49 protein-coding genes and 1 tRNA gene (2 of these 50 cut by a window edge) are annotated in these 57671 nt (G+C 37.7%); 25 read left to right on the top strand and 25 right to left on the bottom strand.

From position 1 onward, the window contains the following. From M9892_07420 to M9892_07410, 3 genes are all read left to right on the top strand, one after another. A protein-coding gene (locus tag M9892_07420; protein MCO5254173.1) for a hypothetical protein crosses the window boundary here: on the top strand, positions 1–447 show its 3' end. It extends 546 nt beyond the left edge of the window; 447 of the gene's 993 nt are visible here — the last part of the coding sequence; the start codon falls outside the window, past its left edge; it ends in the stop codon at positions 445–447. 66 nt (positions 448–513) lie between these two features. After that, positions 514–2895, top strand: coding sequence for a TonB-dependent receptor (locus tag M9892_07415; protein MCO5254172.1), 2382 nt, complete (start codon positions 514–516; stop codon positions 2893–2895). Continuing rightward, positions 2895–4214: a DUF4374 domain-containing protein gene (locus M9892_07410; GenBank protein MCO5254171.1), complete on the top strand. Its 1320-nt coding sequence runs from the start codon at positions 2895–2897 to the stop codon at positions 4212–4214. The genes M9892_07415 and M9892_07410 overlap by 1 nt, the downstream gene beginning before the upstream one ends. A 102-nt stretch (positions 4215–4316) precedes the next feature. Here the strand turns inward: M9892_07410 and M9892_07405 are convergent, their stop codons facing one another. After that, the gene (locus M9892_07405) at positions 4317–5534 is read right to left on the bottom strand and encodes an MFS transporter (protein ID MCO5254170.1); all 1218 of its coding nucleotides are present in this window, start codon (positions 5532–5534) and stop codon (positions 4317–4319) included. A gap of 108 nt (positions 5535–5642) precedes the next feature. On the opposite strand from M9892_07405, the gene M9892_07400 reads away from it, so the two are divergent. The 3 genes from M9892_07400 (at position 5643) to M9892_07390 (ending at position 10636) form a co-directional block, all read left to right on the top strand. Beyond that, positions 5643–6416 (top strand): TM2 domain-containing protein, encoded by a 774-nt coding sequence (locus M9892_07400; protein MCO5254169.1) that lies wholly within the window; start codon positions 5643–5645, stop codon positions 6414–6416. A gap of 103 nt (positions 6417–6519) precedes the next feature. Further along, the gene (locus M9892_07395; protein MCO5254168.1) at positions 6520–8559 is read left to right on the top strand and encodes a hypothetical protein; all 2040 of its coding nucleotides are present in this window, start codon (positions 6520–6522) and stop codon (positions 8557–8559) included. A 190-nt stretch (positions 8560–8749) separates the two neighbouring features. Beyond that, positions 8750–10636 (top strand): TonB-dependent receptor, encoded by a 1887-nt coding sequence (locus M9892_07390; GenBank protein ID MCO5254167.1) that lies wholly within the window; start codon positions 8750–8752, stop codon positions 10634–10636. A gap of 10 nt (positions 10637–10646) precedes the next feature. Here M9892_07390 and pdxH read toward each other — a convergent pair whose 3' ends face one another. After that, entirely contained in the window at positions 10647–11288 is a 642-nt protein-coding gene (gene pdxH, locus M9892_07385; GenBank protein MCO5254166.1) for a pyridoxamine 5'-phosphate oxidase, read from the bottom strand. 50 nt (positions 11289–11338) lie between these two features. Here pdxH and mnmA point away from each other — a divergent pair, with 50 nt between their 5' ends. The 3 genes from mnmA to M9892_07370 all read left to right on the top strand — a co-directional run bounded on the left by mnmA (position 11339) and on the right by M9892_07370 (position 14044). After that, positions 11339–12553 (top strand): tRNA 2-thiouridine(34) synthase MnmA, encoded by a 1215-nt coding sequence (gene mnmA / locus M9892_07380; protein ID MCO5254165.1) that lies wholly within the window; start codon positions 11339–11341, stop codon positions 12551–12553. Positions 12554–12585: 32 nt separating this feature from the next. Further along, positions 12586–13152: a hypothetical protein gene (locus M9892_07375; GenBank protein ID MCO5254164.1), complete on the top strand. Its 567-nt coding sequence runs from the start codon at positions 12586–12588 to the stop codon at positions 13150–13152. A gap of 217 nt (positions 13153–13369) precedes the next feature. Next, positions 13370–14044, top strand: a complete 675-nt coding sequence (locus tag M9892_07370; GenBank protein MCO5254163.1) for a CBS domain-containing protein — start codon at positions 13370–13372, stop codon at positions 14042–14044. Here the strand turns inward: M9892_07370 and floA are convergent. After that, positions 14041–15018, bottom strand: a complete 978-nt coding sequence (gene floA / locus M9892_07365) for a flotillin-like protein FloA (GenBank protein MCO5254162.1) — start codon at positions 15016–15018, stop codon at positions 14041–14043. The genes M9892_07370 and floA overlap by 4 nt on opposite strands. An 18-nt stretch (positions 15019–15036) precedes the next feature. Continuing rightward, positions 15037–15486, bottom strand: coding sequence for a hypothetical protein (locus tag M9892_07360; protein ID MCO5254161.1), 450 nt, complete (start codon positions 15484–15486; stop codon positions 15037–15039). Positions 15487–15608: 122 nt separating this feature from the next. On the opposite strand from M9892_07360, the gene leuS reads away from it, so the two are divergent. Beyond that, entirely contained in the window at positions 15609–18440 is a 2832-nt protein-coding gene (gene leuS, locus M9892_07355; GenBank protein ID MCO5254160.1) for a leucine--tRNA ligase, read from the top strand. A gap of 225 nt (positions 18441–18665) precedes the next feature. Here leuS and M9892_07350 read toward each other — a convergent pair whose 3' ends face one another. From M9892_07350 to M9892_07320, 7 genes are all read right to left on the bottom strand, one after another. After that, on the bottom strand, positions 18666–19877 hold the full coding sequence (locus M9892_07350) for a restriction endonuclease subunit S (GenBank protein MCO5254159.1): 1212 nt from the start codon (positions 19875–19877) through the stop codon (positions 18666–18668). After that, on the bottom strand, positions 19877–20026 hold the full coding sequence (locus tag M9892_07345; GenBank protein ID MCO5254158.1) for a hypothetical protein: 150 nt from the start codon (positions 20024–20026) through the stop codon (positions 19877–19879). Before M9892_07345 ends, M9892_07350 begins: the two co-directional genes overlap by 1 nt. Continuing rightward, entirely contained in the window at positions 20013–20471 is a 459-nt protein-coding gene (gene tnpA / locus M9892_07340) for an IS200/IS605 family transposase (GenBank protein ID MCO5254157.1), read from the bottom strand. Before tnpA ends, M9892_07345 begins: the two co-directional genes overlap by 14 nt. A 105-nt stretch (positions 20472–20576) precedes the next feature. Then, the gene (locus M9892_07335) at positions 20577–22241 is read right to left on the bottom strand and encodes a type I restriction-modification system subunit M (GenBank protein ID MCO5254156.1); all 1665 of its coding nucleotides are present in this window, start codon (positions 22239–22241) and stop codon (positions 20577–20579) included. Next, positions 22242–23099, bottom strand: a complete 858-nt coding sequence (locus M9892_07330) for a Bro-N domain-containing protein (protein ID MCO5254155.1) — start codon at positions 23097–23099, stop codon at positions 22242–22244. Positions 23100–23114: 15 nt separating this feature from the next. Further along, entirely contained in the window at positions 23115–23522 is a 408-nt protein-coding gene (locus M9892_07325; protein ID MCO5254154.1) for a GxxExxY protein, read from the bottom strand. Between the two features lie 54 nt (positions 23523–23576). After that, a complete protein-coding gene (locus tag M9892_07320; protein MCO5254153.1) occupies positions 23577–26366 on the bottom strand; it encodes a DEAD/DEAH box helicase family protein in 2790 nt (929 codons plus the stop codon). A 49-nt stretch (positions 26367–26415) separates the two neighbouring features. Between M9892_07320 and M9892_07315 the strand changes: the two genes are divergently transcribed. Continuing rightward, complete coding sequence (locus M9892_07315; GenBank protein ID MCO5254152.1) at positions 26416–26736, top strand: hypothetical protein; 321 nt, start codon at positions 26416–26418, stop codon at positions 26734–26736. Positions 26737–26927: 191 nt separating this feature from the next. Here the strand turns inward: M9892_07315 and M9892_07310 are convergent, their stop codons facing one another. From M9892_07310 to M9892_07275, 8 genes are all read right to left on the bottom strand, one after another. After that, a complete protein-coding gene (locus tag M9892_07310; GenBank protein ID MCO5254151.1) occupies positions 26928–27938 on the bottom strand; it encodes a serpin family protein in 1011 nt (336 codons plus the stop codon). 387 nt (positions 27939–28325) lie between these two features. Next, complete coding sequence (locus M9892_07305; GenBank protein ID MCO5254150.1) at positions 28326–33230, bottom strand: T9SS type A sorting domain-containing protein; 4905 nt, start codon at positions 33228–33230, stop codon at positions 28326–28328. 12 nt (positions 33231–33242) lie between these two features. After that, positions 33243–33941 (bottom strand): hypothetical protein, encoded by a 699-nt coding sequence (locus M9892_07300; GenBank protein ID MCO5254149.1) that lies wholly within the window; start codon positions 33939–33941, stop codon positions 33243–33245. A 13-nt stretch (positions 33942–33954) separates the two neighbouring features. Continuing rightward, the gene (locus M9892_07295) at positions 33955–34662 is read right to left on the bottom strand and encodes a hypothetical protein (protein ID MCO5254148.1); all 708 of its coding nucleotides are present in this window, start codon (positions 34660–34662) and stop codon (positions 33955–33957) included. Between the two features lie 248 nt (positions 34663–34910). Further along, entirely contained in the window at positions 34911–35363 is a 453-nt protein-coding gene (locus M9892_07290; protein ID MCO5254147.1) for a hypothetical protein, read from the bottom strand. Positions 35364–35376: 13 nt separating this feature from the next. Then, positions 35377–35628: a hypothetical protein gene (locus tag M9892_07285; GenBank protein MCO5254146.1), complete on the bottom strand. Its 252-nt coding sequence runs from the start codon at positions 35626–35628 to the stop codon at positions 35377–35379. A gap of 202 nt (positions 35629–35830) precedes the next feature. Further along, complete coding sequence (locus M9892_07280) at positions 35831–36247, bottom strand: VOC family protein (GenBank protein MCO5254145.1); 417 nt, start codon at positions 36245–36247, stop codon at positions 35831–35833. Between the two features lie 467 nt (positions 36248–36714). Then, positions 36715–37203 (bottom strand): hypothetical protein, encoded by a 489-nt coding sequence (locus M9892_07275; GenBank protein MCO5254144.1) that lies wholly within the window; start codon positions 37201–37203, stop codon positions 36715–36717. 385 nt (positions 37204–37588) lie between these two features. Between M9892_07275 and M9892_07270 the strand changes: the two genes are divergently transcribed. The 5 genes from M9892_07270 to M9892_07250 all read left to right on the top strand — a co-directional run bounded on the left by M9892_07270 (position 37589) and on the right by M9892_07250 (position 42255). Further along, on the top strand, positions 37589–39058 hold the full coding sequence (locus M9892_07270; protein ID MCO5254143.1) for a hypothetical protein: 1470 nt from the start codon (positions 37589–37591) through the stop codon (positions 39056–39058). Next, on the top strand, positions 39045–39554 hold the full coding sequence (locus tag M9892_07265) for a hypothetical protein (protein MCO5254142.1): 510 nt from the start codon (positions 39045–39047) through the stop codon (positions 39552–39554). Before M9892_07270 ends, M9892_07265 begins: the two co-directional genes overlap by 14 nt. A 191-nt stretch (positions 39555–39745) precedes the next feature. Next, on the top strand, positions 39746–39907 hold the full coding sequence (locus M9892_07260) for a hypothetical protein (protein ID MCO5254141.1): 162 nt from the start codon (positions 39746–39748) through the stop codon (positions 39905–39907). Positions 39908–40402: 495 nt separating this feature from the next. Next, on the top strand, positions 40403–40891 hold the full coding sequence (locus M9892_07255; protein ID MCO5254140.1) for a hypothetical protein: 489 nt from the start codon (positions 40403–40405) through the stop codon (positions 40889–40891). A 17-nt stretch (positions 40892–40908) separates the two neighbouring features. Continuing rightward, entirely contained in the window at positions 40909–42255 is a 1347-nt protein-coding gene (locus M9892_07250) for a T9SS type A sorting domain-containing protein (GenBank protein ID MCO5254139.1), read from the top strand. A gap of 169 nt (positions 42256–42424) precedes the next feature. Here the strand turns inward: M9892_07250 and M9892_07245 are convergent, their stop codons facing one another. After that, entirely contained in the window at positions 42425–42994 is a 570-nt protein-coding gene (locus M9892_07245) for a transposase (protein ID MCO5254138.1), read from the bottom strand. Between the two features lie 517 nt (positions 42995–43511). Then, on the bottom strand, positions 43512–46115 hold the full coding sequence (alaS, locus tag M9892_07240) for an alanine--tRNA ligase (protein ID MCO5254137.1): 2604 nt from the start codon (positions 46113–46115) through the stop codon (positions 43512–43514). 92 nt (positions 46116–46207) lie between these two features. On the opposite strand from alaS, the gene M9892_07235 reads away from it, so the two are divergent. From M9892_07235 to M9892_07225, 3 genes are read left to right on the top strand one after another with little or no spacing between them, the layout of a single operon-like run. After that, positions 46208–47179 (top strand): M23 family metallopeptidase, encoded by a 972-nt coding sequence (locus M9892_07235; GenBank protein ID MCO5254136.1) that lies wholly within the window; start codon positions 46208–46210, stop codon positions 47177–47179. Positions 47180–47191: 12 nt separating this feature from the next. After that, positions 47192–47524, top strand: a complete 333-nt coding sequence (locus M9892_07230) for a MerR family transcriptional regulator (protein ID MCO5254135.1) — start codon at positions 47192–47194, stop codon at positions 47522–47524. A gap of 38 nt (positions 47525–47562) precedes the next feature. Continuing rightward, positions 47563–49521, top strand: coding sequence for a T9SS type A sorting domain-containing protein (locus M9892_07225; GenBank protein ID MCO5254134.1), 1959 nt, complete (start codon positions 47563–47565; stop codon positions 49519–49521). Between the two features lie 22 nt (positions 49522–49543). Here the strand turns inward: M9892_07225 and M9892_07220 are convergent, their stop codons facing one another. After that, positions 49544–49825, bottom strand: coding sequence for a hypothetical protein (locus M9892_07220; GenBank protein MCO5254133.1), 282 nt, complete (start codon positions 49823–49825; stop codon positions 49544–49546). 14 nt (positions 49826–49839) lie between these two features. Between M9892_07220 and M9892_07215 the strand changes: the two genes are divergently transcribed. After that, a complete protein-coding gene (locus M9892_07215) occupies positions 49840–50508 on the top strand; it encodes a hypothetical protein (protein ID MCO5254132.1) in 669 nt (222 codons plus the stop codon). 155 nt (positions 50509–50663) lie between these two features. Continuing rightward, on the top strand, positions 50664–51065 hold the full coding sequence (locus tag M9892_07210) for a lactoylglutathione lyase (GenBank protein MCO5254131.1): 402 nt from the start codon (positions 50664–50666) through the stop codon (positions 51063–51065). A gap of 228 nt (positions 51066–51293) precedes the next feature. Here M9892_07210 and M9892_07205 read toward each other — a convergent pair whose 3' ends face one another. Further along, positions 51294–52574 carry a serine hydroxymethyltransferase gene (locus M9892_07205; GenBank protein ID MCO5254130.1) on the bottom strand — a complete coding sequence of 427 codons (1281 nt, stop codon included), beginning with the start codon at positions 52572–52574 and terminating at the stop codon, positions 51294–51296. A 42-nt stretch (positions 52575–52616) separates the two neighbouring features. Further along, positions 52617–52690: transfer RNA gene (locus M9892_07200), tRNA-Pro, on the bottom strand. Positions 52691–52858: 168 nt separating this feature from the next. Between M9892_07200 and era the strand changes: the two genes are divergently transcribed. Beyond that, positions 52859–53734, top strand: a complete 876-nt coding sequence (gene era / locus M9892_07195) for a GTPase Era (GenBank protein MCO5254129.1) — start codon at positions 52859–52861, stop codon at positions 53732–53734. Positions 53735–53739: 5 nt separating this feature from the next. Further along, positions 53740–55050: a ribosome biogenesis GTPase Der gene (gene der, locus M9892_07190; GenBank protein ID MCO5254128.1), complete on the top strand. Its 1311-nt coding sequence runs from the start codon at positions 53740–53742 to the stop codon at positions 55048–55050. Here der and M9892_07185 read toward each other — a convergent pair. Next, positions 55037–55885, bottom strand: coding sequence for a glycosyltransferase (locus M9892_07185; protein ID MCO5254127.1), 849 nt, complete (start codon positions 55883–55885; stop codon positions 55037–55039). The two genes, der and M9892_07185, sit on opposite strands and share 14 nt — an antisense overlap. 82 nt (positions 55886–55967) lie before the next feature. On the opposite strand from M9892_07185, the gene M9892_07180 reads away from it, so the two are divergent. After that, complete coding sequence (locus M9892_07180; protein ID MCO5254126.1) at positions 55968–56933, top strand: NAD-dependent epimerase/dehydratase family protein; 966 nt, start codon at positions 55968–55970, stop codon at positions 56931–56933. A gap of 295 nt (positions 56934–57228) precedes the next feature. Continuing rightward, on the top strand, positions 57229–57671 hold the 5' portion of the coding sequence (locus tag M9892_07175; protein MCO5254125.1) for a superoxide dismutase. Its footprint extends 163 nt past the window's final position; 443 of the gene's 606 nt are visible here — the first part of the coding sequence; the start codon lies at positions 57229–57231; its stop codon lies off the right edge, out of view.

The raw sequence follows: 57671 nt of genomic DNA, 5'->3' as shown, positions 1-57671 counted from the left end.
AGGGTGTTAATTGACAACACGCCTTTTACATTGCTCCAAACATTAGAAGAACAAATTTTAGGGTTGTCATGGAAATTAGAACCGGGTAGCAATGTTTATGACCCCGGAGCAAATCCCAATCCCGATGAGTCATTGGAGTATTCAAAGCTTATCGCCTTTCAATTAAATAGCGACAACAAACTTTTATATAGAACCTTGGTATCCTCAGAAATCTCTGTTCCAATGGAGTTTAATCAAGACCAATTGAACAAAAAAATTATTAAGACCAAGCATGGAGGTTCTAATGGAGTTCCTGAAAAAATAATTTCATGGCAAGTTACCAATATTGATTTGGAACAAGGTAAGCTAACTCTCAAAGAAAGCAAGTCCGGTGCGATAAGAAATTTTATCAAATGCGAAAGTATTGATGAAGGAATCAACAAAAGTGATTATGTGATAATGCAATAACCCCTCATACAGCTTGTTTTATTGACTTATAGAATTCTTTTACATCTTTTTACAAAGTGTTTAATTTTGAGGTATTTTGTACTTCTATTCTGTTTTGGGATTATCCTTACGCCTGCATATAGTCAATATTCGCTTTGCGGGACTGTATTGCTTGAAGGGAAGATTCAGGATAGTGTAAAGGTGGTAATTGTTAATACGAACGACTCTATTTTTACAAATAAAAGAGGTGAATTTTGTTTTGAAAAGTTAGCAAAAGGAGACTACTTTCTATTATCGTCTTATTTCGGAATTACTTCGCCAATCGTAAAGGTGTCAATCAACAACAAGAATGTAAATACTCGCATTGAAATGCTTCCTATTTCATTAAATGACATCAATATTAAAGGTCAAAAAGACAATAAGTCATTAGAAAATCACTCCATCAAAATTGATGTTATCGATTTAAATGAAAAGTCAAAGTCCTCCGAATCAATAGAGAATATAATGAACCGTTCATCGGGCATAAGGGTCAGAAACAGTGGGGGTTTAGGTGACAAGACCGAGATTGTGGTGGGTGGTTTTACCGGAAAATCTGTAAAATTCTTAATAGATGGGATTCCTGTAGATTATTTGGGCTCCAGTGTTGGATTGAGTAAGATTAGCTCTAATATGGCAGAAAGAATTGAAGTGTACAAAGGTGTTATGCCTACAGAAATTGGGATTGACGCACTCGGTGCCGTTATAAACATTGTTACCCTTAAGCCTTCCACTACCAAACATATTGCAACCTATGAAGCAGGCTCATTTAATACACACAGATTGTCTTTCAGTTCTTACATGAAATTGTCAGACAAATTTGCGTTTGGAGGAAATCTTTTCTCAACGTATGCAACCAATAATTTCAGAGTGGACAAACTGCCTATAGTGGACTACGCTACAGGGCAAACACGATACATCACGGCAAAACTCTTTAACAATTCCTACCAACAATATTCAGGAGATATCTTTATCAATTTAATGGGACGAAAGTGGGCAGACTTGTTTACTTTCAAGGTAAACAGCTATTACTTGACAAGAGATATTCAAAATGATTTTGCTTCAAGGGCATTAGCCTATGGGAATACGTTTAGAAGAGAGTTTGCAAGATTAGTTCCATCCATAAAATTTGAAAAAAGACTCCTAAACGACAAAATTCAACTGTCTCAATTTTTAGTTTACAGTAAGATAAATTTTCAATTGATAGATTCTCTCAAAAATACTTATTACGACTGGCTTGGCAACAAACATACAACTGTATCAGGCTCTGAAACAGGAATAGATTTTTCTAAGCTCAAGAAACAAATTATTGACTCAGATGTTAAGAATTTGACCTACAGAGGAGTGAGTTCCTTTAAAATAAATGAAAATCATAAAATCATCTTAAATGTAGTAAACATGTACTTGATTAGAACATCGGACGATCTTACTGCTTATCAAATTAAGACTCGTATCGACTACAATAGATTCATTGCAGGATTAGGATATCAATACAATATAATTCGCAAGAAAAATCAAATCATAGAAGGTCTAACACAGATAAAAGCCTTGCACTCTCTTACTCATGGAAATATTAAAGACAATCAAAATAAGCAATCAATTGTCAACTCCGGAATCAGCTATGCACAATCTTTCAAATATCAAATAAATACTCAATGGCTCATACGCGCCTCTGCTGAAAACACATATAGACTGCCCGATCAAATGGAAATATTTGGTGACAATGTTTTTATTTTATCAAACCCCTTTCTACGTCCCGAAAAGAGTTTGAATCTTAATTTTGGAACTAAATTCTCTTATGATAAAACAGTAAATGTAGAGATAAGCACATACTACCGAAGTGTTACAGACCTTATTCGCCTGCAAGAAATCACACAATTTCAATCTAAATTTCTAAATTTGGACAAGGTGAAAGGCTATGGAATTGAGATAGAAAGTTCTGTCAAGATATGGGAAAATTTAAACATTACTGGAAATTTAACCTATAATGACTTTAGACTCAAAGGGTTTACCGACAATTTCAATTCCAATAATACGCACTTTATGAATGCACGAGTAAACAATATGCCTTTCTATTTCGGGAATGTTCAACTATCCTATCGCATAGACTCACTTTTTACCACAAAAGATAAGTTGGGATTCTATTGGAGTTATACGTATGTACATCAATTTTACCTTGATTTTATTGAGAAACAATACGAGCCTGAAGGATTTCTTGGATTATTTGGCAAAAGTAAAATTTATACCGAAAGGGTTATTCCTATCCAGCAAGTTCACTCCGTAGGGTTTGTTTGGACTTTTGACTTGACTAATAATAAAAAACTTAGCGTATCCTCCGAACTTAACAATCTGTTTAACACCCCTATATACAATGATTTTAAAATGCAGAGCGCAGGCAGAAGCATCATGGGAAAAATTAGTTTTGAATTTTAATGAAAAGACAACATAAGCTAATAGTAGCACTCATACTTATCTCAGCAACTTTGCTTATCTCATGCAAAGTAGAAAACATGGACAAAGCTGTATCCATACCAAAATCTGATTTCAGCTATAACAATTATGTCTTGGCAACAGAGGATGCATCAAATGTAGATATCACTACTTTTTTCTCTTTTCATCCTGCCAACATTAATACCGGTCATACTTATGACCTGATAAACGAGAACACTATTTTTACTAATGCCAACCCTTCTACTTCCTCGGGTTTCCATACTTTCAACCAATATATATTTTCACTTGCTAAGGATAAAAACGGATATTCATCTACTCCCGGATTGTTCCGACTTACGCAAGACACTAAAGACAGGCTTTATATTGACAAAGAATTACATATCTCCAAAAACAACCTTTTCCCATCAAGGTTACTTTGCATTGTAAATGAGCATCTCGGATATTTTTATGATGAAGGAAATGGGGCGCAAGAACTCAGAATTTTTGATCCGACTACAATGGTTATAAAAGGGAAAATTGATTTAAAACCTCATATAGCTGCTCTCAGACCCAATGCAAAATGGGTGGACGATGCAAACAACAATCTTATTAGGATTGGGACTCAAGTTTTAGAATCAAAGCAAGGTAAACTGTATGCAAGTATTGTTTTTTTGGAAGCAGCCAGCTTCAATTTGATTGCAGAAAGTGAGAACAATCTATACATTGCAGTGATTGACATTCAAACCCAAGAAGTAGAAAAAATCATTCAAACAGATAAAGCAATTACAGTCGGATTTTTTGTGTCTGAAAACAAAGCAACATCGGTAGCTGAAGACGGTTCAATGTATTTGTGTTCATGGGGTTGGAACCAATTTAACAAACACAGACCTTCCAAGGTATTTAGAATAAAGACAGGAGAAACAGAAATAGATTCTGCGTGGGAGATAGACATTGAGCAGCTTTTTGGTGTGGAGCATATAGCCCAATCCATGATTGTATTTAATAATAAAATTTACCTGCATGTGTCTGACGGTACTTACACTTTCACAGAAGACGCACCGGATATTACCAGCTTAAGCTACTATGAGTTTGATCCAAAATATCCAAACTCTCCCAAAAAACTTGCTATTCCTTCATCCAACACATCATCGCGAATGAACGTGTTTAGTATTATTGATGACAAGCTATTTATTGCAGTCCCTAATTTTATAAAAGGAAACTTCAATGGTTTTTATTCAATTGACAAGCAAGGAAATGTGCAAAAAGAGATTAGTATAGAAAACAAATTCAGACCTACGCGTCTTTATAAACTGCATAAATAGAAGCGGTAAGGCTATATCATTTAGAGCTTTTTAAAAAATTTGACAGACTTATTAATTAAGTAATGTCTTGAAGAATGATAAAGTTTCTATCAAAATAAGCACTTAATTTTTCCTCAAATTGGGTAACCACCATGTTACCAATCCCATCAATAGCATAAAAGAGCACAAGTGATACACAAAATAAATGTCTTTATAATCAGCCAGCAACCCGAGAAAAGCAGATGCAACTCCGCCTATTCCGAAAGCAAACCCATAAAACAAACCTGACACCATGCCAATTTTCCCCGGCAATAATTCTTGAGCATAAACAATAATAGCAGGAAAGGCAGACGAGAGTACAAGCCCTATGACAATGCTGAGTGCACATGTCCAAAACAAATTTACATAAGGCAGCATCAAGGCAAACGGTGCAGCTCCCAATATAGAAAACCAGATTACGTATTTTCTTCCGTATCTGTCACCTAATGGACCTCCAAGATAGGTTCCCACTGCAGAAGCAAGTAAATATGCAAATAGAAACAACTGCGAATGTTGAATGCTTACATGGAATTTTTCAATCAAGAAAAATGTATAGTAACTGCTGATACTGGCTGTATAAATGTATTTTGAGAATATCAGAATAAGCAGGATTGTAATACTTTGATATACCTTCTTCTTGGTCAAATGGGGATGGTGTTCAGCAAAGTCAACCTTTTTATGAGCTCGAATTCGGTTTTCGTATTGAATTTTAGCCCATTTACCCACATGAAGCAAAACAAATATTGCGATGAGAGCAAGAATGCCAAAATAAACCGCATGACTTCTGCCATACTCTACCACTATGACAGCAGCAAGCAAAGGACCTATGGCAGAACCGGTATTTCCGCCTACTTGAAAAATTGATTGTGCCCAACCGCGTCTACCACCCGAAGCCATATAAGCTATCTTGGAAGATTCAGGATGAAAGATTGAAGAACCTGTTCCGATGAGTGCAACCGCCATCAATATTAAAGCAAAACTATTGGCAAAAGATATCAAAATAAGCCCCAAAAGTGTGATACTCATGCCGGCAGCGAGTGAAAAGGGTTTGGGATGTTTGTCTGTATATGCCCCAACCAAAGGTTGTAGTAAACTGGCAGTTACCTGAAAAGTAAAAGTGATTAATCCGATTTGGGTAAAACTCAGATTAAATGAACCTTTGAGAAGTGGGTAAATAGAGGGAATCAGTGACTGGATGGAGTCATTGAGAAGATGAGCAAAACTCACACTCATGATGATTCCGAAAGCTGTTGTCTGTGCTACTTTTTGTGAATGTTCCTTGTTTGCCGGTTGCGAATTCATTTTGCCCCTGCAAAAGTAGGGTGGAACCCCGAACAATATTTTAATAGATTTTGACTTTGATATAAAGCAAATCGGTACATTTGTCTTGTTTTTAATAAATAGTAAAATATGAAATATTATTCCTACAAAACTAAGTCTATCAGCAGTCTTGCCATTGGGGTTCTCTTTATTACTCTTCTCTTCAATTCATGCAGTATTGACAAAAGAGTATATAACAGAGGCTATCACATTGATAATGTTTTTAGCGGAAATCGCACGTCATACGCTCAACATGAACTAAAACCCAATATTCAAAAAAGAATAATTTTGAATATTACACCAAAATTGCCGACAGCATTACCCAGCAATCAAATGAGCCAACAGCCTATACTATATGCCGGCAATGCTTCTTTAAATCCAAATCAATTAATACAAGCTTCCACTCCATTGGCACAGCCCGTTTCTAATCCGGATAGTTGTGATGTGATTATTTTCAAAAATGGAGAACAAATAAATGCAATTGTACTTGAGGTTACTGACAAAGAGGTTAAATTTAGAGAGTGCGACAAACCCAATGGTCCTATTTTTTCAAAACAGAAATCTACCATTGTCAGAATTAATTATCCTAATGGGACAAGTACAATCATAGGAGGAGACCGTTATGTTTCTTTCGGAAAAAAAGATGGAAGCGATAATCAAAATGATAGGAGTTTTATCATAACAGTCCTTCTATGGCTTTTAGCAGGAACGCTTGGTGCGCATAGATTTTACTTAGGTCATTACGGTATAGGAATTTTATATTTGTTAACCGGTGCTTTGTGTGGGATTGGATGGTTGATTGATGGAATTCTTTTGCTGACGGGAGAGTTACAGCCCAAAAATGGGAAATATACAGATAATTAAACCGATAGTCTAAGGCTGATACGACTATCTTTTTATTCTTCCATTCACTTACTTTTGCCGTATCGAACTTTATCTTCAATACAGTAAGTGGTGGATAGTGGCAATGCTTGTTATTGCGGGTGTTGCAGCTTGGTGGCTTTATCCCAATCCCAAAGGAAATACACTTACTGACAAATCCCTATTCTGGGTCAAACGTGTGTGCAGATTTGCCGGACTTTTTTTTATTTTACTTTTATTGTTATCGCCTATTTTGAAGTTTTTGAGTCATGAAACAGAAAAACCCATACTTGTATTTTATCTCGATGATTCACAAAGTATGAAAGCGAGTGATTCTGTGGGTGCTATGCAGTTTTATAAAAACTGGACTCAATTGGCAGACAAACTTTCCGGAGATTTTGATGTGCGCAAATTCTATTTTGCAAGCGATGTCAATGACAGTTTTTCAGGATTTGAGGGTAAGAAAACAAGGCTGGATGCGCCTTCAAACTATACTAAATCTGTAATGAAAAGGCAAAATATTGGTGCCATCATTATTGCTTCAGACGGTATTATGAATACCGGCAATAACCCTCTATATGAGCCTTTAGGAGCCGATATTGCAGTTTTTACAATGGGCTTGGGTGATACAACCCAAAAGAGAGATGTGCTCGTTAAGGAAATTAATCATAACAACTTGGTATTTCTCAATAATTCATTCAACATTTTGGCACATATTCAGTCCTTTGGATTTGAAGGTAAATCGGTGGTAGTGCGCCTGAAGCAGGGGGGCAAGGACTTAGGTTCTCAAAATCTGACCTTTAGTTCTGCTAACGATTACAAGACGGTTGAATTTGTTACCGATGCAAGCAAAGTTGGTTATCAGCGGTATTCAATTAGTGTCAGCGCATTGGATGGGGAACAAACTTTAACCAATAACCAAAAAGATTTTTATGTAGAAGTAATAGATGGCAGAGAGAAAATTCTTCTCATGTATCAATCGCCTCATCCTGATGTGAACGCCATTGCAAGCGCTTTGTCAGAAAACAAGAACTTTGAAGTTGTTATCAAATCCGCACAGAATACAGAAGAGTCTGATTTCAAAGATGTAAGCCTCATTATTGGACATCAATTTCCGGGTATCAGCAGCAAAGATGCTCGGTTAATGAATGAAATCCGCAAAAAGAAAATTGCGTTTTGGACTATTCTGGGTGGTCAAAGCCCGATTGACCAACTGTCAGGAGTGTTGCCTGAAATTAAAATCCAACGTAGGGGCGACTCATGGTCAGATGCACAATTCAGCCTCAACCCACAATTTAAAGCATTTTCTTTTTCTGCCAAACTTATAGAGCAAAGTTCAGAATGGGCACCCTTGACTTCGCCCTTCGGACAATATATTACCCGTAGTCAATTTGAAATTTTGGGTTATCAAACACTTAATAAAATCAGGACCGAATTTCCACTGATAGCTTTCTCAGAAAGTGACGGAGTCAAAATAGGATGGACTTTTGGTGAAGGTATGTGGAGATGGCGAATAGGAGACTTTGCACGCAATAATAGTCCTGAATTGTTTGATGAATTGGTAAACAAAATTGCACGCAATCTGGTGGTTAAAGAAGACAAACGCAGGTTTAGAGTATATCCGGTCAAAAACGAGTTTGAGGAAGACGAATCTGTGCGTTTGCAAGGGGAGCTTTTTGACCAAAATTATGAACCCATATCAGATGCAGAAATCTCTGTTACGCTGACCAATGAACAAGGGAAAGAGTTTAATTTCAGGATGAGTAATGTTGGAACCGGTTATGAATTGGATGCGGGAAATTTTCTGTCCGGCTATTACACTTTTAAAGCAGAAGTAAATAACAGACCTGAATTTGAAAAAATCAAAGGAGGGTTCTTAATCAAGCCTGTACAAGTAGAACTTACGCGACTCAAAGCGGATTTCAGTTTATTACAGGAGTGGGCAGCAGCCACAGAAAGCAAGTTTTTTTACAAAAATCAATTTGATGAATTGGAAAAAGCCATACGCCATGATGCCCGTATCAAACCTCTTATTAAAACCAAAACTAAGATTGAAGAATTAATCAAGGTCGAGTATATACTTATGTTGATAGCGTTCTTCTTCAGCTTGGAATGGTTTGTCAGAAAGTGGGAGGGAGGCTATTAAATGAATTATAATCATGGTTCTGAGACAAGTTATAATCTTTTTACTCTGTTCAGTAGTTAAAAGACTTTCTCGCTAAACTCAAAAATAGTCAGCGTATATCAATCACTCGGATTGATAAAAATTTTGAAAATATATTCCAGCAGTTGTTCATTATAAAGTAAATCACTCATATTCGCCCCCGAATATTTTTATGAAGATTACAGTATTAAGGCAATTTGGTTTAGTGTGGTTTTGTTTGAGTTTAGGCACATCAGTTTTTGGACAGTCAGATAGTGGTTCGCATGTTTTTGATGATGTAATTATTCAAAGTGAAAGAATACAAATCCCATTCTCTAAACAAAACAGAGATATCACGGTGCTGGATGCGCAAACCATCAAGAATCTGCCTGTCCAATCGCTTAATGAGTTGTTGGGTTATATCTCGGGAGTGGACATAAGACAACGCGGTCCTTGGGGTGGACAAACAGACATCAGCATTAACGGTGGAACCTTTGACCAAACATTGATTCTGCTCAACGGTGTCAGAATTATTGACCCTCAGACCGGACACAATATGATGAATCTGCCCATCAATCCCGATATGATTGAAAGAATCGAAATCATGAAAGGCGCTGCTGCAAGCGCCTACGGAATCAATGCGCTCAGTGGGGTAATCAATATTGTTACCAAAAAACCTACTGAAACCAATATTTGGGCTAATCTAAGTACAGGAACATCATTTGAGTCAGACTCGAGCAATAACAAACTCTATAATGGCAATAATATCAACTTAACAGTTACCCATGCCGGCAAACGAATGAATCAAATGCTTTCTTTGAATTCTCAAAATAGTTCAGGATATCGCTACAATACCGCCATGTCCAACCAGAAAGCCTATTATCAAAACCAAATTACTCTTAAAAACGATAATGAACTCTTGTTGATGGGTGGATTTGTGTACAATGATTTTGGAGCCAATGCTTTCTATGCAGCACCCGGAGACATTGAATCTAAAGAAACTGTTCAAACCGGAATTGCGGCTTTAAAAGGAGTTTTTAATGCGAACAAAAACTGGCAAATTCGTCCTACTTTGAACTATCGCTATGGGTTTGATGATTATATTTATATCCGACAAAAACCTTCTGTGTATCGCAACAAACATTTTACACATGTCGCGGAAGGGTCTTTGAACAATACACTCAAGACCGGTATCGGAGTGTTTGGATTTGGCGCAGAGTATCGCTTTGAGCACCTCAGCAGCAACAGTTTGGGTAAACGCAATCGAGATAATCTGGGTTTTTATGCCAATTACAATTTTGCTGCCATCAAAAATCTGACTGCCAACGCAGGGGTCTATCTTAACTACAGCACTCATTTTGGCTGGAAACTATTACCATCATTAGATGCAGGGTATAAAATCAATGACCAATGGCGTATTTTCTCTAATATTGGAACAGGAACCAGAATTCCAACCTATACCGATTGGTATTACAAAGGACCGCAGAATATAGGTAATAGCAACTTGATGCCCGAAAATGCAGTTCATTCCGAACTCGGCATTAGATTTAATAGCAAGCGCAATTTTCAAGCCTCCGCTATTGCATTTTATCAAGTAACAACGGATTTCATAGACTGGGTAAAAGACAGTATAGCGGCTCCTTGGCAACCCGAGAATTTCCAAACCATCTCTATGCCAGGTGCTGCCATTTCTGCTGATTATATTTCAGATAAAGCTTGTTTGCACCCGGATAATCAAATGAAAATAGGGTTATCCTATACCCGACTTAACCCCAAAATCACAACGCATAATTCTGCTTTGATTTCTCGTTATGCATTGGAAAATTTGACAGACCAGCTTGTGTTGCGCGTACAAAGCACTTTCAGAAAAAAATATTCTGCTATGATTGCAGGTAGATATGAACAGCGCGTAGGAAAAGCAGATTATGTACTAATGGATGCAAGATTGGATGCTGCTTTTGGCAACTTCAATGTATATATAAGTTTCAATAATCTATTAAATGTTACCTATATTGAAGCCGGTGCGGTGCCTTTACCCGGTAGGTGGGCAAGTATAGGATTGCAATGGAAAATGAAATAAAAATTTGATGTTAAGGAAATAACCTACCCTTGACCCAAATGCCTTCTTTCAAATCATAACAAATTCGGTCGTGCAATCGGTTACTTCTTCCTTGCCAGAATTCAAAGTGATTGGGTATTAACCTAAACCCGCCCCAATTTGACGGACGTTCTACCTCTTTGGGGTGGTTTTGGTGGAGTTTTTCAAAAATAGATTCTAATTGCTGCCTATTTTGTAAAGGCTGACTTTGCTTTGATGCAACAGCACCCAACTGACTTTCAAATGGACGCGAATGAAAGTATTCATCACTTTCTGCTGCATTCACTTTTTCTACCTTTCCGCGAATCCTGATTTGCCTTGCTATGTCTAACCATAATAGACTCATGGCAGCATAAGGCGTATGGATGAGTTCTCTTCCTTTGGCAGACTCATAATTAGTATAAAAAACAAAACCTGTGTCAACCCCTTTGAGTAGCACTGTGCGCAGGTTAGGATGCCCTGATTCATCAACTGTTGCGATATTCAAAGCATTAGGTTCCAAAATATGACACTCCAATGCATGGTTAAACCATTGGTCGAATTGAACAAAAGGATTGTTGTCTGCATCAGATTCGTTGAATGCAGCCTGCATGTAGTTTTGCCTGAGGTTTTGCAGTGTTTCTTTGTCTAACATTACTGCAAAGTTAGGCAAGAACGACTTACTTTTGCACCTTGTTTCATGTGATGGAGAATCCGACAAAAAAAACAGTAGTGGTGGGACTTTCGGGAGGGGTGGACTCTTCTGTATCTGCGCTTTTGCTCAAAGAACAAGGCTATAATGTGATTGGAATTTTTATGCGTAATTGGAATGACAGTTCCGTTTTGATTGATGATGAATGTCCGTGGATAGAAGATAGCAATGATGCTATGTTGGTAGCTGACAAGATAGGCATTCCCTTTCAGACACTGGATTTGAGCGAGCAATACAAGGCGCGTATTGTAGATTATATGTTTGCGGAATATGAAGCCGGTAGAACACCAAACCCTGACGTACTGTGCAACCGTGAAATCAAATTTGATGTTTTTCTAAATGCTGCTTTACAACTGGGTGCCGATTATGTGGCTACGGGTCACTACTGCCAAAAACGGGAGCAAATTATCAATGGAAAAACCATGTATTCGCTCATTGCAGGTGCAGACCTCAATAAAGACCAAAGCTATTTTTTATGTCAAATCACACAAGAACAGTTATCTAAAATCCTGTTTCCGATAGGTCATTTACAAAAAGCGGAGGTTAGAGAATTAGCTCATAAAGCGGATTTAATAACAGCCGACAAAAAAGACTCGCAAGGTTTATGTTTTATTGGCAAAGTCAGTTTGCCCGATTTTTTGCAAAGAAGATTGGCAACTCGCAAGGGAGCGGTTATTGAAATTAATGAAGATTCACCTGTATTTGAACGGTATAAGCTATCTAAGCCGGCTGATGAAAACTCTGAAGCGTACCTGCAATGGCAATGTGCTCGATGGCATTTTACCAAAGAAGACGGGAAAGTCATTGGCGAACACAATGGAGCACATTTCTATACCGTAGGACAGCGCAGAGGCTTAAGAATAGGAGGAAAAGAGTTGCCTTTATTTGTGCTTGCCATTGATGTCAACGAAAATATTATTTATGTAGGTCAGGGTGAAAACAATCCCGGACTTGCGGGCAAAGGACTTTTTATGGCGAATTCAAGCATTTCATTTGTGCGCGAAGATCTAAAGCCTGCTATCAACCAATCAATGCACCTTCACACTCGGATTCGCTACAGACAACCTCTTTTTGCGGCAAAACTGATTCGTAAAGAAAGCGGTTATTATCTTGTATTTGATACTGAACACAATGCGGTTGCACCCGGACAGTTTGCTGCTTTTTATCGAGACGGTGAGGTGTTGGGAAGTGGGGCAATTTCATCGTAATTTTATAACTCTTTTAGTTTATGTTTGTCCAAATGAAAAGAGCAAGCTTATTTCTTTTATTTTCTTTTGGGTTTTGGCTGACAAGTCAATCACAAACAATACCGGACAATGAGCGTTATTTTGGAAGAAATAACACATCCGATAGTACGACTAACACCGAAATTAATGTAAAATTAAACCTCTTGAATATGCCTTTTGGTAATGGCTGGCCCTCTTTGCATTGCGAAGTTCAAGCAGCAAAGCGTATGGCAGTACATTTTTCTTTTAATTATCTTGAATTTTTTCAAATTTTTACGGAAGACTATTTAAAATCTTATGGAGGAGCCGCCACAGCAAGATTTTACTCAAATCAGAAAAAAAGCATAAGAGGGCTTTATGCAGGAATTGGGGGGGCAGCAATGCAGGTAAGATTTTTTGTTCGTAATAACCACACACTTCCTTTTCGAGCAAAACAATATTATGGTTTAAGAACAGAATTGGGTTATAAGCTCAGTGCCAAAGCATGGGTATTTGATTTTGGAGCGGGATTAAACTTTTTTACTAATAATGAAATTCTACCTACTTTGATGTTTGGTGTAGGATATAAGATTCGAAAATAGTTAAGAGATCGAATCTTCCCATTTTTAATTTTCATCTCTTTTGTTTTCTTTATAATCATTACTGCCTCCGGAAATATTAGCATAAAAGATTATTCAATTATGATTAACCCAGATTAAGACAAGAATCATCGTATTGAGTTTCACTTACAGGTTCAACAAAGGCTCAAAATCGGGCTATAATCATTAACTTTGCACCCGTTAAGACAATATCATTCCCATGATCGCTTCTCAATTACTGAATCTCAATCTTAAACCCCTTACAATATCCGTGTCTGTGGAAGAGGCAGAATGTTTGTTTGAACAAGCACAGGTGTATTATCTGCCGGTTTTGTCGGATGAGTCTAAGGTGCTTGGATTAATTTGTCATGATCATATTTTGTCTTTGGTCAATACCCATCAGCATGATTTACATGCTGTCATGGATGAGATTATTATTACTCCGGTGCTCCCATCCAGTTGCCATTATTTTGAAATTATCCATGTATTGCACCGTTCCGAAGCGGATATTGTACCTGTGGTAGATGAACATGACAAGTATGTGGGATGTGTGTCTTTGCATGAAATCATTGACCAGTCGGGTTCTTTATTGTCAGTTTCATACCCCGGTGCAATTGTGGTTCTTGAAACCGATATTAAAGATTATAACTTGTCAGAAATTATCCGATTGATAGAGAGTAATGATATCAAGGTGTTGGGTCTTGAGACTGTAGAAGTGCCTCAGACGAGTAAATTACACATTCATATTAAACTCAATACCGGTGTCCTAAGGGCACTATTGGCAAGTTTTGAAAGATTCGGATACGATGTCTATGCGCACTTTATGCGTCAAGATACAGCTGACGATACCGAAGATCGCTATCGTCAACTGATGAATTATTTGGATTTGGATTAAGCCTTTTTATTAGGCTTTGCAATAGAGTCTCTCATTTCGGTATCCGCCATGATATTTTTCATCTTGTAATAATCCATGATACCTAAGTTACCGTTTCTGAATGCCTCTGCCATTGCCTTTGGCACTTCTGCTTCCGCCTGAATCACATTAGCGCGTGCTTCTTGTGCTTTGGCTTTCATTTCTTGTTCACTTGCTACAGCCATTGCCCTTCTTTCTTCGGCTTTTGCTTGTGCAATATTCTTATCGGCTTCTGCTTGGTCCATTTGTAGTTTTGCTCCAATGTTTTCACCAATATTGATATCGGCAATATCAATTGAAAGGATTTCAAAAGCAGTACCTGCATCTAATCCTTTGGCAAGAACTGTCTTGGAAATTCGGTCGGGTTGTGCCAATACTTCTTTATGAGATTGAGATGAACCGATTGTGGTAACAATACCTTCTCCTACACGTGCTAACACAGTTTCCTCGCCCGCACCACCAACTAATTGGCGGATGTTGGCTCTAACAGTTACTCTTGCTGTTGCAATCAATTGAATACCGTCTTTTGCTACTGCTACAACTGGAGGAGTTGTGATTACTTTTGGATTAACGGACATTTGAACTGCTTCAAACACGTCACGGCCTGCCAAGTCTATGGCGGTTGCAGAGTTAAAATCAAGCGGAATATTAGCTTTGTCAGCTGAAATTAAAGCGTTTACAACGTTTATTACATTTCCACCTGCCAAATAGTGAGCTTCAAGTTGGTCGCGTGTTAATTTAATTCCGGCTTTGGTAGAATTAATCATGGCTTTAACAATAGTAGAAGGTGGAACTTTTCTCCATCTCATAAAGATGAGTTGAACCAATGAAATTCTCACTCCGGATAAGAGGGCGGAGAACCAAAGTCCGATTGGTACAAAATAGAAGAAAATGAAAAGGGCTATTATAGTTCCTATAAAACCGCCCATGTAGATAATTGGATTAAATGCTCCCATATTTATTTTTATTATATTTTATTTTACATAAATTTTACCGTGTGAGATTTCAATAATCTCAATGTCTGCATTTTGCTCGATCATGTCTCCTCTTGTGGTTACTTCAACAACAACATCGCCAAATCTGGCAGAACCCATAGGTCTGAGCGTGCTGAGCGTGCGCCCGTGCATCCCTATCTGAGGATCAAAACCTTCTGTTTCGTTTGTCCTTCCTGTAATATTGGTGTGAACCGTAACCTTATTCCATAAATTTGTTTTGAGTCCCCAGAAAATCATCAATGCAAGTAATGCAACCATGCCAACGGTGCTCCAATTGCCGGCTGTGACACCATATAATTCATACACTTGCCAAATGGCAGCGCCCCAACACATGATACCAATCACCCCCACAATCAGCCCAGGAGTAATAAACAATTCCATTAACACCAATAATAACCCTAAACCCAAAAGGAAGACTATCCAGCCCATTTGCTTTTTAAATTTTGAAGGGGTAAAATTAGTGATTTTTCCCGCTACTTTTCCATTATTCGATTCTTATTTTTTAAACTATTTTCGCGGCACTAAGAATCATGAGCAACAATTTGCAAGACATTAATTATAAGCACGAAGAGGTTGAAAGTAAGTGGCAGAAATTTTGGGTGGAAAACCAAAGTTTCAAAGCTGAAAACTTGTATTCAGGTGGCAAACAATCCTACTATGTTTTGGACATGTTTCCCTATCCCAGCGGGGCAGGACTGCATGTGGGGCATCCTTTGGGGTATATAGCTTCTGACATTGTTGCAAGATACAAAAGGCATTGCGGATTCAACGTGTTGCATCCCATGGGTTATGACTCATTCGGACTTCCTGCGGAACAATATGCCATTCAAACAGGTCAACATCCTTCCAAAACTACCGAAGAAAATATTGCACGCTATAGAGAACAGCTTGACAAGATTGGTTTTTCTTTTGATTGGAGCCGTGAAGTTAGAACTTCTGACCCCGAATATTATCAATGGACTCAGTGGATTTTTTTGCAGTTGTTCAACGCTTGGTATAACCCCGCCAAAAACAAAGCTGAACACATTCAAACTTTGGTTTCTTTATTTGAAGCAAACGGCAGTGCAAATTTGAATTTGGAAGTGATTGAGCCCTTCTCTGCCGAGCAATGGAAAAATTTTACAGAAAAACAACAGCAGGATATACTAATGAGTTTCCGACTTGCATACTTGAGTGAGGCTTATGTGAATTGGTGTCCTGCGTTAGGAACTGTTTTGGCTAATGATGAAGTGGTAGGCGGACTGTCAGAAAGAGGAGGACATCCTGTTGAACGCAAAAAAATGAAACAGTGGAGTATGCGTATTACAGCTTATGCAGAAAGATTGTTGCATGATTTGGAGGGATTGGACTGGAGTCAAAACATAAAAGAAATTCAAAGAAATTGGATAGGAAAAAGTGAAGGTACGAGCATCAGGTTTTCTCTTATAAACTCAGAAGCGGAAAAAACGATTGTGGACGAAGTAGAAGTGTTCACAACCCGCCCAGACACACTCTTTGGCGTTTCCTATATCACGCTTGCTCCCGAACATGATTTAGCTTTACAATTAACCACCCCCGAACAGAAATCTCAAGTAGAAGCCTATATCGAATACGCCAAGAACAGAAGCGAACGTGACCGCCAATCAGAAGTTAAGAAAATTACGGGTGTGTTTACGGGTGCTTATGCTATCCACCCTTTTAGCGGTGAAAAGATACCGGTTTGGGTGGGCGAATACGTGCTGGCAGGATATGGTACAGGCGCTGTAATGGCTGTCCCTGCACATGATGAAAGAGATTTTGCTTTTGCTAAATATTTTGGCTTGTCAATAAAACAGGTTGTTGAAGCTCCGGATGGATGGGATATTGGCAATCTTCCTTGGTGTGAAAAAAATGGCAAAGTTTTTAATTCCGATTTCTTGAACGGGCTTGAAGTTAAAGATGCAATCAGCAGAATGATTGAAACTGTGGAAGTCCGGAGTTTAGGAAAGGGCAAAACCAATTACAGACTTAGAGATGCTGTTTTTGGCAGACAAAGATATTGGGGAGAGCCAATACCGATTTATTACAAAGACGAAATCGCTTATGCCATTGAAGAAAAACACCTCCCATTGATACTGCCGGAAGTTGATAAATTTCTTCCGACAGAAAGTGGCGAACCACCTTTAGGGCGTGCCGACAAATGGAATTATACCCCGGAAAAAGGGGTAGTTGCAAACGGAGAAGGCTATCCTGTCGAACTGACCACAATGCCCGGATGGTCCGGGAGTTCTTGGTATTTCTTCAGGTATATGGATGCCCAAAACACTGCTGCATTTGCCGGCAAACAAGCATTGGATTATTGGAAACATGTGGACTTCTACGTAGGGGGTGCAGAACACGCAACAGGTCATTTGCTCTATGCCAGATTCTGGACAAAATTTTTGTATGATATGGATTTTGTCAAAACGAACGAACCTTTTCGGAAAATGCTTAATCAAGGAATGATTTTAGGAGAAAGTGCCTTTGTCTTAAATATGGATGGAGCAAATAAGTTAGTCTCAAAATATCAGGCAACTAACATGAAGGTTCATAGGATGCGCGTAGATTTGGCTGTGATTGATGATGCACATAATGAACTTGCTATAGAGAAATTTAGAAATCACCCTCTTTATCAAGATTATAAAGATTATGAATTTATAAGTGAACCCAATGGTAAATTCATTGTAGAACGTGAAGTAGAAAAGATGTCCAAGTCCAAATACAATGTAGTGAATCCGGATGATATTGCTCACGAATATGGTGCAGATACGCTCCGCATGTACGAAATGTTTCTGGGTCCGATTGAAGACGCAAAACCATGGAGTACCAAAGGAATTGAGGGCGTTTATAAATTTCTAAAAAAACTCTGGCGCCTTTTCTATAACGAACAAGGTATGTTTCATATCAGCGATGATGCACCCAATGAAAAAGAACTAAAAACACTGCATAAAACAATCAAAAAAGTGACAAGCGACATAGAGTCCTTGTCTTTTAATACTTCGGTGAGTGCGTTTATGATTTGTGTAAATGAATTACAGGAGCAGAAATGTAACAAAAGACAAATATTAGAACCCTTGTTGATTCTTTTGTCCCCTTTTGCACCACACATTGCAGAAGAGCTTTGGGAGCAAATGGGACACAAGGGTGGTCTTTCTAAAATTAATTGGCCCGAATTCAAAGAAGCCTATTTGACAGAAAGCAGTATAAGCTATCCGGTTTCTGTTAATGGAAAAACAAGAGCGCAAATTACCGTGTCTGCAACGGCTGCCAAAGATGAAGTAGAAAAATTAGTTCTTGCTGATGAAACTGTCCAAAAATGGATGGAAGGTAAGCCGGTAAAGAAGTTCATTTTTGTACCGGGCAAAATTGTGAATGTGGTAGTATAACGGTTTTGCGCTTGGCGTTCGTGCGGGATTTCGGAGCACAAAACTGTCAACCCAGCACTAAAGTTGATTTGAACAACCGAACTTGAATTTAAGCACTTCACCCGCCATTGAGCCAAACGCCTGTTACCAGTAGGCCTTCTGTCTGTCCACCGTCACAAACCATTGTCTTTATTGAGTTTCTGAGTCATTGATTCTGTCGTGTTGGTCTGTGCGGTTGCGTATTTTTTATTTTACTGACTCTTTTACACCCAACTCCCCCCTAAACGCCTTCTGGCTCAAACTCCCATACAAATTCTCTAACTCCTGCAAGCTTTGCTGGTATTGGGTTTTAAGGGCTTCCGTTTTTTCTACGATTTGGGCAAATTGGGTTTGGAGGACGAGTGGGGGAACAGGAAATTTTAGATTTCTTAAATCACTTAAACTTAAGTTTGCTCTTGCGGCTTCTACAACATTTCCCAATAACAATCTCTGAAAAGATTGATTAATAAAAAGATGCATTACATAAACTGCATTAATTAATTCGGGATTCAATGTAATGGCAGCAACAGCTTGATTGATATTTGCGGGCAATGCTTCTTTAGGACAAAGAGATGAACGTCCCACTGATGCACCAACAAGATTGACAAGTAAATCATTTTCTTTCAACTGTGATCTTTTCAATTTATTATGAAAATCTTCATGAATAAATTTAGCTTTTTGCAAGTCAACTGAGCCCCACAAAACATTTTCGCTTGTAATGAATCGAACACCAGAATCTAAGTAATCAAACCCTTGCCATTTTGGAGATTCACCTTTTGTTATTCTTTCAACAAATTCTCCAAATATTTTTACATCCCATCCCTTGTCATTCCTCACCGGATCCCCAAACATCTCCAAAAACGTGCTTTTCAAAAATTCATCCAACAGGCGGATGCTTTCTTTGCGTTGGGCTATCAGGTTTTCGGCTTTGCTTAAGAGATTGGCGATGTGGAGTTGGTCGGGAAGTGGGGGGAGTGGAATTTCAATATCCTTTAAATTTGAGATATTGAAACTTGCTTGATTAACTGACTTCTTTGTTATTCGCTTTATCTTACTTCTGAATATCGGGCTTTTAAAATAGTAGAATGAATACATCGGATTTATTATACTCACATCAGCTTTCAAGCATAATAAATTCATTCCGTGTATAACTTTCTCATAAATTTGATTTACCAAAGCAACTTTTCCAAGATGAGAAACACTATTAATGTGTGACATCAATATATCATTCTCCTGCAAATAAAATTCAGAGAAGCTTTCATCGTGTATTGAAGCATATCCAACTCTATTTAAATCAACTGTTCCGTCAGCTATCGTTTCGATACGAGTAATAGGATAGCCATCGGTTACTTTATCCTGTTTTATATTTGCTCCATTTCTAATTACTAGAAAAACGTTTCCTATTTTTTCAAACTTCATCACACAAACTCTTTTAACTCAGCCAATTCTTTTTGAATATCGGCTTTAACATCCATATTTAATAAACCCGAAGGGTTGGCATGATTGTAACGAACCAATCTAACCCAACTACCTAACCCCGAAGGGGTGATATATTTACATAAATTCAAACACATATTCTTCTTTAAATTCTATGTCAAACTTTTTCAATAATTCCAGGTATTCATCTTTAAAGGTTTTTTTACGGTGGTGTTCTTCCTGATTCAGTATGTAGTTATATACCCTATCAATATGCGAATGGGAATAGGAAAACACACCATAGCCTTCCTGCCAGGAAAACTTGCCCCTTACAAAGCCTTTTTCGTTAATGAATTTAGAAGAATTGTTTTTTATGTCACGAACCAAATCCGAAATTCTCATAGATGGTTTTAAACCAATGAATGCATGAATGTGGTCGGGCATTCCGTTTATGATGATTGGCTTTTGTTCCTTTTCTTTGATAATGCCGGCCATGTATTTGTGCAACTCATCTTTCCATGATTGGGCAATGAGGTTTTCTCTGCCCTTTACCGCAAAAACAACTTGTAAATATATTTGTGAATAGGTTCCTGCCATTTTATATCACCCCTTCGGGGTTTTTGCTTATTGATTGATTCATTTTCTATAATAATTTCATCCCTTCGGGATTTCATTTCATAATATTTTCATCTCTTCGGGATTTCATTTTATCAACTCTTTTAATTCTGCCAATCCATTTTGAATATCGGCTTCAATGCTTTCCAACTTTCCGAAAATCACATTTGGTTTTTCATACACCACTTCTTCATACACTTCTTCTTTGTAGGTGCTCAGGTTCAGGTCGTAGTTGTTATCTACAATTTCCTTTTTCGGCACCATAAAATATTTCAACCTCCTGTCTGAACTGTGATTTTTTTGATTTTCTGATGGGCTATGATTTGTGTTGGCTTCGTAGCTTGTTTCACTTTCTGCCGCCATCATGGTAATCCCTAAATCATGTGAATCATGGTTCAGACGGTTTTTGTAGCGTTGCACAATATCGGGCAAATCACTTTCGGCAATTTTGTTTCGCTTATCGTCTAAGGTGTAGCCGTCTGCCTGCATGTCGTAAAACCAAACGTTGTTGGTTTCACCTCCTTTGGTAAAAATCAAAATAGCAGTGCTTACCCCTGCATAGGGTTTAAATGCACCGCTTGGCACAGCGATCACGGCTTTCAGTTCGGCTTTTTCAATTATCAGTTTTCGCACTGCTTCAAAGGCTTTACCGCTGTTTTGTATCACACCACTGGGCACAATTACAGCAGCGGTTCCGCCCATTTTAAGCATGTTAAAAATGCGTTCTACAAACAGCAGTTCAGTTTTGGTGGTGGGGAGTTTCAGCCCTTCGTTAATATCGCCTTTGTCAATGTTTCCAGTAAAGGGCGGATTGGCTAATACAATATCAAACTGGCTGTCTTCATTGTAGCTTTTGCTGAGGGTGTCTTTGTAGTCAATTTTAGGTTCGTCAATGCCGTGCATCATCATGTTCATCAAACCCAAACGCACCATCGTGGTGTCAATGTCATACCCCACAAAGCTTTTATCCAAAATGCTTTTTACCTCTTGGGTAAGCACGGCACTAATGGCAGCACGTTCAAAACCGTCTTCGTCTTTCTGCAACTTGCCAGGGTCTTTCTTTCTTACTAAATCAGTAAGGATGTATTGATAAGCACCCAACAAGAAACCGCCTGTGCCGCAAGCAGGGTCGGCAATGCGTTGTCCCAATTGCGGAGCAACCAATTCAGCCATCAGTTTAATAATGTGTCTTGGAGTGCGGAACTGTCCGTTTTTACCTGCCGTGGCAATTTCACTCAACAGCATTTCATATACATCACCTTGTATGTCCTGAAACGCATGTCCGCCTTCGGTGGCATCTTTTTCAATTTCTTTGAAAATTTCCTCTACAATGTTGATGGCCGAAACCAGCAAACTGGCTTTGGGCATAATGAACACAGCGTTTGCCATGTGTTTCGTAAAAGGCGAAGTTTCTCCGTTCAGGTCTTTCAAAAACGGAAACACTTTCATTTGCACATGCATCAGCATTTCGTCTGCGGGCTTGTGTTTAAAAACACTCCAACGCAATTCGTTTTTGTCAATGCTTTCATTACTGCCCGGAATATTGAATTTGCCCGAAAAACGGGAAACATATTTTTCGCCTGTCCATTCGGCATCCCGTTCACGTTTGGCTTCCAAATCGTCCAAACGTTTCATGAAGATGAGGTAGGTAATTTGCTCAATGGCTGTTAAAGGGTTGGCAATGCCGCCTTCCCAAAAGTTTTGCCAGAGCTTGTCTATAAGCGATTTTAATTGTGCGTTGTTTTGTAACATCTACTTCTTTTTGTTTTTCGGTTTTTTCTTGTCTCCCTCATTCAATTGCAATGCTGTTTTGGCATTAAGAGAAGTAACTACATTTTTACCTGTTTTAGCTTCCAGTTCCTTGCGAGCAACCTTTGCTACATTACCACCTTGCTTTGCCACTTTTTTGCTTTCTTCAAAATCTTTCGGGTTGGTGGCGGCTGAAATATCTTTTGTAGATGCTTCGGCAAGCATGTTCAGAATGAGTTCCGTATTGGTCATGTTATCCCGCAGATTTTCTTTTTTCAAACCTTTCAGTATTTTGTATTCTTTGGTAGTTTTATCACTCCATGCTTTGGTAATAATATCAGTAAGCGTGGCAAACTGAACGCCTTCTTTCAAGCCTCTCTTTTTCCATTCATCCGTTAGTTCTTTTCGTATCTCAATACTTTTGAGGCGTTGGTTAATCCAGTTTTCTGAATAACCCAACTTCATGTATTGCTCCAGTGCCCTGTCAATGCTTAGTTCAGGGTCTTGCATTTCATCCAATCGTTCCGATGCTACCTGTGCCAGCCAGAGTTTAAAAGGTTCTGCTTTGGGTGATGGAATGGATTGAATTAGACGAAAAAGCTGCTCGGTATCCGCTACATCGGTTATGTATTTTTTCCCGTCTGAAGCTTCCATTTTCAGTTGTCCGATTTTTTCGGACAACTGACTTCCTTCTTTTTTCAGTTTGGTTTTCAGGTCGCTCCAATATTTTCTTGGCCTGTCAGTTCCGGTTAGAATTTTAATGACATCAACAATTGACAAATACCATTTTTCCTGTTCAGCATCCCAAATTGTTCTAACTTTCTTATCTTCAAATATTTTTATTTCATTTTTCTTTTCCATTGTCTGAATCAGAATTTACTGAATTTTTGAATTTGCTGAATTGTGTTTTGGATAATACTTAGGATTAAATAAAAGTTTATGCTGCAAACTTTGGCTTCCAAAATTTATCAATAGTCCAAGGGGGAAATCATAAGCCACCGTATAGTTTTTTGCTTGTGCGATATGAACATCTTCAAGATTCACCAACGCTTTAAGTTCAACTACTACTTTGCCTTCTACAATGAAATCCGCCCTTCTTGTTCCTACTTCAATGTTTTCATAAAACAAAGTTTGCTCTTGCTCTCTTTTGAAACCTAATCCTACCCTCTCTAATTCTATCGCAAGGCATCTTTGGTAAATCACTTCCTGAAAGCCGGGACCCATCGTATTGTGAACCTTCATTGCACAACCAATTATCTTATACGTCAACTCGTCCTTTTCCATATCCTATTTTTATTCTGTTAATTTTTTCATTTTGTAAATTCTGATTCAGACCATCTAGGCTGCTAATACTTGTTCGGTTAAACTTAAAATTTCGTCAATCTCTTTTTGATTAAAAATTCCTCTAATGCCTTCGGGGTGAAGCATGGTAAAGGGAGATTCAATCAGGTTGCGTTTGCTTACATCACCTTTTTCCAACACAAAATTCTTGAGCAAATCAAGAAATTGAAGTTGTCTGCTTGTGAGGTAACTGTGTTTGGAAACAAAATCATCAAATGCTTTGGTAACAGTTTCGGCAAAGGTTTCTAATTGCTCAATGCCTAAAATATGTTTGATGAATTGCACCAATGCTGCTTTGCGGTGGTTATAAACCTTGCGAAGCAAATCAATGGTAATATGTGGATGCTCATTATGTAGTTCTTCTGCCAATTGCTCGGCTTCATCTGTGGTGATTTCCTGTCCTTGTTTTAGTTTTTGTAAAATCGGACTGCTTGATACCAGTTCATTGATTTTCTTTTCCACCAGTTCACGGTATTTGGCTACACTCAACGCTTCGTGTTGCGGACCAAACTCAATAAATTCCTTTTCGGCAACAATGTCTTTTAGGTTGAATTTGGCAGGAGCTAACGGAATAACTGCTTCACGGAATTTCATCAAAGGCGAAAGTTTTTGAATCAGTTCTTCAAACTTGTCTTCATTGATGGTTGCCCAATAATGATTGCTTTGTGCCTGACGAATCAATTCCTGCTCTCTTGCCACAATGTTGATGCTCAAAGGCAGTTCGCCAATTTCTTCAATAATGCTTTCTTTCAGGGTTTCAAACTTTTCGGTTTCACCTGCCAGATGAGCCAAAGAAACTTCCACAATATCTTTTTCAAATCGCATGGCTTTGAAATCAACATTTGAAACCGTGCGAAGCAATGGTTTTACAACCGCTTCTAAAAATTCCATTTTATCAGAAGTCAGGTTGCTCCAGAAGTTTTCATCTTCTAAGCGTTGAAGTTCATGTTTGGCCTCCATAATCACTACCGAGTTTTTCGGAAGTACTTCAACTTGCTTTCTGATTTTTTGAACTTCTTTGTCCACAATTTCAGCTTTGCTTTGTGTTTGGGCTTCTTCAATCTTTTCTAATCGAACACCAAACAAGCGAACTGGCAAAGGAATTTGTCCTTTTAGTTCTTTGCCTCTCGGATTGAGTTTGAAATATTCAAAGTTGTCCCAACAATCGAGAATCAGGAAATTATCTTTTTCAGTGCACCAAGGTTTTATTTTTTCAGGTTCGAGTAAACGAGTTCCTCTACCTATCATCTGCCAAAACTTGGTATAGCTGTAAACTGGTTTTGCAAAAACCAAATTCACCAATTCACGAACATCAATTCCCGTGTCGAGCATGTCAACACTAATGGCAATGCGTGGCATATCGTTGCTCACAAACTGGTCGAGCAAACCGCCTTTTCCGTAAACCCGTGGGTCTTCGCTTACCAATACTTTGGCTAATTCGCCTTTGTATTCGGGATAAAGTGAATCGAATATTTCTTCAACTCGTCTTGCATGTGCTTTGCTGATGCAAAAGAAAATCGTTTTCCCTGGCAAAACTCCGTTGGCATCTTTAATGCTTTCTTCCATGAACTCACGGACAATCAAAGCATTCGTTCCCCGATTGATTACTTTCTTTTCAATCTCTGTTCCTTCGAAATTGATTTCTTCAATTTCTTTTCCTTCCAACATCAGTTTTTGTTGGTCTTCCAATGAAATTGTCCGCTTGTTTATTCCTTCATCCTGAAATTTGGTTTTGATTTTCATTACCTGAAAATTGCTCAGGAATGGCGGAATGTGATTTACTGCTTCTTCGTAGGAATAAGCAAAAGTTGGAACGCCATCTTCGCACTCAAATAATTGAAAAGTATTGTGGTCAATTACATCCGTTGGTGTGGCTGTCAAGCCAAGTGTAATGGTATTGAAGTAATCAAGAATTTCCTGATAGGTATTGTAAATACTACGGTGGCTTTCGTCCACCACAATCAAATCAAAGAAATGCGGACTTAAACTTTTCTCTTCGTTGCGAATGACGTTCAACATGGTCGGATAAGTCGAAACATAAATTCGTCTGTCGGTGGCAATTTCTTTTTCGCCTTGCTTTGGCCAGCGTGGTTCGTTGGGCAAATGTTCTTTGAATGCTTCCAGAGTTTGGTCACGCAATGCAATTCTGTCAACAAGGAATAAAACTCTCTCTGCCCAACCTGCTCTCATTAATGCGTCAACCAAGGCAATGCAAGTTCTTGTCTTGCCTGTGCCTGTCGCCATTACCAACAAGAATTTACGTTTTCGTTTTTCAACGGCTTCCATTACAGCACGGATTGAAGCAACCTGATAATTTCGTCCTGCAATTTTGGTATTGATAAGTTCACCTGCTAATTGTTTTCTTGCTTTGCGAATGTATGCGTAGCGTTCAAGGTCGTCACGAGTTGGAAAGCCATATACTTTCTTTGGCGGGTAATTGTCTAAGTCCCAAAAGTAAATGTCGTGTCCGTTGGTGTAAAAGCAGAAAGGCAAGTCAACGCCTTGTGTTGATTGAATGTTGTAGCAATATTGTTTGGCTTGTTCTCGTCCGAGTGCAGCGTCTACCGAAGTCTTTTTAGCTTCAATCACTGCAAGCGGTTTGCCGTCCTTGCCTAATAAAACGTAGTCGCTGTATTGGTGTCCAGCGTATGGCGTTGTCGGTTCTTCAACAACTGTCAACTGAATATCAAATTCCTCAATCACCTGAGTTCGGTCAGTCACATTCCAACCCGCTTGTTTTAAGCGGTTGTCAATGATTTCTTTCCTTGTCAGTTTTTCGTTTTTCACTTTTATAATCTAAAATTTATAGTTGGTCAAAATACGCAAAAAATCCGTTTTGTTGTCCGTATGCTCTGTCGGTGCGTTGGCAGAAACGGCTCTTTTGGTTTTGCTCACGGATTGTTTGTTTTTCAGCGGTGTTCGCGAATGCTTCGCATTTGCTGATGGGTTGGCTTGTGCGGTTGGGGCAAAAGCCAATGAGCCGTTTGCGGGCAGGCATAAAATTGAATTAAAAAAAATGTGCGGTTGGGAAAATAAAAAATACAGAAGGGTAGGCAATGAGTGCCTGCCTGTTCGGCAGACAGGTCGGATTACTCGTTGTCCGTTTGAAATATGGTATGTATGTTGGTCACCTGTCAAAATGGTTTGTCCTTGTTAATTCGTTTATGTTTTTGTCGTCTGTTTATTGTTGCACTGTCGTCTTTTAGGCTTACTGGTAACGTTTTGCCGCTTTGCGAAAGCGGGGATTTTCAGCACTAAACTTCATTAGATGCACAAAGCTTGAATTTAGCACTTCACTGTCATAGAAGCACGAAACCCCCGCTTTTGCAAAACGGCTGTTAGCAGAGGTTATTCTTTCGTCATTAATTCTGTGTTCGTTGTCCATAGTCCAAAATATGGGTTTTTAGCGTCTATTCGTTTTATTAAAATTAAGAATGGCTTGTCGAAAACCATTTTTTTAGGTTTTGGCTTTTCGTATTCTTCTTCAATTTCTTCAACTGCAACAGCGATTTCTGCTTCACTTTCAATTTCTGCACCGCTTTCGTCTAAAATAAAAGCAGTTCTCTGCAAAGCAGTTTCTATTTGAAAATTCTGTTTATTTGAGCTAAATCTATTACCTTCTAAATTAGTATAATTTGTCTCAATGTTAAAATTGAACTTTGGAATAATTACTATGTCTTCTTCATTGTAATAATACTTCCAACTTATTTTTTCGTTCTTCTTTTCAGTCTTTCCGATTTCGGTCAGCTTTTCGATTTCACTGGTCATTTCGGCTATTGAATTGAAAGTTTGGTCTGTCTTGAACAAAATGATTTCGTGTTCCTTGTCTTTTGGAAGCAGTTTAATTATAAAATTGTTGTCGTTTTTATAGTAAATGATTTTTACAATTTTTAGTTGTTCGTAACTGTCATAACCATTAACGCCAAATGAAGAAACTTTTTGTCCGTCAAAAGTCAACTTGTTTTTGAAACTTTGAAGTTTGAGTTCAAAGGGTAATGATTTATTAAATTCGGCTCGTGCAGTTATTAAATCTCCGTCAACTTCTCCGCTAACTTCATACTCATTACTTTTCAAAACATTTTCGAAAGAAGTCGATTTGTTGAGCAGTTTCAAGTCAAAATACTCGTCAGAAATTGTCAAAGGTGAGTTAATCTGTTTTCTTATTTCGTCCCAAGCGAATAGTAATGTTGCACAATAAACCGAATTTTTCTCATTTGAAATTTTATGTTCCAAAGTCGGAATGAATTGCGTGTTTTTATATTCAGATAGTTTTTTTACTTCTGGAAAATTCCTGTCATTCTTGCAACTAAATAATGTTGTCAAGATAAGTGTCAATATGATTGCTGTCTGTCTTTTCATAATCTCTGCTAACGGTCTCACGCTTGGCGCAGTGGCTGCTATAGAAGTATTAACTGTCAGTTTTAAATAGATTTTGTTAGAAATTTATAACTATAACTTACCATAAACCCAGCCATTGCGCCAAACGCTGTGTTATGCCTTCGCCCTTCCTTTTTGTCCTTTGTTGTTTTCATTCAGTGTCTTTTTTGATGCATTTGCTTGTTGGCTCTTTTGCAACTTTTATTTTTAGCATGGGCTTCTCGTAGGTTCGGGACCAGTCGCGCGAAATTGCAAATGTGCCAACTTTTATGATTGGTTTTTTAACAATGGAATGTCTTTTACATTAAGAATTCGTCTTGTAAAATACAGGCCGTTTGCTTACGCAACAGCCTGTATTCAATTAGGTTATTACTTCATTACGACAATTTTATAACTTCGAATTTCCTGACCTGAATTTATTTTCACAATGTACAAGCCGTTTGGAATACTGTTCAAGTTAATTGTTTGTAGACCATTTTGCAAATTCCCTGACATAATTTTATTGCCAACTAAATTATATATCTCAAATTCAGACTTCAAACCCTCTGAAAGAATATTAATGTTTAATTCGTTTTGAGCAGGGTTTGGCCATACTTGAATGGATTCCTTTTTTGGTACAATTTCCTGATGAGAACTGATTTTTAATTCCCCTGATGTTGAATCAAAGTATGGGTCATCAAAATACAGGTCTAAACATTCTCCAAAAACCATTAGTAAGCTATCCGGGGAATAGTTGCCAAGAAACAATTCATTTTCTGCTTGTGTAATACATTCAACTTTAGTGAGTACAAAATTCTTTGCAGGGTCTGAAAATACAAGAGGTTTCAGATTGTCTATTAAATTCAGCGCTATGCCATAGTTGGATGCAGCGCGCATTAATTCAATCTTCTCAATTTGCAAATTAAATTCACTATCAAATAAAAAGTGCATGGAATCCGAGGCGCTTTGCTCAATTAAATCATCAATCAAATCGGCTATTTGTTGAAATACATTATCCTCCTGTAAAGTATCATTTACTCTTGTGTTTACCGTGCCACTGTTTATCCAATAACTCAAATTACCGTGCATTTGGCTGTATAATTCGTAGAAGATTTCGCGTGTAGAATCAATAGGAGTATATGAATTTTCGAAAATATCAATATAAGATGCAATGATATCAGAAGGGGTTTCACCATCCAATTCAGTTGCTCTTAAATATAAATCAGCCAACACATCCTTTATCGGTACATTCCAATAGTCATTGGTAACTATTATATAACTACCACCAGGGAAATTATCCATGTCAACAATATCATGATAAGTAACAGGTAAAGCAGGAGGTACGCCATTTGTTAAAACAGGCACAGTTTCCCAATCTGTCTTGCCACACTCAGCAGTAATCATGTTTCCAATAAGACTAGGGTTAAAAATGTTTACGTTGCTAAAATTTCGCAATCCGCTTGGCGAGTATTCATATTTAAAATAACCGTTTTTACCTGAATTTACTACATCGCTCCATGTATGAACGGGTGGGCTTAAAAACGGGTCAACGGTTACATTGAAAACATTATTATTTGCAATATAGGAAATGGGGTCATAAGGTACAAGATTGCCAAATAGCGCAAATTGAACACCTGTACCCATGTCAAAATAATTTACACCCCCGTTTAATGATGTTCTGCCCCAATACCGGCTTAAAATGTTGCTATTGTTATTGTTTAGCGTATTGTAGCCGCCAAAATTGAAAACATTGTTCATGAACAAATCGGCCCTGCCTTCCATAGTAATGCCAATTTGGTTGTTGTTTTCTATTGTATTGCATCCCGGAATTACTCTTGTCTGAAACCCATAAAGACCAATTCTATTGCCTGAAACAGTATTTTTTCTAAACAGCAGATTTGTCATGGGAATGCCACCCCAAAAACTTACACCTGTGTCTAAAGTAGAAGAGCCTGAACCTGAATTGTCTACTAAATTATTAACCATATAAACATCTCTGGAGAGCGTGCCATAAGTCCTTACCCCGTGGGTATGATATCCGTCAATTTCATTGTCAATTAACCAAACTGGTACTCTGATAGCTTTAATACCCGTTATATTATCTTCAAACCTGCTGTTTTTAACTACATGGGTTTTAAGAACTTTTCGTGAATTTAAATAGGCATCTGAAAATTGTTCGTCTCTATGAATGGGGTAATACAATAAACCTTGAATTCCTCCTTTTATTGTAACATTTTCAATTTCGGAATACATACCCCAGCCCCAAACATAAATTCCTTTATGGCGTGATTGTAGTGATGTAATTTTATCTACATCCACATTGTTCAAGCGAAACCTGTTGTTGTTTTCCAAGTTTAGTCTGCTTCCTCCTCCAAGTGTAATTTTACAATCAGAAATATCCACATTGGTAATACTGGGCGGAATCTGCCAACCTTCATTACCTGTAATTTCAATCAACCTGTGCGTAGTTCCGGTACCTGTTAATATGATGTTGTTGTTTCCCAAACCTTCAAGCAGCTTGGGGTTGTTGTTCATGTTTTTGTGAAACTTAATGTATCCGAATCCCTGCGCTCCTCCTTCAACCGTGAAGTCCGCGTTTTGCATCAGCCTGATTTGACCTTTTACTTCTAATACCGCATTAGGTCCATTCAAAACAATTCTTGCTCCGGGGTGGATGTCTAAACGACCTCCTACATCTATGATAAAAGTGGAGTTGTTGTTGATGACTAAATCGCCTCCTGTTTCTAAAACAACAACACTCTCTGGTTTGATATAAAAATCTGCATCTCTTGCAGGTGAAATACTCCCGATCTCTAAAATTCCATCTTCTCCTATTTCAAGTCTTGTTCCACTGCATAGAGAAACTTGCATATCACCATTAAATTGGTCGAATGTAGTGTTCACAGGTGTATTGTTGAAAAACCTTGGTGGTTCATTCCCGTGAATTTGTAATCTGGCATTGTTTACTACCCTGTGATTGTCTGACAACCCAACATCACCGTGTGATCTAATCCAAACGGGCGCAGAACTTATGAATTGTACAAAACGTGTAACATTATACGAATTAGCAGATCCTGACATAACCTGCATATTGATTTTCTGGTCAAAATCACGATTTTTCTCTTCGGTTTCATCGTTGCTTTTAATATCGTAACCTATAGCTGTTATCTCTCTTTCTGTAAATATTTCATCGGAACTAAAAACTGGAAAATCTCCTGCATTTGTTATTGTCCCGTCAATATTCTCCGAATTAAACTGAAAAATTCGCCTTATGGCTGGGCGTTGATTGCATGAAGCATTCTTAATCAGAAAATGAAAATATTCCTCAATACTATTTACATCCCCCGTGTTTTCCCAAAAAGGACGGCAAATATCTTTGAACGACATCTCGAAATTGTCCATGTTTATACCTCCAATAACATCATTTCTATCTGGCCCCAATTGTGGTCCGGTTTGAGTGTTTCCATAGGCTGCATAATTTTGCGTTCCATCCCAAAGGTCGAGCATAACAGAAGCAAGGTAATTTTCGCTTAAATAGGGGTGGTTTAGTCTTGCATTATTCGGATTTCTATCTGCAATAGCGTCTCCTGTATTTCTAAAAAAGGGTCTTTGGTGATAAAGTCTTTGATTAGAAATTTGCCCTAATCTACTCCATGTCATTTCATTCATAATACCTGCAAAACCGTTTGCAACCCCCTCGCTCATAGTAAGTTTACTGTTTTCATTATTAAACCTTCCAGAATGATTGCCATTGGTCCAAAACCAATTCCAATGACCATGAAAATGATAAAAAACATAATGTCCAAATTCATGAAAAATAGTACGCTCCCTAATATAAGCTGGTTCATTTGTTTGCATGCCCAATGTTATTGATTTAGGAACATTAAGAGGTACATACCTTGCGGCAGAACTATTTGATGAAACTCTTATTTTCAAATTTGGACCTAATTCTTGTCCTGTTCCTTGCAATTCCCTATTGGTGTAATCAAAAGCCCAAGCAAAAAAAGTGTAGGTAAGTCCTAAATCCTCTAGTGGTATTTCATTTTCCCACCATGTGCCTGCATTGTTTCCAAATGTTCCACTCACAACAGGATAAGATGCGCTGTATCCAACACCTCGCTTTTCTAATTCATAAACATAAGATCTTTTTCGGCTGTCATTCATTCTTACCCTAAGTTGATTTTTGTCATCCGGGTCGTTCATGTGCACTTCAAACCACATGTCAATAGATCCTCTATTTTTTCCTGCACAATATTCTAAATCAACGGTTCTATTTCCTTCATCATTCACAATATACCCTTCATCATCTGTTCGCAAATCAGCGACCTTAGATGATGGCCACCTATCTACATATACTTTTACTGTAGCATTTTTTAACCAAACCTGTGTTGCTGTTCCTCCCGGTGGGGTGTACCAACTAAAAAATCTGAAATTTTGAATGCGTGCAGTAAAATCTCTTCTCCACCATCCACATCCATCAGCCCTTCTATCAACATTTCTGCTTCCATTTGGAATCATCATAGACCCACCTGTTGTGTCATAGGGATAGTCCCAATTGAAAGTATCGGGTTCAATAAATGGAATGGCATAAGCCAAGCCATCAATTTGTCTGTAAAAAGCATCATCGGGTATGGTATCTGTTGTTATATCAGAAATAGGTAGGCTGTTTTTGTTTATATATACCCTTTCAGGGTTCCCTCCTTTTGCAAGCCAAACTCTATTCAGTCCATGAAAATCATCAAAATCCCAAACCTCTGCAGTGTTCCATGGTGTGAAATAGACCTTGGCTCTGGAAATAAACTCTCGTCTTGTTGTGTCCCCATTCAAACTATCCTTAACAGAAAAGTATAAGTCCGCAGGATAGAATGGAACAGAATCTACGTTATAGCTAACAGAAAAGTGAAACATAAGCGTATCTCCCGGCATCAGACTGTCACGGTTTGTGTGAAAAATATCTCCTCCGCTAAAAAAGCTACCTTGCACCTCAAAAGTAAAAACATTACCAATATAGCTTGTGTCCTCTGCTTCAATTATAACTGCTATGTCCAATGTTCCATCTATCGTATCTTTCTCATAACTATGTATATAGGTCAGATAATGATTTTCGCCTTCTTCTAACATACACCTAGTCTTTCCTGTTCGTGTATCTTCATGCTTTTTGTGTTCATGTGTGCAATGCGCATTGCAACTCTTTTCTTCGTTAACTTTAAGATTGTTTTGGCTACTGCCCACCCACAGGGCAGCGCAAAAGGCAAATCTAAACCCTGCAATTGTTGTTAATAATAACTTTTTCATGATAGTTGTTTTTTATTGTTTGACTTCGTAATTGACAAGCTCCCATGTTCGGGAGTTTGGATATATAATTGTTTTTAATAACCCGGTTGATTTACCCCAATAAATATCCCTTATATATTCAACAGTATTAATAGTATCTGCCAATGTGCTAGAATAAAATGCTTTAACAATGTTTAGGTTGTTTATTTTAAAATCATTAATTGTATCAATAAGTCTAAAGTTTCCATAGTATTCATTAATCTGAATCGGATTTATACCAAAAGTAACACCACCTCCGTAATAACCACTATACTCTATAACCACTCCTCCCCCATGTGGATAGTATAGAATAATTTCATCATAACTTCCTTTTGTTGAATCTGAATGATGTGGAAAATAATCTGTATTTGAGTGTTGTAATCTGTATAGGATTGTTTCGCTACAAGAGACTGAATGTGGATTATTATCACTGCATTTAGATTTGTTTGAAAGATAAAAGGTTTTTGAATTTGGAACAAATCTTACTGTATCAAAAACAGTAGTATCTTCCACTAATCTATACACCCACCAACTTCCTTCTTCAAACAATGCCCAATCTTTCATTTCTTGGGGTATGGTTTTGTAGCTGTCTCCGCAGGGTGGGCAGTCGTCTTTGTCTTTGCAACCTGTCCACAGGGCAGCGCACAAGGCAAATCCAAGCCCTGCAATTGTTGTTAATAATAACTTTTTCATGTTTTTATATGTTTTATTGTTTGATTTCGTAATTGATAAGTTCCCAGTTTTTAGTTTCACCATTGGAGTGTGTAATTTGGATCTTTAACAATCCAATATTTTTACCCCAGTAAACACTTTGGTATGAATTGGGGGGGGGGGGATTTGTAGTTGTTTTATCTGAATGGAATCCTTTTTTTATAAATATATTATTAAACATTTGATTGTTAAATGTGTCAATTAAAGTAAAACTACCGTAATTTTCTCCAACAACAATTGGGTCGATACAGAAAACTCTGCCTGATGTCCCTGTTGCCGCACCATTTATATAGTGCATACATACCCCCTCCCCTGGTGGATAATAGAGGTTAATCTCATCCGATACACTTTTTGCTGAGTCATTAAGATGTCCAAAATACTGTTTATTAGAATGTTGTAGGTCATAGGTCAATGTTTCACTACATTGGGTAGATAGTGAATTGTTGTCTTCACACTTCGATTTGTTTGACCTGAAATCCCTTAATGAATTAGGCGAAACCCGCACGGTATCAAAAACGGTGGTGTCTTCTGCCAGCCTGTACACCCACCAACTACCGTCCTTAAACAATGCCCAATCTTTCATTTCTTGGGGTATTTCCAAGTAGTCGGAGCCACAGGGAGGGCAGTCGTCTTTGCAGCCTGTAAATGAGACTGAGAAATAGGCGGTCAGTACGCCTGTAATAAGTAATTTTATATTTTTCATGTTTTATGTATTTTATTGTTTGACTTCATAATTGATGAGTTCCCAAGTTTGGTTTGGTGGAATTACCATTTTAAGAATTCCAACGCTCTTCCCCCAATAAATATCTTTCATTAAATTTCCATTAAAGGAGTTATTTGTAACAATACTTGAGTGAAAGCCATTTTTTATACTTATATTATTAAATTTTACATTACTAAATGTATCTACTAGTGTAAAATTGCCATAATATTCTCCTATTTCAATTGAGTTTATTCCCAAAATAACACCTCCACCATATCCACCATTTGAATAATATAGAAACACCCCCCCCCTGGCGGATAGTATAAATTTATTTCAGATGATACTGTTTTTGTAGAGTCAAATGAATTCCCAAAATATTTTCTATTAGAATGTTGTAGGCGATATGTCAAGGCTTCGCTACACGGAATCGCAAGTGAAAAGTTTTTGCTGCATGTTTTCTTTTTTGACCTAAAATCAGTTAATGAATTTGGTACAACTCTCACCGTATCTAAAACGGTGGTGTCTTCTGCTAATCTATATACCCACCAACTTCCTTCTTCAAACAATCCCCAGTCTTTCATTTCTTGGGGAATTTCTAAGTAGTCAGAGCCGCAGGGTGGGCATTTGTCTTTGCAGCTTGTAAATGTGACTGTGAAACAGGCGGTCAGTACGCCTGTAATAAGTAATTTTAGATTTTTCATATCGTTTAAATTATTATTGTTCGGTTATCGTAAAAATGGTATTCAATTTGAGTTTTGAGTATATCTTAATTAGAATAATATTCGTCAAATGCGCTATTAAATTTGACGAAATATCTGTTTCAGACCTGAAAAATGTTTTCCCTTGAGCAAAAGGGCAAAAGCAAATCCCGTACTCACGGGACAAGTTGTGCTGCATTGGGTTGGCTTTGAGCGCAAAGGTGTAGCTCTTTTGATTTTGCTGAAGCGTTGGAATTTGTTCTTTCATTTTTCTGTTCGTTTATTGTCGGTCGTTTTGTCTTTCAGGGTGAGGCATAACGGTTCTGGTATTTATGAAGGGCGGGATTAGATGTACAAAAGTTAAGCTTTGCACTACCGCTTAATAGAATTACTGTCGCTGAAATTATGACGTTCAGCCCGCCTTTTATAAATACCATGTTAGCGGTTCGTTGTTGTTTTCGTGTATTTTTTTATTCGTGATAACCCTTTTTTACTTGTCGTTTTGAAATCCACCAATAATTTCCACAAGGGTCAATTATACCCGATTGTCTGTCTTCGTATGGCATATCTGCTGGTTCAAATTCAATTTTCGCTCCATTGTCAACGGCTCTTTGATGAACAGCTTCTACATCGTCAACGAAAAGATAAAGTGCTGTTCTCATTCCTTCAAATTGTTCTCTGGCTTGACTAATCATAAAGCAAGTGTCGCCTATTTGCAGAATACAGTTTGCTATATCTCCATTGGTTGGGTTTACAGAACGGTTAATTTCTTTCGCAAAAAAGGCATTTTTCAGAAAGTCAATTAAGAGTTGTGGTTTGTCAACAAAAAGATATGGAGTAACTGTATGAAAGTTGTCAGGTTTGTATGTATTAAGTATGTCGTTCATTTTTTACATTTTTAGGTTTAGAATTTACTTATCTTTTTTATTCAGTCATTTTTAGGGGTGCGTTTTTCTACAATGACCGCTAACTCGCTTATACCTCTCACAAAATGTCGCCAATCTGCCCCAAAATGGGTGGCTTTGCGCCATAAAGTGCGGGTTTTTGCGATAACAAATATATATGTTTTTCTATCATAAATTATCGAGTGGACTTTCTATGTTTTGCAGATTTTTGCTGCTTACATGGAAGTATATTTCTGTGGATTTTCAGCCGTGCATAGTGTTGTTACCAAGCACAGCTAAAAGAAAACAAAAGCCACTTCCTGTGATTGATTTGGCAAAATCAATTTGGAAGCAGCCTTGGATAGTAAGAGAGGAGCTTAGATTATCCGTGGAAAGTAAATTTGGAATAACTTTCAGCCGTGGTTGGTGTTGTCACCAACCACTCCAAATATCTTTAAACCCTACCTCATCTATTTTTTATGTCCATAAATCATCCATCCAAAACCATCTTTGTCGCTATAAAAAACCGCAACACTATTTCCTTTTAAGTCAAATATTTTGGTTAGGTTTTTTCCTGAAACTTGACTCTCACTCATGGTATAATTCCCTGATTTAGCCATATCGTTTATTTCTTGAATATAGGTTTGCATTACCATCATTTGTAGTTTTAACATATATGCTTCAGAACTATAAGTATAAAGAATATAGTAAATACTCTCTCCGTCTTTGTTAACAGTGATAAGTCCTTTTGCACCTACATGTTCTTTTGATGGAGCATAATAGTCTAATCCATCCGCAGGTTCAAGTTTTTCTCCACGGAGGGATACAAAGTTTTCGTCTGCTAACGCGATGATTCCTCTTAAATCTTTAATGAGAGGAGCTTGTGCATTTACTTTTTGAGTGTTTAGTGAAAATAAACAAAAGACAGTTGCTGCAATGATTTTAAATGTATTACTCATAATGTTTTAATTATTTATGCAAAAGAAAAACATAAACCTAAGGGAAACAATAAGCATAATTTCGTATATTGTGTTGTGCTTGGTAACAACATCAGGCACGGCTTTGAAAAATGATATGATAATACTATTCATGACTACAAGGAGTATATATTGACAATTCACTTTTTGAGGATTCTAAGTTTCGATTAAGAATTATAGTTACATTTGTCGTCTAAATAGGCGGGTTTTATCCGAATAAGCAATTAAAAATATGATTATAAAAAAGAGTACAATGACATATCTTGGACTATTAGTTCTATTAGTTATCGTAATACAATCCTGTCGGACATATAAATTTCGCTCAAACTATACTAATGCCAACACCTTAATCCACGAAACTGACAATATGAAAACAAAACCATTCTTGAAAGCTCATCTAAAGAATGGTGACATTTTTATTCTAACAGATAAATGGGAAATTGATACGGTAACTGATGTAGTCAAAGGTTATGGAACTCAATATGATTTCAATCGCAAAGCGATATATGAAGGCGAAATTGAAATTCCAATTAGCAATGTAGCCATTTTTGAGACCAACATAAAACTTCAACGTACCGAAAGCGGAAGATTGACAGCACTTACTATTATGGCTGGAGTAGATGTCTTAGTAGGGGTATTCTGCCTTTTGAATCCAAAAGCGTGCTTTGGCTCGTGCCCTACTTTCTATATTTATGAAAACAATAGTTTGCATTATGCCGATGCTGAAGGATTTACAAATGCAATATCGCCTTCAATGGAATACTTTGATATTGATGCTTTGAGCAACCACAAAACTGTAAATAACACTTTTTCAATAACAATGAAAAATGAAGCTCTTGAAACTCATTGCGTTAATGAAGTAAAGATGCTTGCATATCCAATTAGCAAAGGCGAAAGAGTTTATCAATCACCGAATAATGAATTCTTCCTTTGTGAGAATAATTATTCTATATCAAAAGCAACTGCGGAAGAAGGAGATATCACAGCGCTTTTGGCAAGCCATGACTTTCAAGAGAGATTTTCATTATCCGATGAAAACAATCTCAATAGCAAAGAAGAAATATTCCTAATTTTTGATAATATTAAAAATACAGAAAATTTAGGTCTAAACTTAAATTTCCGCCAAACTCTGATGTCAACATATTTGTTTTATAGCGCTATGGGATATATGGGTGACAAGGTTGGCGATATATTTGCAATGTTAGAAACAAACGAAAAAATCAGAGATAGATTTGATGCAGTTTCAAAAGTACTTGGTGGTATTGAGTGTTTTGTTTGGGATGAAAAATCTAATAAATGGATTCAACAAGAAGGAGTTAATGAAGCTGGTCCAATTGCTATTAACAAACAGTTTATACCATTTAAAAATGCTCAATCCAACTCACAAGTAAAAGTTAAGCTTAGATTGAACAAAGGTTTATGGAGATTAGATTATGTTTCACTTACAAATATAAAAAAGCAAGTAACTCCTTTGGAACTCACTCCTACAAGTGTCTATAATAAAGGCGAGTTGGATAATGTTGCTTTAACTAACATTACTTCTCCTGACAAATATTTAATCTCAATGCCAGGAAGTGAATACAAATTTAATTTCACGCTTAATGAAGAGTATGACAATTATGATTTCTTCCTCTATTCAAAAGGATATTACCTAGAGTGGATGCGTGAACATTGGATAAAAGACCAAGATTTAGCTAAATTAAAACAAATGGTTATTAATCCCAAAAAGCACCTCAAACAAGAGGCTCAAAGCTATAAGGAGTATGAATCCATTATGGAAGAACAGTTTTGGAATTCAAGAATTGATACAAAAACATTCTCTTATGATGAAAATTAAAATTACAATATCAGTATTGTTCTTGTTTATATTGAGTGGATGTTTTTCACCGCAATATTTGCCAACAACCAAGAACATTGACGTTAATGTATATGGGTCATATATAAAAGTCAAAACCATAAAGGAAAGAGTTTATGGAGAGTTAATTGCGGTTGATGAAACTCAAATAATTATCCTTGAGAATTCAACCGAATATTCAACCGGAAAGTGTAAGATAATTCCCTTAGACAGCATCTACAATTTCAGGCTAAAATATGCCAAACCTAAAAAAGTCTATGTAGCACCACTAATTCTACTTCCGGTAAACTTTGCTATACATGGCTTTTATTCTCTTTTTACGATACCCCTTCAAACTATTGTTTCTGCATCTGTATTAATAAGCAATGAAAACGCTTTTCAATACAATAAAAATGAAATTACAATAACGGAATTGAAAATGTTTGCAAGATACCCCTATGGTCTTCCGGAAAATATTAGCTTGGAGGATATTAAGTAACAAAAAATATTCTGTTTAAGTAATCTTATCATCGCAATGATTTAATTTCACTGCCGTGGCTGGTGACAACATCAACCATGGCTAAAAAGGGAAATTCATTAATTGCATTTATCGAATCTGATTTAGATAAAACAATAAATTTGACGAATTTGATTTCGTTAAATAACTTATATTTGCAAAAAAGTTTATTTATGGAAAGGGCTATTTTAGAACAGAACCCACATTGGAAAGACAAAGAATATCAAAACCTAAAGGAGAGAATTTGTTTTGAACCAATCAAGAATAATCTAAAAGTAAAGCATATTCAGATTCTCACAGGAATAAGAAGGAGCGGCAAATCTTCTATATTTTAAGCCGTGGTTGGTGTTGTCACCCACCACGCCAATTTTCTTCCCCTAAACATCTATAATCCTGAATAAATTCAAAATTCTTTATTGTTGTATTGTAAAGACAATCTTTATTATGACGGTATTCAGGTAAATTTTTGGATACGTAGTTAGTGCTGCAATCAACTACAATGGCAAATGTGGGTAACTTTATTTGTGAAAATGAATTTTGTATTTATTTGAATCGTAATATTGAAGTATCTTTTTCGACACAAGTAGTGTTAATATAAAAAAAAGCATTGTATGGCGATTTTTTATTAAAAGACTTTTGGATAAGTAAGGCAGAGAAGAGAACAACAGAACTATAAAATGAAATAGTTAAAAACAAATCACTCTCTAACTCTACAAGCAATAAAAAATCATTTAAGATGAAAATGGAGACTTCGCATCTGCCATAAATAAAGAGTTTCCCCGAAAAGAGAAACGGTATTTCTCGAATTTTAAATTAAAAAAATCAATAAAATGAAAAATTTATTGAATTTAATCAGCTTAGGAGCATTGACAATATTGCTCAGCACCAGTATGATTTCCAAAACCTTAATGCAGAATATACCTAAAGATCATGAGACAGCAGGGGTGTTATACCCTCCAATAGATGTTCCCGACCCTGTCAACACCCCTTTATGGCAAATAATCAACAACACGGGATGCAATATCTCTGTCAATTTGTGGGTAAGTATAGCCGGAGGGGATTATAGATCATATACAGTTACGGTTAATGCAAATAGCACTCAAATTATAACCGGCAGCAATCTCAATCTTCCTTCGGGTGTAAATGTTATCACTAAAGCGAGTGCAAATGTGGGCGTGTCTTATAACGGAAGTCCATACTCATCGTTTGAAGTGTATCCCGGAACTAATAGTGGGAATAAATATACTTTCCTTCCTCCTCCGTGTGATTGTGTTCAAGTTAATTTTAGTAGTAATACAATCACGATATCTTATTGTTAACACAAAAGTAAATATTTATGAGACAAACCAAATATCTATCTAACATAGCAGCAAGAATAATTCTTGCTGCTATGTTTATTTTAACTTTTTCTTTAGAAAAAGCATCTTCTCAAAAATTAGATTTCTATTGGGATTATTTACCGGTAGAACGTCCCGCAGTGTTCCTCAATACTGTAACTTTTCAAGGAAATTCTATGTATGCACTTGTAGGTGACGGGAAGGGTGATCAATTTTTACTAATAAGCCATGACAGGTTTGGTCAAAGAAATTCAGAATCATATTCGGATTCTAATATTAGAAGAGCAAACTCTATTTTTGCCTTAGCAGATGGTAAATTGATGATGACTTTAACTTATTTTAGAGAAAATCATAATTTCTTCATATTTTCACCTGACTCAGGGGTAACTCGTGAAAAAAAATACTTTCTATCTGCAAGCCACGATACGCTACTAAAGATTGAAGAGGTTGTGTTACTAACTCATTTTTGGGACAATGGAAAGGCACTTGTCATTTCTCTATTCCATGATTCTATCATGAACAGATATTTCTCGGAAGACTATGGCGAGAGCTGGTTCAAGCATGACTCTATGATTGTTAATGGGTTAAGCACTTCGTCTGGTTACACAATACCTTTGGATATTTCCAAATATAAATTGGTCAGCGATGGTACTATCCTTCAACCTGTTCTTATCCAAATGGATAAATTCTTCAAAGTTTCTAATTATGGTCAAACATTGGAAATAATAGAATTGAGTAATGTCGCCAAAAGACATCTAAGTGCTTTTAAAGACACTCTGAACGGGATTGTTGACTTTGCAGATTCCTATTACAGAACTGAGGATGGCATGAAAACTTTTACTCCTATTGACATAACAACAGAATCAGGGGATGTTATTATGGGCTTGACTTATGCACAACCATCTGCAAACTATCCCGATGGTTTTTACTATGCCTATGGAAGTGGAGGGCATTATGTGAGTTATGATGATGGAGATAGTTGGACTAAGGTACACTATGACGGCACCTCTGCTTGGTATGGTATTTTTTTTGATAAAAATGATTATGCAATAGGCGTAAATAGCACAGAAGAGCAATTAATGTTTATGGATAATCATATTAATAGTATTAATTCATTTAACAAATCTTCAATTTCATTATACCCAAACCCTGCACAAAAAGAAATAATTCTCAAAGATATCCAACCTGACACTAAATACAAAATTTTAAATTTCTTAGGTGCGAAAGTGTTAAGCGGAGTGTATGACGGGAATGCTATTGCAGTTGCCGATTTGGTTAGTGGAATCTATTTGATTCAAGTTCAAAATAGCGATGCGGTTTATCAAGCGAGATTTGTGAAGGAGTAATTCTAAAAAAATGTTTAGGCTTCGATACTACCTGCTCAAGCTGAAAACTCAGCCTAACAATTTTTGTATGGTTTGGTGACAACGCCAACCACAGTTTTAAATCTATCTTTAAATCATTTCTATGTAGCTGATTTAAGCAGAATAATTTTTTCAGCCGTGGTTGGTGTTGTCACCAACCACTCCAATTTTCTTCTCCTAAACTTCTATAATCCTGAAGAAATTCAAAATATTTTATCCCTGTATTGTAGAAATAAGCACTGCTATGATGGTAATCAGCAGGTGATAAAGCTAATGTTTCTTCTGATTTACAAGGATTATTATGTATATAATCCAACTTTTCCTTGACAGCATCAACTGAATACAATGCTGTTGCTAAAGGACGCCTTTCCCAAATTTGAAATGCTCTATCGTTTTGAGTGCTTTGAAACTTACTTAATAACTCTTGTTTTGTATCCAGAATATTAAGCTTGATTTTCTGTGCGGTGTATTTAAGAAAATCCCTTTTAAATGAAGCCAAAGAATATTCAGGATTTAGCATGATAATTAAGTGAATATGATTTGGCATAATAACAAATCCGGAAATTAAGGCTCGCTTGTTTTTATGCATGAAATCCAGACTTGAAATAACTATGTCCTTATGTTTATGAATATCAAACAATCTTTGCCATTTTAGTATGGTTGCAGTGAAAAAATAAAATGGATTAGGGTAGTTTCTTTCCAAAGGGTTGATATAACTCATTATGCGAAAGTATATCATTTGTGTGGTTGGTGACAACACCAACCACGGCTTAAGCAGAAAACTCAGCCTAACAATTTTTGTATGGTTGGTGACAACGCCAACCACAATTTTAAATCTATCTTTAAATCATTTCTATGTAGCTGATTTAAGCAGAATAATTTTTCGCTGGACTCTTATTTAGGTACAATGTCAAACAGAATTGCATTATTAGGTAGTGGAATTCCTAACATATTTTAGCCGTGGTTGGTGTTGTCGCCAAGCACTTCAATTTTCTTCTCCTAAACTTCTATAATCCTGAAGAAATTCAAAATATTTTATCCCTGTATTGTAGAAATAAGCGCTACGATGGTAGCAATCCACAGGTGTAAGACTGCTCTTATTAGACCAAACTTGGATACTTTGCAAAGTTTGGTCTAAAAGTATTTTCAACCGCAAAAATATTTTGATTTCAAATTGTGGTTAAATATCCTTTCAGCCGTGGTTGTTTTGTTCCAACCCCAACTCTATCTCCCTCTCCCTACTCCCTTGCCAATTCCAGTGCACGCTCCAATCCTGTTGCATCGCTTCCGCCTGCGGTTGCGTAGAATGGCTGTCCGCCACCGCCACCACGGATTTCTTTGGATAAGGTTTTGATTAAAGTGCCGGCATGCAAACCCTTTTCTTTGACTAAATCATCGCTGAGAATAATGCTCAAGAAAGGTTTGCCGTCAAAAATACTTCCCAAAACGCAGTATAAGTTTTCAATTTCATTGCGAAGTTGATAAGAAAGATTTTTGAGTTGCTCGGCATTTGCTACTTCCACTTTGGCAATCAAAACATTCATTCCCTCTTTTGGGGTTAATTGAGCTTTTAATTGTTCCTTAATATGTTGTGTTTGCTCACTTTCAAGGGTTTCTAATTTCTTTTGAAGTAGGGATTTTTCCTCCATCAAATGTTCCACTGATTTGAGTAAATCTTTGGATTTGAGCAAATTTTTGAGCGAGTTTATGGCTTCCCATTGTTCGGACATCAGTTTGTCCACCGCATCGGCTGTGATGGCCTCCACCCTGCGAACACCTGCGGCAACGGCTGATTCGCTAATGATTTTGAATGAACCAATTTGCCCGGTAGCTTTTACGTGAGTTCCGCCACACAGTTCTCGGGAATATGCTGGGTCAAAGGTAATCACACGAACATTTTCTCCATATTTTTCTCCGAATAACATCATTGCTCCCATTGTTTCTGCTTCTTTGATAGGCACATTTCTACGTTCGTCAAGGGCAATATTTTCTCTGATTTTTTGATTGACAATCTGTTCTATTTTTTCAATTTCTTCTTGGGTAATTGCTGCAAAGTGCGAAAAGTCAAAACGGAGATAATCTTTGTTTACCAAACTTCCTTTTTGGTGAACATGGTCTCCTAAAACCTGCCTCAAAGCCGCATGGAGTAGGTGAGTAGAAGAGTGATTATTTTCGGTCAGTCTTCTGTTGTTCAGGTTGACGGTGGCAGTATATTTCCCTGAAAGATTTTGAGGAATTTTTTCGCAAAAATGAATAATCAGATTATTCTCTTTTTTGGTGTCAATAATTTCAAGTTTTTCGTTGGAATTGCTAATAAAACCCGTGTCTCCTACTTGCCCTCCGCCTTCGGGATAAAAAGGAGTTTGGTCAAAAACCAATTGATAAGATTCTTTGCCTTTGGCTTTTACTTTTCTGTATTTCTGAATGGAAATTTCGGCTTCTGTTTGGTCGTAACCCAAGAAAACAGTGGGTTCTTCTGAACCAATAATTTGCCAATCGTCTGTGGTGAGTTCGGTAGCTTTGCGCGAGCGTTCTTTTTGTTTTTGTAATTCAACTTCAAAAGCAGCTACATCCACTTCAAAGCCATTTTCTCTTGCAATCAGCTGAGTTAAATCCAAGGGAAAACCGTAGGTGTCGGACAGTTCAAATGCGTCTTCTCCTTTGATGATAGTTCCGCCTTCGGCAAATTTTGATTCTAAAATATGAATTCCGTTGGCAATGGTTTTTAAAAATCCAACTTCTTCCTCGCGGATAACCTTTGCTACAAAATCTTTTTGCTGATATAATTCCGGAAAAATCTCTTTGAAATTATTGGAAATCAACTCCACAATGGTGCATAAAAACGGTTCTTTGATATGCAGAAACTGATATTGATAGCGCACCGCTCTTCTCAAAATTCTGCGGATAACATAACCTGCTCCTCCGTTGCTTGGCAATTGTCCGTCTGCAATAGCAAAGCTAATCGCACGAATATGATCCGACAAAACTCGCATGGCAATATCGGTTTTGGAATCGCTGAATTGATATGAAACTCCGGAGTGATTTTCTATAAAACGAATGGTTGGCACAAAAACATCGGTGTCATAATTGGAAGATTTGCCCTCTATGGCACGCACCAAACGCTCGAACCCCATTCCTGTATCCACGTGTTTGGCAGGAAGCAGAACTAAACTTCCGTTTGCCATTCGGTTAAATTCCATGAAAACCAAGTTCCAAATTTCAAGCACTTGCGGATGGTCTTTGTTGACCAAACTTGCTCCGTCAATTTTGGCTCTTTCGCTTTCCGTACGTAGGTCTATATGGATTTCACTACAAGGACCGCAAGGGCCGGTTTCGCCCATTTCCCAAAAATTATCCTTTTTGCTACCATTGATAATTCTGTCCTCGCCAATCCATTTTTTCCAGTTGTCAAAAGCGTCTTGGTCAAAAGCTAAACCTTCTTTTTTATCCCCTTCAAAAACAGTTACATACAATCTATTTTTGTCTAATTGATATACCTCAGTCAGCAGTTCCCATGCCCATTCAATGGCTTCTTTTTTGAAATAATCTCCAAAGCTCCAATTTCCCAACATTTCAAACATGGTGTGGTGGTAGGTGTCCACGCCCACTTCCTCCAGGTCATTGTGTTTGCCGGAAACACGCAAACATTTTTGGCTGTTGACCACACGCGTAAATTTTGCTTGTTCGTTTCCCAAAAACCAATCTTTAAATTGGTTCATTCCCGCATTGGTAAACATCAAAGTAGGGTCATTCTTAACTACAATTGGTGAAGAAGAAATGTGTTGGTGTCCTTTATTTTCAAAAAAAGCCAGAAATTTTTGTCTTATTTCATTGCTGTTCATTTGAGTTATACTTCTTTTTTTGGTTTGTTTAATTTATTTTCGCGTCTTGCAAAAAGACGAGGCGCAAAGATAGACAAGCCAAACAGATAGAAATGCCAAAAGCTAAATATTTCTTCAATCCGCACACCCTCAGCTATGAGAAGCACAGAAAAGGCTTTAAGTATTATTTCTGGCGAAGTATTATTGTCCTGGTCATGTCTTTGGGTTTTGCATTTGCCATATTCTTTTTCTTTACAGGGATTGTAGATTCGCCCAAAGAAACACTCCTCAAAAGTGAGAATGCTGAGCTAAAAGAACAGTTAGCGCAAGTAGAAAAGCAGGTGCAGTCAATGAGCCTTACCTTGGACGGGTTGACCAAAAAAGACGAAGACATCTATCGCACTATTTTTGAAGTTGAACCATTGAGCAAGTCCACACGAAAAGCAGGAATTGGCGGTTCTGACAGATATGATTATTTGCGAAAGTTGAATAATGGTAAATTTTTGATAGAAATGCGTAAAGCCATTGATAATCTTAATGCTCGAATGAAAGTGCAAGAGCAATCTTTTGATGAGATTATAAAATTGGCTGAAAACAAAAAGAAAATGCTGGCAGCCATTCCTTCCATTCAACCGGTTGCAAACAAAGACCTATCCAGAGTTGCATCGGGTTACGGATATCGTATTGATCCTTTTTACAGAACTAAGAAATTTCATTCAGGACTTGATTTTTCTGCTCCCAGAGGTACAGAAGTCTATGCAACGGCTGACGGAAAAATCGAAGATTTGCAAACAGATTTGTGGGGATATGGCAAACATATTATCATTAATCATGGCTATGGTTACAAAACCCTTTATGGACATTTGAGTAAATTTGAGGTTAAGAAAGGTCAAATGGTAACGCGAGGACAACTTATTGGCAGAGTAGGAAACACCGGTAAATCAACCGGTCCGCACATGCATTATGAGGTTCACATTAACGGAAATGTTGTGAACCCCACTTACTTTTTTCATAATGACTTGACTGATGAAGAATTTAGGAAACTTGTTGAACTTGCTTCCTTGCCTAATCAATCGTTTGACTAATTTTATAGGGCTATGGAGCACGCTAATGAACGCAAAAATTTCAGGATTGGAGAAGTTGCCAAAATGTTTAAGGTTAAAACTTCTTTATTGCGTTTTTGGGAAACTGAGTTTGAACAACTTAAACCTTTAAAGACTAAGGGAGGAGAGAGAATTTATCGCGCAGAACATATTAAGTTGATAGCCCAAATTCACGATCTCACGAAAGAGAAGGGTTATACGCTTGCAGGAGCTAAAGAAATTTTAACTATATCTAATCATAAACTTGAAATACAGCAGGATATTACTCAACGACTGAAGAAAGTGCGAACGATATTGGAAGGATTGAAAAAAGAGCTGGAAGAGTAATCTACACAACAGTTATCCAATCAAACCAAATTTTAACCATGAAAAAAATATTATTATTATTGCTTATTGGTGCTCCTGTGAGCAATGTCTTGGCTCAATCACTGCATTTGAGCACAATGAACAGCTTCTTAAATTCTGCTTTTGAACAACAAAGCCAGCCCATAATTAAAAGCAATATTATTCCATCCAAGACTGTGTCTTCGTCTGTTATTGGGGGGATTGCACAAATAATGCAAGCTGAAAAGTTTAATTTCGAAATTAGTCCCAATACTGTGACACATGGAGATACCTTGATTGTCGGATTCACTGCAAAAGATACCTTGTTTGTTACAGGAACTTGGAATCATTCCGGACCGATATTGGTAATGAATGACGGTGTTGTTATTTTCAAAAATGCTAATGCAAATATCTTGGGCGACTTGTTGATTGTAGGGTATGGTAAGGTGTTCGCAGATTCTTCTTTGCTCAATTTTCCTCAACAATTCTTTTATCAGCGCACCATTCTTGTTTTTCAACACGGGTATCTGAATTTTTCAAATACAAAGTTGAATTATGGCGGTTTTACACACAATTTTACTGTGTCAGACTCCGGTGTAGTAGTGATGAATAATGTAACTCAAACGGATTTCACCACAACAGGACTTTCCGGCAACGGCAGTATTTCCATCAATGGTTGCAATCTTACGGGAGAATTTATCATTATGGACAATGTCAATCTTCAGTTGCAAAACGTACAACAAGCGTTGCTATGGCATCATTTTCCGTCAACAGCGGTTATTAATCACAATTTTCCATCCGGGGACAGTTTGAGTTCATATACCTTTAACAATTCAACAGTGGGTGTAAGTGGTATTGATTATAATATTCAAGTCAATAATTCTACACATATCGAATGGGGTATGATGCCGCTTGGAGGCTCTGATATTGCAGTTTCAGATTCTAAGATTAGGGCAATTGGTCTGTGGTTTACCGGGAATGATTCGAGCAGTGTGTCGGGTTTGGTTGATAATGCTAGCTACCCGGACTTTACTGCACCATTAAATGACAGAAATTTGCATATCAAAAACTCAAGCGTTACTACTTGGAGTCTTTATATTTTTGACAGTAAGAAATTATATATCAAAGGTTGTATTCTGGGGGAAGTGGGGTCATTTGGCACCTCGAAAATTACCGGAGAAAGCTATTGGGTTGATGGTTCGGGCGGTTATTGTTTTTCCTCTGATTCATCTTTTTATTTCAATGCCAATGTGGTTGTTTCCTCTGCTGTCAGAAGTGAGCGAAATTCCTTTTTTGTGTTTGCGTATTCAACCCAAACTGTAGGCGTCCCTACTGCAATAGGGCAGTCTGTTTTGGTTGTAGCACAAAGTGTTATTCCTCAAGACCCCATTGCGTTTGACCGGAGTGTAGTATGGTTGGCAAATATTGCACAACCGGTGATAGGCAACATTAATACCGATATTCCCATCATCGGTTCGGCATGGATTGACAAGACAAAATCAAGCCCTTTGATGGACTTTGCACAATATAAAGTTGATTTTCAAAAAGAAGGAGATATTGTCTGGACTCCTTTAACAGGCAATATCACGAATGAGGTTAGAAATGGAACACTTGCTACATGGGATACTCGTACATTGGCAACGGGTAACTATATCCTGCGTTTAACGCTTTCGGACACATGGGGCAATCATGTAGAAGCTAAGAAAACGGTGATTTTACAATCAGAAGCGCTGAGTGCGTATTTGTGCGCTTTTGACAAAAAATTGAGGATTTATCCCAATCCTTTTTCTGAACAAACGGTGATTCAAACTACCACAGTTCTAAATGATGCAACATTGTTTGTGTCAGATATATTCGGCAAGAATATTGTCCGTATTAGCGGTATTGTCGGGCAAGCCATTACCTTGAACAGGGAAGATCTTCCGGCTGGTATATATTTTATCAGACTTGTACAAGACAATCAGGTATTAGCAGACGCAAAGATTGTGGTTTGTGATTGAATGGATTGATTTCTAATTTGACTTATTCCGATTCGAAAAACCGCTCCATCAATTTTTTATCTTTTGTTTTATATGCTTTCAGAGGCTCAGATTGGCTTTGGAGGTATTGTTTTATGGGAAAACGAAAAATAATAGTTAGGAGCTTGGTTAATGGCGAAATACCTTGTTTTGTTTTATCATAATAACTGTTTAAATCATCGCGCCTGAACTGAATTATTTTTTCTAAATTATCTCCATCCACAAAATGACCGCAATGAAAATTATGGGTGGCAAAGGAGTGCGATTTAAAGTTTACTTTGCCCAAACCAAATATCTTGAATGAATTTTGTAGCTATGATTGGTGTTGTCACCAATTACAAAAATGAAATATACATTTGCTTCATTCAACAGACTTCATTAATGAACAAATATTTATTGACGATTACGACAATTGTACTTGGACTTTTCCAGCTTGGTTGGGTTTATGCTCCGGCAAGAAAAACACCTTTTGGAACACAATACATCAAAACGATGGGGTATTATGTTGACAAGAGAGAAATATGTATCAGTGATTGGCGGCAGTTTTGCTATGTTGTCAGAACAATCAGCGGTGATACTGCAGTTTCATTCTATACTCCTGATACAAACGCAATCATAAAACGTTATGGAAGTAATATTTTCACATCTCGTTCCAACGCATATAAGGATTCAATAGTAGTTGGTTTGACACCAGCACAAATAGAGCAATATTGTAAATTCAGGACTTGGGCGGTACAACAGGTTAAAAGTGGATTTTCTGCTTTATCCTATTCGCCTCTTGATTCGGCAATGTATGCTAGTTTGACATCAGTTGGGAGCACAGCAGGAGTAAAGGCTATTGCTTCGGATATCCCGGAACTTGTGCGTTACGAGAGTGAATACAAAATTCACATCAACAAGGATAGTGCTATACATTATCAGGATTTCAAAGGTGTATTTGGGTTCAGGTGTATAGCAAGGTACAAATAAGTATAGCAAATGATTTATTTGCTTATAGTGCTTGAACTAAACAAAAATTTTACCAATAACTTTTTGAATTATTCATCAAAAAAGGATTTTGCAACACTAAATAGAACACAACTTGCACTTGATATTATGTCAGCTGTAAAAATAAAATGGACAAAATGAAACACATTCAACTCATAGAAACTATATTATACGTAAATGACCAACAAGCAAGTGCTGGTTTTTATACAAAATTATTTCGACAAAAACCCGACTTAAATGTTGCTGGAATGACAGAGTTTAGACTTGCCGAAAACTGCAAATTAGGGCTAATGCCAAACAAAGGAATTGCCAAAATACTTTCGGGCAAAACACCGCATCCGGACCAAGGAAACGGAATTCCAAGATGCGAACTTTATTTTTACGTTGAAAATATTGAACTCGAATTTGAAAATGCTATGAAAATCGGAGCAAAACTAATAAGTGATGTTAAAGTCCAAGATTGGGGCGACAAAGTTTGTTATTTTGCAGACATTGACGGGCATATAATTGCATTTGCAGAAAAACTGAATAAAAAATAAAGTGAAATTATCGGACAACAGCTAACAAGCGTTTAGCACACAAGAAGGTTGTAAATTGTATCGTTGTTTTATATTTAAATTGTGATTATAGCATTATCAGCTTTATTTAATCAAATTCAAAGAAACCGGATTCGTCAGGAGTGCTTGGTGACAACACCTACCATGGATGTAAAACAAAAAGTCAGTTCGGCATCCGAACTGACTTTTTACATATTGTTAGAGGAGTATTTACCCCTGATACAAAGGGTATTTAGCCATCAGCTTTTTCACTTGTTCGTGGATGGATTTCAGTTTGGTTTCATTGTCGTGGTTCATGATAGCCTCGTCAATATAGGTAACAATTTCGGGCATTGCATCCTCTTTCATTCCTCTGGTGGTGATGGCGGGTGTACCCACTCTGATACCGGATGTTACAAAAGGTGAACGGGTTTCGAACGGAACTGTATTTTTGTTTACGGTAATACCACACAAACCGAGTGTGTTTTCTGCCAATTTGCCTGTGATAGCATCACCTTTGGGTCTGAGGTCAATCAACATTAAATGGTTGTCTGTTCCGCCTGATATCAACTTGTAGCCCCTTGCTATAAACTCTTTTGCCATGGCTTGTGCATTTTTGATTATTTGCCTGCAATAGTCGGAGTATTCGGGTTGTAAATCTTCGCCAAAAGCCACTGCTTTTGCTGCAATCACATGCTCTAATGGACCTCCCTGTGTACCGGGAAATACACCGGAATCAAGCAATGCGCTCATCATCTTGAGTTCGCCCTTGGGAGTCCTTTCGCCAAAAGGATTTTCAAAATCTTTGCCCATCATAATCACGCCTCCTCTGGGTCCTCTCAACGTTTTATGGGTTGTAGAAGTTATGATATGACAGTGCTTAAGGGGGTCGTTAAGTAGTTTTGTGGCAATCAATCCGGCAGGGTGCGCAATGTCTGCCATTAATAATGCTCCAACTTGGTCTGCAGCAGCACGCATTTTGGCATAATCCCAATCGCGACTGTAACTGGAAGCTCCGGCTATGACCAATTTGGGTTTTTCGGCTATGATTTGTTGCGCAACTTTGTCAAAATCAATCTTTCCGGTTTCTTCTTCTACATTATAAAAAACGGGGTTATAGAGTTTGCCTGAAAAATTCACAGGAGAACCGTGTGTCAAGTGTCCTCCGTGAGATAGGTTGAACCCTAAAATCTTATCACCGGGCTTAAGGCAAGCAAGCATCACAGAAGCATTAGCTTGTGCGCCTGAGTGTGGCTGAACATTTGCCCATTCTGCACCAAAAAGTTCTTTGAGTCTTTCTCTGGCAAGTTCTTCGGTTTGATCCACAATTTCACATCCGCCATAATAGCGCTTGCCGGGAAGCCCTTCCGCATATTTATTTGTCAAAACACTTCCCATTGCTTCCATTACTTGTTTACTCACAAAATTTTCTGAAGCAATTAACTCTATTCCTTCCTGCTGTCTTTTCAATTCCTGATGGATAAGACCAAAAACCAAATCATCTCTTTTCATGGGTTGCGAAATTACTCAAATAAGTGATTCAAAAACAAGGTGTCGGGATGACTGGATTCGAACCAGCGACCCCTTCGTCCCGAACGAAGTGCGCTACCTGGCTGCGCTACATCCCGATTGCCTTTACTTTGGATTTGCACAGCAAATGTAATATCAAATTCATACATGAAATAACTGTTGGTGGATAAGAACAGAAACATTAACGCACGCATAGTTCTCAGCCATCAATATTTTTAAATTGTCCTTTGTGCATTGTCGCTTACCTTTGCACTCTTCTTCACGCCATGCCTTTTAAGTCGGGTTTTGTTACAATTATTGGACGTCCCAATGTAGGGAAGTCCACTATTATGAACCATTTTGTGGGTCAAAAACTTTCTATTGTTACCCCTAAAGCCTCTACTACAAGGCATCGCATTACGGGTGTGGTAACGGATGAAAACTACCAAGTTGTTTTTTCAGATACTCCGGGTGTGATTAAAGCAGCTTATGAACTACACAATGCCATGATGGACTTTGTGTGGACTGCCTTGGAAGACAGCGACCTTGTCTTGTATATGCTTGAGGTGGAAGAACCTGTGAATGATTTGATAATAAATAAGCTCAAAGAATCAGGGTTGCCGGTGTTGGTGTTATTGAACAAAATTGATTTGAGTACTCAAAAAAGAGTGGAAGAAAGAATTGCAGAACTTATCCAAAATCCCTTATTTAAGGATGTAATTCCGGTGAGTGCTTTGTATGGGTTTGACAGCAAAATAGTATTAGAAAAAATTGTGAGTTATCTTCCCGAAGGAATGCCTTATTTCCCTGATGACCAAATAACTGACAGAACCGAGCGTTTCTTTGTTTCTGAAATTATCCGTGAACAGATTTTTTATCTTTATTCAAAAGAGATTCCATACAGTTGCGAAGTGATTGTGGAAGATTTTAAGGAGCAAAATAATATCATAAACATTCGGGCTTTTATCATGGTTGAGAGAGAAGGTCAAAAAGGAATATTGGTAGGCAAAGGAGGGGAGGGGATTAAGCGTGTTGGTACTAAATCAAGAAGAGAATTAGAAACGTTTCTGGAAAAACATGTTTTTTTGGATTTGAGAGTAAAAGTAGCCGAAGGCTGGCGTAAAAAAGAGTTGTTTTTGAAAAGATTTGGGTATAAAAATTAAAGAAAATGGGAAATATAGTAGCCATAGTAGGACGACCCAATGTGGGCAAATCCACCTTGTTTAACAGGTTGACAGGAGAGCGCAAAGCCATTGTGCACGACTCAAGCGGTGTAACCCGAGACCGGCACTACGGTGAATGTGAATGGACAGGCAGGAGCTTTACTGTTATTGATACAGGCGGGTATGTGCCCAACAGTAGCGATGTTTTTGAAAAAGCCATCGTAGAACAAGTGAATATTGCTATCCAAGAGAGTGATTTGTTGCTCTTTGTGGTGGATGTTACCAATGATATTACAGACCTCGACATGGCTTTTGCAAATGTGCTTCGCAAAACAGGCAAGCCGGTTATTATTGTTGCCAACAAAACGGATAATCAAATGCTGATTCCCCAAGCAAGTGTGTTCTACAGCTTTGGTTTTGATGAACTTTATACTATTTCTTCGCTTTCCGGAACCGGAACGGGAGAACTGCTCGATAGGGTTGTAGCACTATTGCCCAAAGAACCTGAAGCTGATATTCAAGAAGTGATTATTCCAAAGGTGGCTATCTTAGGTCGTCCCAATGTCGGCAAATCTTCGTTGACCAATACTTTGCTTGGCAATGACCGCAATATTGTTACAGATGTTGCCGGCACAACGCGTGACAGTATTCACTCGCATTATAATGCTTTTGGCAAGGAGATGATTTTGATTGATACTGCGGGTATTCGAAGAAAAAAGAATGTGATTGAAGACATTGAGTTTTACTCGGTAATGCGCTCTCTCAGGTCTATGGAAGAAGCGGATATTTGTGTCATCATGATAGATGCCACAATCGGAATGGATGCACAGGATGTCAATCTTTTCTACCTCGCACACAGAAGAGGCAAAGGAATTGTGGTGTTGGTCAATAAATGGGATATAGTTGAAAAAGATACACATACCGCCAAAGACTATACTCAGGTAATTCATTCGCGTGTGCAACCCTTCTCCGACTTTCCGATATTGTTTATCTCCGCCATCAACAAGCAGAGAATTTATGATACGGTACAAAAGATTCAAATGGTGTATGAAAACCGACACAAACACATTTCTACGTCAAAACTAAATGAGTTTGTTCAAGAAATAATGGAACGTCATCCTCCGCAATCTAAAAAGGGTAAGCATGTCAAAATCAAATACGCCACACAACTCAAAACCAATTATCCTTGCTTTGTTTTCTTCTGCAACCTGCCGCAATACTTGACAGATGCATACAAAAGGTATATTGAAAATCAGATGAGAAAAGAATTTGATTTTAACGGAGTGCCGGTCAAGATGTTTTTTAGAAAAAAATAAATTTCACCCGACACCTGTTAACCCAATAGGAGAGGTTTTTTTTCGCCTCCGGTAGTGTTCCGCTCCATTCTTTACCTTTGTGTAAGTAATGTTTGTCAAAGAACCCCGGAGTCATTTTCCATTTCTGTTTAAAAGTGCTGCGCCCGTCATTCATCTGGATTCTTTTGAGCGATTTTGACCCGAAATGATACACCCTGCTATTTGCAATCCCTCTAAACTCTCGCACACCAACTTGCCAAAGTTTCATACTGAAATCAGGGTCGGAATACAAGCCCGGACTAAATTCAAGACTATATCCGCCTACTTTATCCCAAAGCGATTTATGCACCACATTGGGAGGCCAACTTGCGCCACACCAATCTTTCTTAGGAATATCAGCAAATTGCGAAAGAAGCTCAGTTTCATTGAAATTAGCGGGATTGGTGCCAAAATTGTATCCGCCAATGGCACACATATTCTTGCCTGCAAAAGGCTCTATCATGGTAGCAGAAAAAAAGAATTGATGGTGACCTAATTGCTCAATCTGTTCCAACAACACTTTGTCCCAAGCAGGTAGCGCATACATGTCATCATTAAAATAACAGATATAATCAGTCGTGGCTTTGGTTGCAGCTAAGTTTAACGCCTCGCATATTCCAATATTCTCCGAACTTTGCGTAAACTCAATTTGATCATTGTTCCTTGCCCAGTCAAGCGTTCCGTCCGTTCCTTCGTTAATGTGCAAGATTAGCTGATGTCGGTAGGTAGAATGTTTGAGGATGCTCTCCACACAAAGTTGCAAATAAGGCAAATTGTTCCAAGTAGGAATGAGTATGGAGAATAGGGGTTGCGACATTTTACAGCATGCAAAAGTAATGTTCTTTATATAACATAAACCTCGATACATTGAACCAAAAATCAGTAAATTTGCACCCTCAATGAATACAGACAAAATTCTATTAATAGGAGCCTGCGGACAATTAGGTACTGAATTGACCGAAACACTTAGGCAAATTTATGGTGACAGTAATGTAATTGCATCCGATATCAGAAAATCAGACAGCCCTGTGTTTGAATCAGGTCCGTTTGAAACCTTGAACGTTTTGGACAAGGCGCAATTAGGAGCGGTGTTTGCCAAATACAAACCCACTCAGGTTTATCACTTAGCCGCTTTGTTGAGCGCAACAGCAGAACAAAAGCCCAAACTCGGATGGGAATTGAATATGGACGGCTTGTTCAATGTGTTTGATGCAGCGCTCGAATATAAAACCGCCAAAGTCTATTGGCCCTCATCCATTGCAGTTTTTGGTACCAACACACCAAGACATAACACTCCTCAATTTTGTATTATGGATCCAACCACGGTATATGGTATAAGCAAGTTGGCGGGAGAACGCTATTGTGAATACTATTATAAAAGATACGGTTTAGATGTGAGAAGTCTGCGCTATCCGGGTTTGATTGGGTATAAGTCCGCACCCGGTGGAGGAACAACTGATTATGCCGTGAGCATTTATCATGACGCATTGAAAACAAAACATCATGAATGTTTCCTCAGCGAAAAAACAACGCTTCCTATGCTTTATATGCCGGATGCACTTAAAGCAACAATAGGATTGATGGATGTTCCTGCTGAAAAAATACTGATACGTTCCAGCTATAACCTTGCCGGCATGAGTTTTTCGCCCGAAGAAATTACAGCTGCTATTCAAAAATTCATTCCTGAATTCACAACCACATACAAACCTGATCAACGTCAAGCTATTGCCGATTCGTGGCCCGCAAGTATTGATGACACCCGCGCCAGAACAGACTGGGGATGGAAGCCGGATTTTGATTTAAATAAAATGTCTGAGGATATGCTCAAAAACCTGGCTGTGCAGTATGGAGTGAAATCCATATAACTCGTTCCTATATAAAAGCATTTTCCGTCAGTTATACAAAAAAATGCTGTCTTTATGGATAATTGAATTTCAATTCGTTTGAGATTCGTACTTTTGGTGCTCAAATAAACAATACTTTTAAATTATGGAAGAGAATAAAAAAGGAATTAACCGTAGAGAGTTTTTGTCAACCGGTGGAAAAGCAGTAATAGGATTGGGTCTTGCAAGCACTTTGATAGGGTCAACTGCACTTGAAGTAAGTGCAATGGACAATGCGAATAATTTTAATCAGAATGAACCTCTTTTGAAAGTTGGATTGACACAGAAGCCGCTACAATATGCATACAATGCGCTTGAACCCTATATAGATGCACAAACTATGGAGATTCACTACAGCAAACATGCGGCTGCTTATGCCAAAAACCTTCAGGATGCAGCCAAAGCTGAAAATGTTTCTGAAAATACAGATGTGTCAGATATTCTCAAAAATATCTCAAAATATTCTGCAAAAATGAGAAATAATGCCGGAGGGCACTATAATCATGAGTTGTTTTGGGATATTATGTCTCCTACTCCTCAAACATCTCCGCAAGGAACATTGGCAAAAGCAATAGACAGAGATTTTGGTTCGTTTGAAAAGTTTGCGAACTTATTTGAAGAAAAAGCAAAAACACGTTTTGGCTCAGGATGGGCATGGCTGACCTTTAACAATGGAAAATTGGAAGTTGGCTCAACACCCAATCAAGATAATCCTTTGAT

Source organism: Bacteroidota bacterium (assembly GCA_023957335.1).
Lineage (GTDB): Bacteria > Bacteroidota > Bacteroidia > NS11-12g > UBA955 > JALOAG01.
Note: the sequence above shows the minus strand (reverse complement) of the source record. Positions and strands in the feature narration are given on the sequence as shown.

Coding starts and splice junctions, on each gene's coding strand:
- M9892_07410 (MCO5254171.1), top strand. CDS start 2,895: ATGAAAAGACAACATAAGCTAATAGTAGCACTCATACTTATCTCAGCA.
- M9892_07405 (MCO5254170.1), bottom strand. CDS start 5,534: ATGAATTCGCAACCGGCAAACAAGGAACATTCACAAAAAGTAGCACAG.
- M9892_07400 (MCO5254169.1), top strand. CDS start 5,643: ATGAAATATTATTCCTACAAAACTAAGTCTATCAGCAGTCTTGCCATT.
- M9892_07395 (MCO5254168.1), top strand. CDS start 6,520: ATGCTTGTTATTGCGGGTGTTGCAGCTTGGTGGCTTTATCCCAATCCC.
- M9892_07390 (MCO5254167.1), top strand. CDS start 8,750: ATGAAGATTACAGTATTAAGGCAATTTGGTTTAGTGTGGTTTTGTTTG.
- pdxH (MCO5254166.1), bottom strand. CDS start 11,288: ATGTTAGACAAAGAAACACTGCAAAACCTCAGGCAAAACTACATGCAG.
- mnmA (MCO5254165.1), top strand. CDS start 11,339: ATGGAGAATCCGACAAAAAAAACAGTAGTGGTGGGACTTTCGGGAGGG.
- M9892_07375 (MCO5254164.1), top strand. CDS start 12,586: ATGAAAAGAGCAAGCTTATTTCTTTTATTTTCTTTTGGGTTTTGGCTG.
- M9892_07370 (MCO5254163.1), top strand. CDS start 13,370: ATGATCGCTTCTCAATTACTGAATCTCAATCTTAAACCCCTTACAATA.
- floA (MCO5254162.1), bottom strand. CDS start 15,018: ATGGGAGCATTTAATCCAATTATCTACATGGGCGGTTTTATAGGAACT.
- M9892_07360 (MCO5254161.1), bottom strand. CDS start 15,486: ATGGGCTGGATAGTCTTCCTTTTGGGTTTAGGGTTATTATTGGTGTTA.
- M9892_07350 (MCO5254159.1), bottom strand. CDS start 19,877: ATGAAGTTTGAAAAAATAGGAAACGTTTTTCTAGTAATTAGAAATGGA.
- tnpA (MCO5254157.1), bottom strand. CDS start 20,471: ATGGCAGGAACCTATTCACAAATATATTTACAAGTTGTTTTTGCGGTA.
- M9892_07335 (MCO5254156.1), bottom strand. CDS start 22,241: ATGTTACAAAACAACGCACAATTAAAATCGCTTATAGACAAGCTCTGG.
- M9892_07330 (MCO5254155.1), bottom strand. CDS start 23,099: ATGGAAAAGAAAAATGAAATAAAAATATTTGAAGATAAGAAAGTTAGA.
- M9892_07325 (MCO5254154.1), bottom strand. CDS start 23,522: ATGGAAAAGGACGAGTTGACGTATAAGATAATTGGTTGTGCAATGAAG.
- M9892_07310 (MCO5254151.1), bottom strand. CDS start 27,938: ATGAAAAGACAGACAGCAATCATATTGACACTTATCTTGACAACATTA.
- M9892_07305 (MCO5254150.1), bottom strand. CDS start 33,230: ATGAAAAAGTTATTATTAACAACAATTGCAGGGTTTAGATTTGCCTTT.
- M9892_07300 (MCO5254149.1), bottom strand. CDS start 33,941: ATGAAAAAGTTATTATTAACAACAATTGCAGGGCTTGGATTTGCCTTG.
- M9892_07295 (MCO5254148.1), bottom strand. CDS start 34,662: ATGAAAAATATAAAATTACTTATTACAGGCGTACTGACCGCCTATTTC.
- M9892_07290 (MCO5254147.1), bottom strand. CDS start 35,363: ATGAAAAATCTAAAATTACTTATTACAGGCGTACTGACCGCCTGTTTC.
- M9892_07285 (MCO5254146.1), bottom strand. CDS start 35,628: ATGAAAGAACAAATTCCAACGCTTCAGCAAAATCAAAAGAGCTACACC.
- M9892_07280 (MCO5254145.1), bottom strand. CDS start 36,247: ATGAACGACATACTTAATACATACAAACCTGACAACTTTCATACAGTT.
- M9892_07275 (MCO5254144.1), bottom strand. CDS start 37,203: ATGAGTAATACATTTAAAATCATTGCAGCAACTGTCTTTTGTTTATTT.
- M9892_07270 (MCO5254143.1), top strand. CDS start 37,589: ATGAAAACAAAACCATTCTTGAAAGCTCATCTAAAGAATGGTGACATT.
- M9892_07265 (MCO5254142.1), top strand. CDS start 39,045: ATGATGAAAATTAAAATTACAATATCAGTATTGTTCTTGTTTATATTG.
- M9892_07260 (MCO5254141.1), top strand. CDS start 39,746: ATGGAAAGGGCTATTTTAGAACAGAACCCACATTGGAAAGACAAAGAA.
- M9892_07255 (MCO5254140.1), top strand. CDS start 40,403: ATGAAAAATTTATTGAATTTAATCAGCTTAGGAGCATTGACAATATTG.
- M9892_07250 (MCO5254139.1), top strand. CDS start 40,909: ATGAGACAAACCAAATATCTATCTAACATAGCAGCAAGAATAATTCTT.
- M9892_07245 (MCO5254138.1), bottom strand. CDS start 42,994: ATGAGTTATATCAACCCTTTGGAAAGAAACTACCCTAATCCATTTTAT.
- alaS (MCO5254137.1), bottom strand. CDS start 46,115: ATGAACAGCAATGAAATAAGACAAAAATTTCTGGCTTTTTTTGAAAAT.
- M9892_07235 (MCO5254136.1), top strand. CDS start 46,208: ATGCCAAAAGCTAAATATTTCTTCAATCCGCACACCCTCAGCTATGAG.
- M9892_07230 (MCO5254135.1), top strand. CDS start 47,192: ATGGAGCACGCTAATGAACGCAAAAATTTCAGGATTGGAGAAGTTGCC.
- M9892_07225 (MCO5254134.1), top strand. CDS start 47,563: ATGAAAAAAATATTATTATTATTGCTTATTGGTGCTCCTGTGAGCAAT.
- M9892_07215 (MCO5254132.1), top strand. CDS start 49,840: ATGAATTTTGTAGCTATGATTGGTGTTGTCACCAATTACAAAAATGAA.
- M9892_07210 (MCO5254131.1), top strand. CDS start 50,664: ATGAAACACATTCAACTCATAGAAACTATATTATACGTAAATGACCAA.
- M9892_07205 (MCO5254130.1), bottom strand. CDS start 52,574: ATGAAAAGAGATGATTTGGTTTTTGGTCTTATCCATCAGGAATTGAAA.
- era (MCO5254129.1), top strand. CDS start 52,859: ATGCCTTTTAAGTCGGGTTTTGTTACAATTATTGGACGTCCCAATGTA.
- der (MCO5254128.1), top strand. CDS start 53,740: ATGGGAAATATAGTAGCCATAGTAGGACGACCCAATGTGGGCAAATCC.
- M9892_07185 (MCO5254127.1), bottom strand. CDS start 55,885: ATGTCGCAACCCCTATTCTCCATACTCATTCCTACTTGGAACAATTTG.
- M9892_07180 (MCO5254126.1), top strand. CDS start 55,968: ATGAATACAGACAAAATTCTATTAATAGGAGCCTGCGGACAATTAGGT.